Origin of the sequence: Mesorhizobium sp. B2-8-5, from assembly GCF_006440675.2 — a bacterium.
In the GTDB taxonomy this organism is placed as follows: Bacteria; Pseudomonadota; Alphaproteobacteria; order Rhizobiales; family Rhizobiaceae; genus Mesorhizobium.
In genome coordinates this window covers 1,013,221-1,067,727 of the sequence record NZ_CP083951.1, presented here as the reverse complement: position 1 = coordinate 1,067,727, position 54,507 = coordinate 1,013,221, and the positions used below count along the sequence as shown (strand labels likewise).

Annotated in this window: 59 protein-coding genes and 2 pseudogenes (2 of these 61 cut by a window edge); 26 read left to right on the top strand and 35 right to left on the bottom strand. The window is 64.5% G+C overall.

The features are described from left to right. The 6 genes from FJ430_RS05120 to rplS all read right to left on the bottom strand — a co-directional run. Positions 1–443: the 5' portion of a class I SAM-dependent DNA methyltransferase gene (locus FJ430_RS05120; RefSeq protein ID WP_140707159.1), read on the bottom strand. It extends 208 nt beyond the left edge of the window; the window shows 443 of its 651 coding nt (coding positions 1–443); the start codon lies at positions 441–443; the stop codon falls past the left edge of the window. A 123-nt stretch (positions 444–566) separates the two neighbouring features. Continuing rightward, positions 567–1,376 carry an amino acid ABC transporter permease gene (locus FJ430_RS05115; RefSeq protein WP_140707161.1) on the bottom strand — a complete coding sequence of 270 codons (810 nt, stop codon included), beginning with the start codon at positions 1,374–1,376 and terminating at the stop codon, positions 567–569. 260 nt (positions 1,377–1,636) lie between these two features. Beyond that, positions 1,637–2,434, bottom strand: a complete 798-nt coding sequence (locus tag FJ430_RS05110) for a transporter substrate-binding domain-containing protein (RefSeq protein ID WP_140707163.1) — start codon at positions 2,432–2,434, stop codon at positions 1,637–1,639. A gap of 231 nt (positions 2,435–2,665) precedes the next feature. Further along, on the bottom strand, positions 2,666–3,166 hold the full coding sequence (locus FJ430_RS05105) for a MarR family transcriptional regulator (RefSeq protein WP_140707165.1): 501 nt from the start codon (positions 3,164–3,166) through the stop codon (positions 2,666–2,668). Beyond that, positions 3,163–3,582 carry an organic hydroperoxide resistance protein gene (locus FJ430_RS05100; protein ID WP_140646030.1) on the bottom strand — a complete coding sequence of 140 codons (420 nt, stop codon included), beginning with the start codon at positions 3,580–3,582 and terminating at the stop codon, positions 3,163–3,165. Before FJ430_RS05100 ends, FJ430_RS05105 begins: the two co-directional genes overlap by 4 nt. Before the next feature lie 155 nt (positions 3,583–3,737). Beyond that, positions 3,738–4,274, bottom strand: a complete 537-nt coding sequence (gene rplS / locus FJ430_RS05095) for a 50S ribosomal protein L19 (protein WP_140646029.1) — start codon at positions 4,272–4,274, stop codon at positions 3,738–3,740. A 359-nt stretch (positions 4,275–4,633) separates the two neighbouring features. On the opposite strand from rplS, the gene FJ430_RS05090 reads away from it, so the two are divergent. Next, complete coding sequence (locus FJ430_RS05090; protein ID WP_140646028.1) at positions 4,634–5,386, top strand: sulfite exporter TauE/SafE family protein; 753 nt, start codon at positions 4,634–4,636, stop codon at positions 5,384–5,386. Here the strand turns inward: FJ430_RS05090 and trmD are convergent. Together trmD and rimM are read right to left on the bottom strand one after the other, a co-directional pair. Then, entirely contained in the window at positions 5,368–6,069 is a 702-nt protein-coding gene (gene trmD, locus FJ430_RS05085) for a tRNA (guanosine(37)-N1)-methyltransferase TrmD (RefSeq protein WP_140707167.1), read from the bottom strand. The two genes, FJ430_RS05090 and trmD, sit on opposite strands and share 19 nt — an antisense overlap. After that, positions 6,066–6,665: a ribosome maturation factor RimM gene (gene rimM, locus FJ430_RS05080; protein WP_140707170.1), complete on the bottom strand. Its 600-nt coding sequence runs from the start codon at positions 6,663–6,665 to the stop codon at positions 6,066–6,068. Before rimM ends, trmD begins: the two co-directional genes overlap by 4 nt. 98 nt (positions 6,666–6,763) lie before the next feature. Between rimM and FJ430_RS05075 the strand changes: the two genes are divergently transcribed. Both FJ430_RS05075 and FJ430_RS05070 read left to right on the top strand, forming a co-directional pair. Continuing rightward, entirely contained in the window at positions 6,764–7,702 is a 939-nt protein-coding gene (locus FJ430_RS05075) for a tyrosine recombinase XerC (protein WP_140707172.1), read from the top strand. A gap of 224 nt (positions 7,703–7,926) precedes the next feature. Beyond that, positions 7,927–8,991, top strand: a complete 1,065-nt coding sequence (locus tag FJ430_RS05070) for a TraB/GumN family protein (protein WP_140707174.1) — start codon at positions 7,927–7,929, stop codon at positions 8,989–8,991. A gap of 567 nt (positions 8,992–9,558) precedes the next feature. On the opposite strand, the gene lpdA is transcribed toward FJ430_RS05070, so the two are convergent. The 12 genes from lpdA to mdh all read right to left on the bottom strand — a co-directional run bounded on the left by lpdA (position 9,559) and on the right by mdh (position 22,315). After that, positions 9,559–10,965, bottom strand: a complete 1,407-nt coding sequence (lpdA, locus tag FJ430_RS05065) for a dihydrolipoyl dehydrogenase (protein ID WP_140707178.1) — start codon at positions 10,963–10,965, stop codon at positions 9,559–9,561. Between the two features lie 112 nt (positions 10,966–11,077). Then, the gene (locus FJ430_RS05060) at positions 11,078–11,833 is read right to left on the bottom strand and encodes an SDR family oxidoreductase (protein ID WP_140707180.1); all 756 of its coding nucleotides are present in this window, start codon (positions 11,831–11,833) and stop codon (positions 11,078–11,080) included. Continuing rightward, a complete protein-coding gene (locus tag FJ430_RS05055) occupies positions 11,830–12,342 on the bottom strand; it encodes a hypothetical protein (protein ID WP_140707181.1) in 513 nt (170 codons plus the stop codon). Before FJ430_RS05055 ends, FJ430_RS05060 begins: the two co-directional genes overlap by 4 nt. Continuing rightward, complete coding sequence (locus tag FJ430_RS05050; protein WP_140707410.1) at positions 12,342–13,073, bottom strand: DUF4241 domain-containing protein; 732 nt, start codon at positions 13,071–13,073, stop codon at positions 12,342–12,344. The genes FJ430_RS05055 and FJ430_RS05050 overlap by 1 nt, the downstream gene beginning before the upstream one ends. A gap of 97 nt (positions 13,074–13,170) precedes the next feature. Continuing rightward, a complete protein-coding gene (locus FJ430_RS05045) occupies positions 13,171–13,905 on the bottom strand; it encodes a DUF4241 domain-containing protein (RefSeq protein ID WP_140707183.1) in 735 nt (244 codons plus the stop codon). Positions 13,906–13,921: 16 nt separating this feature from the next. Beyond that, complete coding sequence (gene odhB, locus FJ430_RS05040) at positions 13,922–15,196, bottom strand: 2-oxoglutarate dehydrogenase complex dihydrolipoyllysine-residue succinyltransferase (RefSeq protein WP_140707184.1); 1,275 nt, start codon at positions 15,194–15,196, stop codon at positions 13,922–13,924. A gap of 61 nt (positions 15,197–15,257) precedes the next feature. Continuing rightward, positions 15,258–18,245 carry a 2-oxoglutarate dehydrogenase E1 component gene (locus tag FJ430_RS05035; RefSeq protein WP_140707186.1) on the bottom strand — a complete coding sequence of 996 codons (2,988 nt, stop codon included), beginning with the start codon at positions 18,243–18,245 and terminating at the stop codon, positions 15,258–15,260. A 144-nt stretch (positions 18,246–18,389) separates the two neighbouring features. Continuing rightward, entirely contained in the window at positions 18,390–19,292 is a 903-nt protein-coding gene (gene sucD / locus FJ430_RS05030; protein ID WP_140707188.1) for a succinate--CoA ligase subunit alpha, read from the bottom strand. Positions 19,293–19,342: 50 nt separating this feature from the next. Next, the gene (locus FJ430_RS05025; RefSeq protein ID WP_140707190.1) at positions 19,343–19,714 is read right to left on the bottom strand and encodes a cupin domain-containing protein; all 372 of its coding nucleotides are present in this window, start codon (positions 19,712–19,714) and stop codon (positions 19,343–19,345) included. Positions 19,715–19,729: 15 nt separating this feature from the next. Next, the gene (locus tag FJ430_RS05020; RefSeq protein WP_140707192.1) at positions 19,730–20,110 is read right to left on the bottom strand and encodes a hypothetical protein; all 381 of its coding nucleotides are present in this window, start codon (positions 20,108–20,110) and stop codon (positions 19,730–19,732) included. A 16-nt stretch (positions 20,111–20,126) separates the two neighbouring features. Then, positions 20,127–21,320: an ADP-forming succinate--CoA ligase subunit beta gene (gene sucC, locus FJ430_RS05015; protein ID WP_140707194.1), complete on the bottom strand. Its 1,194-nt coding sequence runs from the start codon at positions 21,318–21,320 to the stop codon at positions 20,127–20,129. Positions 21,321–21,346: 26 nt separating this feature from the next. After that, complete coding sequence (mdh, locus tag FJ430_RS05010) at positions 21,347–22,315, bottom strand: malate dehydrogenase (protein WP_140646014.1); 969 nt, start codon at positions 22,313–22,315, stop codon at positions 21,347–21,349. Positions 22,316–22,526: 211 nt separating this feature from the next. On the opposite strand from mdh, the gene FJ430_RS05005 reads away from it, so the two are divergent. Further along, on the top strand, positions 22,527–22,961 hold the full coding sequence (locus FJ430_RS05005) for a GNAT family N-acetyltransferase (protein WP_140707196.1): 435 nt from the start codon (positions 22,527–22,529) through the stop codon (positions 22,959–22,961). Between the two features lie 87 nt (positions 22,962–23,048). On the opposite strand, the gene zapE is transcribed toward FJ430_RS05005, so the two are convergent. The 3 genes from zapE to FJ430_RS04990 form a co-directional block, all read right to left on the bottom strand. Beyond that, the gene (zapE, locus tag FJ430_RS05000; RefSeq protein WP_140646012.1) at positions 23,049–24,251 is read right to left on the bottom strand and encodes a cell division protein ZapE; all 1,203 of its coding nucleotides are present in this window, start codon (positions 24,249–24,251) and stop codon (positions 23,049–23,051) included. A 68-nt stretch (positions 24,252–24,319) separates the two neighbouring features. Then, positions 24,320–24,895, bottom strand: coding sequence for a protease inhibitor Inh/omp19 family protein (locus FJ430_RS04995; protein ID WP_226892081.1), 576 nt, complete (start codon positions 24,893–24,895; stop codon positions 24,320–24,322). 194 nt (positions 24,896–25,089) lie between these two features. Next, positions 25,090–25,527 carry a VOC family protein gene (locus FJ430_RS04990; RefSeq protein WP_140707198.1) on the bottom strand — a complete coding sequence of 146 codons (438 nt, stop codon included), beginning with the start codon at positions 25,525–25,527 and terminating at the stop codon, positions 25,090–25,092. A 127-nt stretch (positions 25,528–25,654) separates the two neighbouring features. Between FJ430_RS04990 and FJ430_RS04985 the strand changes: the two genes are divergently transcribed. From FJ430_RS04985 to FJ430_RS04945, 9 genes and pseudogenes are all read left to right on the top strand, one after another. Further along, a complete protein-coding gene (locus FJ430_RS04985) occupies positions 25,655–26,662 on the top strand; it encodes an MBL fold metallo-hydrolase (RefSeq protein ID WP_140707201.1) in 1,008 nt (335 codons plus the stop codon). A 61-nt stretch (positions 26,663–26,723) separates the two neighbouring features. Then, entirely contained in the window at positions 26,724–26,885 is a 162-nt protein-coding gene (locus FJ430_RS04980; RefSeq protein ID WP_140707204.1) for a DUF1328 family protein, read from the top strand. Between the two features lie 115 nt (positions 26,886–27,000). Further along, a complete protein-coding gene (gene dapF / locus FJ430_RS04975; RefSeq protein WP_140707206.1) occupies positions 27,001–27,885 on the top strand; it encodes a diaminopimelate epimerase in 885 nt (294 codons plus the stop codon). Next, the gene (gene mtaB / locus FJ430_RS04970; protein WP_140707208.1) at positions 27,885–29,210 is read left to right on the top strand and encodes a tRNA (N(6)-L-threonylcarbamoyladenosine(37)-C(2))-methylthiotransferase MtaB; all 1,326 of its coding nucleotides are present in this window, start codon (positions 27,885–27,887) and stop codon (positions 29,208–29,210) included. Before dapF ends, mtaB begins: the two co-directional genes overlap by 1 nt. 13 nt (positions 29,211–29,223) lie before the next feature. Further along, positions 29,224–30,855 carry a signal recognition particle-docking protein FtsY gene (ftsY, locus tag FJ430_RS04965; protein WP_140707210.1) on the top strand — a complete coding sequence of 544 codons (1,632 nt, stop codon included), beginning with the start codon at positions 29,224–29,226 and terminating at the stop codon, positions 30,853–30,855. A gap of 64 nt (positions 30,856–30,919) precedes the next feature. Further along, positions 30,920–31,576 carry a septation protein A gene (locus FJ430_RS04960; protein WP_140707212.1) on the top strand — a complete coding sequence of 219 codons (657 nt, stop codon included), beginning with the start codon at positions 30,920–30,922 and terminating at the stop codon, positions 31,574–31,576. A 66-nt stretch (positions 31,577–31,642) separates the two neighbouring features. Then, positions 31,643–31,822 (top strand): annotated as a pseudogene (locus tag FJ430_RS04955) (pyridoxamine 5'-phosphate oxidase family protein); the annotation flags it as partial. 103 nt (positions 31,823–31,925) lie between these two features. Further along, positions 31,926–32,365 (top strand): annotated as a pseudogene (locus tag FJ430_RS04950) (MSMEG_1061 family FMN-dependent PPOX-type flavoprotein); the annotation flags it as partial. Between the two features lie 37 nt (positions 32,366–32,402). After that, positions 32,403–32,939, top strand: coding sequence for an NADPH-dependent FMN reductase (locus FJ430_RS04945; protein ID WP_140707214.1), 537 nt, complete (start codon positions 32,403–32,405; stop codon positions 32,937–32,939). Between the two features lie 217 nt (positions 32,940–33,156). On the opposite strand, the gene FJ430_RS04940 is transcribed toward FJ430_RS04945, so the two are convergent. Both FJ430_RS04940 and FJ430_RS04935 read right to left on the bottom strand, forming a co-directional pair. Continuing rightward, positions 33,157–33,363 (bottom strand): tautomerase family protein, encoded by a 207-nt coding sequence (locus FJ430_RS04940; RefSeq protein ID WP_013892236.1) that lies wholly within the window; start codon positions 33,361–33,363, stop codon positions 33,157–33,159. Positions 33,364–33,522: 159 nt separating this feature from the next. Then, positions 33,523–34,443 carry an SMP-30/gluconolactonase/LRE family protein gene (locus tag FJ430_RS04935; protein ID WP_140646004.1) on the bottom strand — a complete coding sequence of 307 codons (921 nt, stop codon included), beginning with the start codon at positions 34,441–34,443 and terminating at the stop codon, positions 33,523–33,525. 272 nt (positions 34,444–34,715) lie between these two features. On the opposite strand from FJ430_RS04935, the gene FJ430_RS04930 reads away from it, so the two are divergent. Beyond that, positions 34,716–34,880, top strand: a complete 165-nt coding sequence (locus tag FJ430_RS04930; protein WP_181177681.1) for a hypothetical protein — start codon at positions 34,716–34,718, stop codon at positions 34,878–34,880. A gap of 265 nt (positions 34,881–35,145) precedes the next feature. Here FJ430_RS04930 and FJ430_RS04925 read toward each other — a convergent pair whose 3' ends face one another. From FJ430_RS04925 to ccmA, 4 genes are all read right to left on the bottom strand, one after another. Further along, entirely contained in the window at positions 35,146–35,724 is a 579-nt protein-coding gene (locus tag FJ430_RS04925; RefSeq protein WP_140707216.1) for a DsbE family thiol:disulfide interchange protein, read from the bottom strand. Beyond that, entirely contained in the window at positions 35,721–35,888 is a 168-nt protein-coding gene (ccmD, locus tag FJ430_RS04920; RefSeq protein ID WP_140707219.1) for a heme exporter protein CcmD, read from the bottom strand. The genes FJ430_RS04925 and ccmD overlap by 4 nt, the downstream gene beginning before the upstream one ends. Before the next feature lie 117 nt (positions 35,889–36,005). Next, positions 36,006–36,671: a heme exporter protein CcmB gene (gene ccmB, locus FJ430_RS04915; protein WP_140646001.1), complete on the bottom strand. Its 666-nt coding sequence runs from the start codon at positions 36,669–36,671 to the stop codon at positions 36,006–36,008. Between the two features lie 208 nt (positions 36,672–36,879). Then, positions 36,880–37,482 carry a heme ABC exporter ATP-binding protein CcmA gene (ccmA, locus tag FJ430_RS04910; protein ID WP_140707221.1) on the bottom strand — a complete coding sequence of 201 codons (603 nt, stop codon included), beginning with the start codon at positions 37,480–37,482 and terminating at the stop codon, positions 36,880–36,882. A 283-nt stretch (positions 37,483–37,765) separates the two neighbouring features. Between ccmA and acnA the strand changes: the two genes are divergently transcribed. Then, positions 37,766–40,456 carry an aconitate hydratase AcnA gene (acnA, locus tag FJ430_RS04905; protein ID WP_140707223.1) on the top strand — a complete coding sequence of 897 codons (2,691 nt, stop codon included), beginning with the start codon at positions 37,766–37,768 and terminating at the stop codon, positions 40,454–40,456. Positions 40,457–40,524: 68 nt separating this feature from the next. On the opposite strand, the gene FJ430_RS04900 is transcribed toward acnA, so the two are convergent. Further along, positions 40,525–41,196 (bottom strand): ceramidase domain-containing protein, encoded by a 672-nt coding sequence (locus FJ430_RS04900; RefSeq protein WP_140707225.1) that lies wholly within the window; start codon positions 41,194–41,196, stop codon positions 40,525–40,527. A 185-nt stretch (positions 41,197–41,381) separates the two neighbouring features. Here FJ430_RS04900 and FJ430_RS04895 point away from each other — a divergent pair, with 185 nt between their 5' ends. Next, on the top strand, positions 41,382–42,170 hold the full coding sequence (locus FJ430_RS04895; protein ID WP_140707227.1) for a DUF1223 domain-containing protein: 789 nt from the start codon (positions 41,382–41,384) through the stop codon (positions 42,168–42,170). A gap of 792 nt (positions 42,171–42,962) precedes the next feature. Further along, complete coding sequence (locus FJ430_RS04890; RefSeq protein ID WP_140645995.1) at positions 42,963–43,349, top strand: DUF2794 domain-containing protein; 387 nt, start codon at positions 42,963–42,965, stop codon at positions 43,347–43,349. A gap of 99 nt (positions 43,350–43,448) precedes the next feature. On the opposite strand, the gene FJ430_RS04885 is transcribed toward FJ430_RS04890, so the two are convergent. The 4 genes from FJ430_RS04885 to FJ430_RS04870 form a co-directional block, all read right to left on the bottom strand. Continuing rightward, positions 43,449–44,030: a GNAT family N-acetyltransferase gene (locus tag FJ430_RS04885; RefSeq protein ID WP_140707229.1), complete on the bottom strand. Its 582-nt coding sequence runs from the start codon at positions 44,028–44,030 to the stop codon at positions 43,449–43,451. A 203-nt stretch (positions 44,031–44,233) separates the two neighbouring features. Next, entirely contained in the window at positions 44,234–44,974 is a 741-nt protein-coding gene (locus FJ430_RS04880) for a Bax inhibitor-1/YccA family protein (RefSeq protein ID WP_140707231.1), read from the bottom strand. A 239-nt stretch (positions 44,975–45,213) separates the two neighbouring features. Further along, positions 45,214–47,754: an ABC transporter permease gene (locus FJ430_RS04875; protein WP_140707233.1), complete on the bottom strand. Its 2,541-nt coding sequence runs from the start codon at positions 47,752–47,754 to the stop codon at positions 45,214–45,216. Next, the gene (locus FJ430_RS04870) at positions 47,754–48,452 is read right to left on the bottom strand and encodes an ABC transporter ATP-binding protein (RefSeq protein ID WP_140647849.1); all 699 of its coding nucleotides are present in this window, start codon (positions 48,450–48,452) and stop codon (positions 47,754–47,756) included. Before FJ430_RS04870 ends, FJ430_RS04875 begins: the two co-directional genes overlap by 1 nt. An 83-nt stretch (positions 48,453–48,535) precedes the next feature. Between FJ430_RS04870 and FJ430_RS04865 the strand changes: the two genes are divergently transcribed. Both FJ430_RS04865 and thpR read left to right on the top strand, forming a co-directional pair. After that, on the top strand, positions 48,536–49,180 hold the full coding sequence (locus tag FJ430_RS04865; protein ID WP_140707235.1) for an arylesterase: 645 nt from the start codon (positions 48,536–48,538) through the stop codon (positions 49,178–49,180). A gap of 118 nt (positions 49,181–49,298) precedes the next feature. Then, entirely contained in the window at positions 49,299–49,892 is a 594-nt protein-coding gene (gene thpR, locus FJ430_RS04860) for an RNA 2',3'-cyclic phosphodiesterase (RefSeq protein ID WP_140647851.1), read from the top strand. Here thpR and FJ430_RS04855 read toward each other — a convergent pair. After that, the gene (locus tag FJ430_RS04855) at positions 49,799–50,314 is read right to left on the bottom strand and encodes a low molecular weight protein-tyrosine-phosphatase (protein WP_140707237.1); all 516 of its coding nucleotides are present in this window, start codon (positions 50,312–50,314) and stop codon (positions 49,799–49,801) included. The genes thpR and FJ430_RS04855 overlap by 94 nt on opposite strands. A gap of 117 nt (positions 50,315–50,431) precedes the next feature. On the opposite strand from FJ430_RS04855, the gene FJ430_RS04850 reads away from it, so the two are divergent. The 7 genes from FJ430_RS04850 to FJ430_RS04820 form a co-directional block, all read left to right on the top strand. Continuing rightward, positions 50,432–50,725 (top strand): 4a-hydroxytetrahydrobiopterin dehydratase, encoded by a 294-nt coding sequence (locus FJ430_RS04850; protein ID WP_140707239.1) that lies wholly within the window; start codon positions 50,432–50,434, stop codon positions 50,723–50,725. 264 nt (positions 50,726–50,989) lie between these two features. Next, positions 50,990–51,352, top strand: a complete 363-nt coding sequence (locus tag FJ430_RS04845; protein WP_140647854.1) for a YkvA family protein — start codon at positions 50,990–50,992, stop codon at positions 51,350–51,352. A 257-nt stretch (positions 51,353–51,609) separates the two neighbouring features. Beyond that, entirely contained in the window at positions 51,610–52,113 is a 504-nt protein-coding gene (locus tag FJ430_RS04840; RefSeq protein WP_140658627.1) for an invasion associated locus B family protein, read from the top strand. Positions 52,114–52,585: 472 nt separating this feature from the next. Next, a complete protein-coding gene (locus tag FJ430_RS04835; RefSeq protein ID WP_140707241.1) occupies positions 52,586–53,119 on the top strand; it encodes a sigma-70 family RNA polymerase sigma factor in 534 nt (177 codons plus the stop codon). Further along, positions 53,106–53,891, top strand: coding sequence for an anti-sigma factor family protein (locus FJ430_RS04830; RefSeq protein ID WP_140647857.1), 786 nt, complete (start codon positions 53,106–53,108; stop codon positions 53,889–53,891). Before FJ430_RS04835 ends, FJ430_RS04830 begins: the two co-directional genes overlap by 14 nt. 96 nt (positions 53,892–53,987) lie before the next feature. Then, complete coding sequence (locus FJ430_RS04825) at positions 53,988–54,278, top strand: hypothetical protein (RefSeq protein ID WP_140707243.1); 291 nt, start codon at positions 53,988–53,990, stop codon at positions 54,276–54,278. Next, positions 54,275–54,507, top strand: partial view of a hypothetical protein gene (locus FJ430_RS04820; protein WP_140707245.1) — the beginning only. Its footprint extends 442 nt past the window's final position; 233 of the gene's 675 nt are visible here — the first part of the coding sequence; the start codon lies at positions 54,275–54,277; its stop codon lies off the right edge, out of view. The genes FJ430_RS04825 and FJ430_RS04820 overlap by 4 nt, the downstream gene beginning before the upstream one ends.

Below are 54,507 nucleotides of genomic sequence, written 5' to 3'. Positions count from 1 at the left end.
TGCAAGCCGGAGGCAGGGGCATGACCGATGGTGAAGACGCCGGTCGAGAAGAAGGCGCGGAAATGCCGGTCGGGCCAGGGCAGCGGACCGCCGAGCATCGTCTTCTTCAGCTCGCCATAGGCCGGCTTGCCATTGGCCTGGCGGCTGCCGGCGATCTTCAGCATGTCGTCGGAGAGGTCGAGCCCGGCGATGTCGCCATAGCCCAGAGCCTTGAGCGACGGCCCCGACAGGCCCGTGCCGCAGCCGGCGTCGAGCAGCGGACCTTCGCCCGCCGGCACGTGCCGCGCCACCCAGGCGGTGATCAGGAAAGGCAGGAGATAGCCAAGCGAGGCGGTCTCGCTGTCATAGGTCGCGGCCCAGTCGGCATAGGCCTTGGCGAGCCCTTCCGGCGAGTCGGCCGAATAGACGGAGTCCAGCGCCGCATTGGCCTTGTCGAAATTCATGGGACGTCTCCTCCGCCGGATGCATGTGACCAAGGTAGAGCAATTCCAGGAAAAGTGGGAACCGGTTTTCCGCCCGGAATTGCGTCGGAAACAAAGAGGTAGCGCGGACTTTGGCGCCCCCCGCTATTGCTGATGCTGCCGGCGCAGCCGCTGTTCCAGCGCCCGCAGCGCCAGCGACAGGCCGACGGTCAGGATAAGGTAGATATAGGCGACGATCGAATAGGTCTCGAAGAAGCGGAAGGAGCCCGCGGCATAGACCTTGCCGATCTGGGTAATGTCGGCGACGCCGAGCACCGAGACCAGCGAGGAATCCTTGACCATGGCGACGAAATCGTTGCCGAGCGGCGGCAGGATCATGCGGATCGCCTGCGGGAACACAATCAGCCGGAAGCGCTGCGCCCGGCTGAGCCCAAGCGCCTTCGCGGCTTCGATCTGTCCCTTCTCGACCGACTGGATGCCGGCGCGGAACACTTCCGAGATGAAGGCCGAGTAGCCGATGGTCAAAGCCATGATGGCGCGCCAGAGCAGCGATACGTCGCGCACCAGCAGTTCGCCGATCAGGCCGGCGCTCTGCAGCGGCGCGGTCAACGCGTTCCAGGCGGCGACGAAGGCCGGCGCGCCGGCAAAGGCGATCCAGAACAACAGCACCAGGATCGGCACGCCGCGGATGATCTCGACATAGAAGCGCGCGATCTGCCGCAGCCATTGCGACCCCGACAGCGCCATTAGCGCAATGCCAAGTCCAAGCGCGGAGGCCAGCGCGAAAGCGACCGCGGTGACGAAGATGGTGATGCCGATGCCCTTAGCGACGGTGGCGAAGACTTGCGCATAGAGGTCGCTGGAGGCAATGGCGAGGGCGGCGGCCAAAGCAAGGGCGAGGGCGGCTGCCAGCCACCAGGGGAATTCGGATTTGGCGGATGGGGTGGCGGGCATCAGTTCCCAACGCTGGTGAATAGATGCCTTCGCAAGAGCTGCCGATCTCCCCCCTTGCGGGGGAGATGTCCGGTAGGACAGAGGGGGGTGCTGTCCCGCCGGCCTATCAACTGGTTGCGATCACCGCCTCTGACCGGATTCTCTTCGCAGAAGCTTAGAACGGAAATGTCGCGATCCTGCACACCCCCCTCTGCCCTGCCGGGCATCTCCCCCGCAAGGGGGGAGATTGGCAGCTTTGCCGGCCGTCGCGACAACAGCGCCTACTGCCCCATCTTGTAATCGAGGAACCATTTCTTGTTGAGCTTATCGAACGTGCCGTCCGCCTTGAGCGCGGCGATGGCGGCATTGACAGGCTTCACCAGGTCCGAGCCCTTCGGGAAGATGAAGCCGAAATCCTCGGTGCCGAGCGGCCCGCCGATCAGCTTCAGCTTGCCTTCGGAGGCATCGACATAGCCCTGGCCCGCGGTGCCGTCGGTGAGCACGACGTCGACGTCGCCCGTCTTCAGCGCCTGCACGGTCGCGCCGAACGTCTCGAACAGCTTTATCCGCGGGTTCTGCTCGTTGCCGTCGAGCACGCTGTAGACGGCGGTGTAGAAAGGCGTGGTGCCCGGCTGGGCGCCGATCAGCCCGTCCTTGAAGGCGCCGAAGGTCTTGGCGTCGGTGAAGCGGCTTTCATCGCCGCGCACCAGCATGAATTGCTCCGAGCGCATATAGGGGTCGGAGAAGTCGACCTTCTCCTTGCGGTCGTCCTTGATGGTGATGCCGGTCATGCCGATGTTGTACTGATTGTCGGAAACCGCCTGGATCATCGCGTCCCAGGAGGTGTTCTGGTACTCGACCTTGAAATTCAGCCGCTTGGCGATCTCGTCCATCGCGTCATATTCCCAGCCGATCTGCTTGCCGGTCTTCTTGTCGATGAACTGCAGCGGCGGATAGGCGTTTTCCGTTACCACCACGACCTTTTTGCCGCCGAGATCGGGCAGATTGTCGGCGAGCGCCGCGACAGGCGCGAGAAGGCAGGCCACCATGGCGGCCAGCAGCAGTTTCGACTTGGTCATGACAAATCTCCGAAAGTGCAGGCCGCGCTGCAATCTCGCGGCCAGGAAAAATCCGGTGCCGACTTTAGAGCAATTCCAGGAAAAGTGTGAAGCGGTTTTCCGTTCGGAATTGCGTAAAAACAAAGAGATAGAGCCGCATGCGCCTTGCAAGCCGGTCCTCGCTGAAGCAGGCCGGCCAACACGCAATCCGATGCTCTTCGGGAATGGTTTCGAGGACAGCCTTTGCGGCGTTCAGTCCTGATCGGCCGTAGCTTCGCGCAATCCGGCGACCAGTCGCGTCAGCGTGCCGTGCAGGGCTTTGAGCTCGGCTCGCTCCAGCGGCATGCCGCAGCTCAGTCCCTCCTGCACGTCTTTCATCTTCGCCCGCAGCGCCTGACCCTTCGCTGTCGGCTCGACCAGCACCCGGCGTTCGTCGGCGCTATCGCGCCGGCGGGTGACGAGGCCGCCGGCTTCCATCCGCTTGATCAGCGGCGTCAATGTCGCCGAATCGAGGCCAAGTGCTGCGCCGAGCTCGCCGATCGTGCTCGGCGAATGCCGCCACAGCGCCAGCATCGCCAGATATTGCGGATAGGTGAGGCCGAGCGGATCGAGCAGCGGCCGGTAAAGCTTTGTCATCAGCCCGCTTGCCGAATAGAGCGCGAAGCAGAGCTGCTGGTCGAGGCGCGGCACCTCGAGCGCCCCGGCGCTCTGCGCCGGAGCTTGCTTTGTCATGATTTCGGTTTTCGTCGTCATGCAGCCTTTGCCGAGAGCGCCACGTCGATATTGCCCCGGATGGCATTGGAATAGGGGCAGATCTTGTGCGCTTCGGATACAAGCGCCTCTGCGCCCGCCTGATCAAGTCCCTTGATCTCGGCCGCCAGTGAAACGCCGAGCCTGAAGCCGCCCTGGTCGTTCGGATAGAGGCTCACCGTGGAGGTGACCGAAGCGTCCTCAAGCGGCAGGTTCTGCTGGCGGGCGACGAAGCGCACCGCGCTCTCGAAGCAGGCGGCATAGCCGACGGCGAAAAGCTGTTCGGGATTGGTGGCGCCGCCCTTGCCGCCGAGTTCGTTCGGCATCGCCAGATCGACCTTGAGCAGGCCGTCGCTCGTCTCGCCGTGACCGTTGCGGCCGCCGGTGACGTGAGCCTGGGTGCTGTAAAGTGCCGACATTTTTGTCTCCATTTGATTTGTATGCGATTATTTAGTGTACAAGATAATTTGTTGTCAACGATGGCGAGGCGACTTTCCTGCGGCTGGCGATCACGGCTCGGTGAAAATGAAAAAGGCGGCCGAAGCCGCCTTTCCAAACCTGTTTCGACGAAACCTTATTCGGCGGAGGCGGCCTCGGCCGAAGCAGCCTCAGCGGCGGCCTTCTTCTCGGCGGCTTCCTTGGCGGCCGTCTCGGCGGCCAGCGCCTGGGCGGCCGCGACCTTCTCGGCCTCGATGCGGGCGCGCTCGGCGGCCAAAGCATCACGCTCTTCGTCGTTCAGCTTGCGGGCGCGCACGCCGGTGTTTTCCGAAATGCGAGCCGACTTGCCGCGACGGTCGCGCAGGTAATAGAGCTTGGCGCGGCGAACCTTGCCGCGGCGCACGATCTCGACGCCCTCGACCATCGGCGAGTAGACCGGGAAAACGCGCTCGACGCCTTCGCCGTAGGAAATCTTGCGGACGGTGAAATTCTCCTGGAAGCCCGAGCCGGCGCGGGCGATGACGACGCCCTCATAGGCCTGGACGCGGGTGCGGGTGCCTTCGGTGACGCGCACCTGGACGCGCACGGTGTCGCCCGGCTGGAATTCTGGCAGCTTGCGCTTGGCTTCGATCTTGGCGGCCTGTTCGGCCTCGAGCTGACGGATGAGATCCATCTCAAATATCCACTTCTTGTTCTTCCGACAGTCAGAGCGTCCAACGCTCGCCTTGCAGTTCCAATGACCGCTCGGCTATGCCCCCAGTCCCCAAATTGTATCGGGGAACATCGGGCAGGGACGGCTACACCGCACTTGTTGACGGGTCCGAAAGATCGTTCTTCCGGTTCGGGCGGGCACATACAGGCATTTTGCCGCTTTGTCACGCCCTAATGCATGTCGCCTGGAAGTGTGAGCGGTTCCGGCACGGCCTCATGCATCAAAAAAGGACCTTGAGACATATTTTTTGCCCCCATGGCCCCACATTATCGCGGCCGTGCCGGGTTGCGCGCGGCTTGTAAGCTTCCTAAGCGGGGAAAATGACTTTTTTCGATGCCGCCTTGCTCTTTCTCTCGGGTTTTGTCTCCGGTGCGGTCAATGCCGTCGCGGGCGGCGGCACCTTCGTAACCTTCGGCGCCATGACGCTGGTCGGCGTGCCGCCGATCGTCGCCAACGCCACCTCCTCGGTGACGCAGTTTCCAGGCTACATCACCTCGACGCTGGCCTATATCGACGACATCAGGCATTTCTGGCGCCAGGCGCTGCTGCTCTGCGTGATCTCGGCCTTCGGCGCGCTGGTCGGTTCGCTCATCCTGCTTGCGCTTTCCAACCCGTCCTTCCGCGCGCTGGTGCCCTGGCTGCTGATCGCCGCGACCGCGCTGTTCGCCGCCGGGCCATGGCTGAAACCGGCGCCCAAGCCCGGCGCCGAAGCCAGGGTCGGCTCGTTCGCCGGGTCGCTGGCGCAATTTGTGACCTCGATCTATGGCGGCTTCTTCGGCGCCGGCATGGGCGTGATGATGCTGGCCACGCTCGGCCTGACCCAGGCCGGCGATTACCACCGGCTCAACGCGCTGAAGAACATGCTGGCCGTGGTCATCGCGGCCATCGCCATCCTGGTCTTCGTTTCGGGCGGCGTCGTCGCCTGGCCGCAGGCGATCGTCATGATCCCGGGCGGCGCGCTCGGCGGCTATGCCGGCGTCTGGATCGCCAAGCGCGTGCCGCAGGGCCTCGTGCGCGGCTTCGTCGTCGCAGTCGGCCTGTTCCTCGCCTTTTACTATTTCACCAAGGGCTGAACCACCCCCAGCAAATCCGGCCGACGCTCCCGTGTGAGCTTCTCGGCCTCGGCGCGCCGCCATTCGGCTATCTTCTTGTGGTTGCCGGAGATCAGCACGTCAGGGATCGGTCTGCCTTCGAATTCCTGCGGCCGCGTGTAATGCGGATGCTCGAGCAGGCCGTTCTCGAAACTCTCTTCCTCGCCCGACACCGCATTGCCCATGACGCCGGGCAAAAGCCGCACCACGGCGTCGAGCAGCACGAGCGCCGCCGGCTCGCCGCCCGACAGGATGAAATCGCCGATCGAGACTTCCTCCAGCCCCCGCGCCTCGATCAGCCGCTGGTCGACGCCCTCGAAACGGCCGCACAGGATTACCGCGCCCGGTCCGGCGGCCAGTTCGCGCACGCGCGCCTGCGTCAGTGGTTTTCCACGCGGGCTCATCAACAGCCTTGGACGCTCATCGCCCGGCGGCGAGGCGTGGTCGATCGCCTTGGCCAGCACGTCGGCGCGCATCACCATGCCGGCGCCGCCGCCGGCCGGCGTGTCGTCGACCGTGCGGTGCCTGTCGCTGGCGAAATCGCGGATCTGGATCGCCTCGAGCGACCAGGTGCCGGCCTCCAGCGCGCGGCCGGCCAGCGACAGGCCGAGCGCGCCCGGGAACATCTCCGGATAGAGCGTCAGCACCGAAGCGGCAAAGCTCAACGGTTGCCCCCGGCATCCTTCGGTCCGCGCGGCCGGCCTTTCGGGTCGAAGCCGACTTCCCTGGGCGCTTCGCCGTCTTCTTCGTCTTCAACCAGCCCCGCCGCCTGAGGGTTGACCTCCACGAATCCGTCGGCGATCGAAACATGCGGCACGGCGGCCTGCGTGAACGGGATCAGTACGCCCTTGCGGCCGGCAAGGGTGACGTCGAGGATGTCGCCGCCACCGAAATTATGCACGGCGACGACCTTGCCGATGACGCCCGTATCGTCCCGGACGTCGAGACCGATGAGGTCGGCGTGATAGAACTCGTCCTCCTCGCCGTCGTCGGGCAGCACCGAGCGGTCGACGAACAGCTCGGTGCCGGCCAAAGCCTCGGCGGCGTTGCGGTCACCGACGCCCTTGAAGCGCACGACCACGACCGTGCCGGCCGGCCGGATGTCCAGGATCTGGAAGGCGCGGCCATCCTTGGCATAAAGCGGACCGTAGTCGGCCAGCGCCAGCGGGTCCCCGGTGAAGGTCTTCACCCGCAATTCGCCCTTGATGCCGTGCGCGGCGCCGATAACGGCCATCTGTACGGGGTTTTCGAGCTTCGACATCGGCGGCGCTTCCTTTGCCCTGCTCTACCCCCCTGAGGCCATCATTTCAATGATCGCCTCTTCACCGCTTCCTAACCCGCATGGCCGAAACTGCCGCCATGCAGGAATTCCTCATCCCGGCCAAACCCGACCTCCAGGCGGCGCGCCAGACCTGGCTGAAGACGCTGGCGCATGAGCGGCGGCTGTCGCCGGAGACCGTCGAGGCCTATGAGCGCGACACCCGCCAGTTCCTGCATTTCTTGACCGAACATCGCGGCGGCTCTCCAGGCATCTCGGACATCGCCGACCTGCGCCCCGCCGATTTGCGCGGCTTCCTCGCCAAGCGCCGCAATGAAGGCGCTGGCGCGCGCACGCTGGGCCGCGGCCTTGCCGGCATCCGCTCGCTGCTGCGCTTTCTCGAACGGCGCGGCCTGGTCAATGCCGCCGGCGCGGCTGCTCTGCGCGCGCCGCGCCAGCCGAAATCGCTGCCCAAGCCGCTGACGGCAAGCGACGCCAAGCAAGTGGTGGCGATGGAAGGCCAGCTCGCGGACGAGCCATGGATCGCCGCCCGCAATGCCGCCGTGCTGACGCTGCTCTATGGTTCCGGCCTGCGCATCTCCGAGGCGCTCGGCCTGACCGGCGCCGATCTCGCGACGGAAGCCGACACCGTGCTGCGCGTCACCGGCAAGGGCGGCAAGACGCGGCTGGTGCCGGTGCTGCCGGTGGCCCGCAAGGCGGTCATCGAATACCGCCGGCTCTGTCCCTTCCACATCGATACCAAGGAACTGCTGTTCCGCGGCGCACGCGGCGGCCCGCTCAACCCGGCCATCGTCCAGCGCGAGATGGCCAGGCTGCGCTCGGCGCTCAACCTGCCCGACACCGCGACGCCGCATGCCTTGCGGCACTCCTTCGCCACCCATCTGCTCGGCCGCGGCGGCGACCTGCGCACCATCCAGGAACTGCTCGGCCACGCCAGTCTGTCGACCACCCAGATCTATACCGGCGTCGACACGGCAAGGCTGCTGGATATCTACGAGAAGGCGCATCCAAGGGCGTGAAGCCGCTGGGGGATGGCGCGAAGCCCTCCGGACTTCGTCATTCCAGGGCGGAGCAAGGAGCGAAGCGACGCGCGCAGACCCTGGAATGACGAAGCGATAAGCGTTGCGGCCAAAGCATTCTCTCCGAAAACCCGAGCGAACGTCAAAAGAGCTCACCGCACCGAAGACAATTTCTCCGACCCAATTAACCGTTTTGCCGCTTTTCGGCGCTAAGACGCTTCTCCATGAAACGCGTCATCGCCATCGCCGACCGCGCGGCCCTTGTCTCGTTGAAGCTGCTTGCGGCGCTCAACCTGCTGTTTTTCCTGTCTTTCATTGTCGTTCTGCTGATCGCCGGCCGGGCGCATGCCGAAGCGCCCAGTTGCGCCGGCGCCGATCTTTTGACCGCGCTGGAAAAGAACGACCCCGCCGCCTTCAAGAAGGTCGAGACCGAAGCGGCGGCCGTTCCCAATGGCAAGGGCCTGCTTTGGAAGCTGGAGAAGCCGGGCGAAAAGCCATCCTATCTGTTCGGCACCATGCACATGACCGATACGCGCGTCACCACGCTGCCGGCCGCCGCGCAGAAGGCCTATGACGGCGCCGGCACGATAGTCATCGAGACCACCGACGCGCTCGACAAGGCCAAGATGATGGCCGCCATGGCCAGCGAACCCGGCCTGATGATGTTCACCGACAACACCACGCTGTCGTCGCTGTTGTCGCCGCAGGATGCGGCGGCGCTGGACAAGGGGCTCGACGCCCGCGGCATTCCGCCGGCGACGGTCGCCAAGATGAAGCCGTGGATCCTGTCGGCGATGATGGCGCTGCCGGCCTGCGAGGTGGCGCGCCAGAGCGCCGGCGAACCCGTGCTGGACGTCAAGCTCGCCTCGGACGCCAAGGCTTCGGGGAAAGACATCGAAGGGCTCGAGACCGCCGTCGATCAGTTGCGCGCCATGGCTTCGCTGCCGCTCGAATTCCATATGAAGAGCCTGGTCGAGACGATGAAGCTTGGCGACAAGGTGAACGACGTCAACGAGACGATGATCGTGCTCTACCAGCGTGGCGAGGTCGGCATGTTCTGGCCGCTCTTCCGGGCCGTGCTGCCGGAGACGGCGGACGACAAGGCCGGCTATGCCGCCTTCGAGCAGACCATGATCACCAGCCGCAACAAGGTGATGGCGGCGCATGCGGGGCCGATTTTGGCCAAGGGCAACGTTTTCATGGCCGTCGGCGCCATGCATCTGCCTGGTCCGGAAGGACTGGTCGAGGATTTTCGCAAGGCAGGGTATAGTGTTACCGCCGTCAACTGAGTCGTCTGGCGGCTGGCGGACCTGAAAACGCCGGTTTTTCAGCGCTTTCCGTCCGTCCGCGTGAAACCCGATGCGGGCTCAGCGCGTTGATGGCTGTTATTTTGATGACTTTCATCCAAGGAGGACACGTTTCATGGCGAACCCTAACGACCCCTTCACCCCTTCGAGCACGCCTCCCAAGTCGGGTGGTGGCGGCAGCGGGTGGCTGATCGCCCTAGTTGTTATTATCCTGGCCATTGTTGCCTATTATGTCTTTGGCAGAAGCGGCGGCGAGCATGCGCCGGCCCCGGCTGAGCCGCCGGCCGCCAGCACGCCGGCTCCGGCGCCTGCAACGCCGGCTCCAGCCCCTGAGCCGGCGCCGGCCCCGGCTCCCGCGCCAGCTCCGACACCAGCACCCGCCCCTGCGCCGGCCCCTGCGCCAGCTCCGGCACCGGCACCGGCTCAGTAATAGGACGGCATCAAACGACAAACGGCCCGCCAACAGGCGGGCCGTTTTGTTTTTGGCAACCACGCCTTCGTCATACTCGGTCTTGACCCGCGTATGACGAAGCGATGTGTGTTCGGCGATCAGATATGAATCGGCTTGAAGAACGTCGCCAGAGCCGCTTCCTTCACCGCTTCCGACATCGTCGGATGCGCGTGGCAGGTGCGGGCGAGATCTTCGGACGAACCGCCGAATTCCATCAGCACCGCCGCTTCGTGAATCATCTCGCCGGCGCCGAAGCCGACGATATGGACGCCGAGCACGCGGTCGCTTGCCTTGTCGGCCAGGATCTTGACGAAGCCGTCGGTATGCAGCATGGCGCGCGCGCGGCCATTGGCGCTGAACGGGAATTTGCCGACCTTGTAGTCGATGCCGGCCTTCTTCAGCTCTTCCTCGGTCTTGCCGACCGAAGCGATCTCCGGGCTGGTGTAGACGACGCTCGGGATGACGTCGTAGTTCACATGGCCGGCCTGCCCGGCGATGGTCTCGGCGACCGCCACACCTTCATCCTCGGCCTTGTGCGCCAGCATCGGTCCGGCGATGACGTCGCCGATGGCATAGATGCCGGGCACATTGGTTCCGAGATGCCCATCGGTCTTGACCCGGCCGCGCTCGTCGAGCTCGACGCCGGCTTCCTTCAATCCGAGACTGTCGGCATAGGGGCGCCGCCCGGTGGCGACCAGCACGACATCGGCCTCGATGGTTTCCGCCGCGCCGCCCTTGACCGGTTCGAAGGTGACAGTCGCGCCCTTCTTGGCCTTGGCGACGCCCGTGACCTTGGCGCCGAGCTTGAACTCGAAGCCTTGCTTGGAGAGCAGCCGCTGGAACTGCTTCGACACCTCGCCGTCCATGCCGCCGAGGATGGTGTCGAGGAACTCGACGACCGTGACCTTGGCGCCGAGCCTTGCCCAGACGGAGCCGAGCTCCAGCCCGATGACGCCGCCGCCGACCACCACCAGGGTGGCTGGCACCTTGGCCAGCGACAGCGCGCCGGTGGAGGAGACGACCGCCTTCTCGTCGAAATCGACCTTGACGCCCGGAATGCCGGCGACGTCCGAACCGGTGGCGATGACGATGTTCTTGGTCTCGATCTCCTCGACCTTGCCGTCCTCGCCGGTCACCGACACCTTGCTGGCGGAAATCACCTTGCCGGTGCCGCGGAAGGAATCGATCTTGTTCTTCTTGAACAAGAAGGCGACGCCGTTGACGTTGGAGGCGACCGTCGCGTCCTTGTGCGCCATCATCTTCTTCAGATTGAGCTTCGGCGCCGGTATCTCGACGCCCAGCGTATCGAAGGCGTGGCCGGCTTCGGCGAACATCTCGGAGGCGTAGAGCAGCGCCTTCGACGGAATGCAGCCGATGTTGAGGCAGGTGCCGCCGAAAGTGGCGTTCTTCTCGACCACCGCCGTCTTCAGCCCGAGCTGCGCCGCCTTGATGGCGCAGACATAGCCGCCAGGCCCCGATCCGATGATAACGACGTCATAAGCCATGTCTTTTTCCTTGTCCTGGCGCCGGAGCGGTTCGGATAGGAACCACTCCAGATTATTTCCTTGTACGCAATTTCGAACCGGAAAACCGCTACGCACTTTTCCTGGAATTGCTTTAGCGGCCGCCGCTCACATTGAGGATCGTGCCCGTTATATAAGAGGCCGCGTCCGACAGAAGATAGAGAACCGCGCTCGCGACTTCATCCGCCGTTCCCGCGCGTTTCATCGGCAGCGCGTCCTGCATCCGCGCCACGCGGTCTGGCTGGCCGCCCGAGGCGTGGATTTCGGTCTCGGTGATGCCGGGGCTGACCGCGTTGACGCGGATGCCTTCCAGCACGACTTCCCGCGCCAGCCCGATGGTCATGGTGTCGATCGCGCCCTTGGAGGCGGCATAGTCAACAAATTCGCCGGGCGAGCCGAGCCTCGCGGACGCCGAGGACAGGTTGACGATGGCGCCGCCCTTGCCGCCATGCCTCATCGACATGCGCTTCACCGCCTCGCGGACGCACAGGAAGGAACCAACGACATTGATGCGCATCATGCGCTCCAGCCGCGCCATGCTCATCTCGTCGACCCGCGCCTTGACGTCGACGATGCCGGCATTGTTGACGAAAGCGTCGAGCCGGCCAAAGGCCTGGTCCACGGCTTCGAAGATTGCGATGACATCGGCCTCGTTGCCGACATCGCCCTTGACCGCGAAGGCGTCGCCGCCAGCGGCTTTGAGTTCGGCGACAAGAACATCGGCAGCCGACTGGTTGGAGACGTAGTTCACAGCCACGCGATAACCAGCCTCACTCGCCTGCCGGCAGATGGCCGCGCCGATGCCGCGGCTGCCGCCGGTGACCAGCAGTGTCTTCCTGTCCACGCTCATTCCTGGCAGCCTTTCAGCACGAAGATGTCCCACGGCACTTTGGAGAAGCCGGCGGGGCCATAAGCGGCCGACATTTCGAGCGACGGCCCGAGATCGGGAAAGATCAGGCTTTTCGGCGCGTCGGCGCCTTCGGCCGGCAGCAGGCCGATCGTGCCCTTCTCGTCGGCGCTGTAGACGACGCCTTCCCAGACCGTGCAGGCGGCAAGCTCCTCGCCGGTGACGTCGCCGGTCGGGCATTTGTACATCAGCGAGCCATGCGGCCGCGCGGCGCTGCCTTCGGTCCACATCGCGATGCCGTCGAGCACGACATTGTTGTCGAGGATCATGCGAAAGGCGTTGGTCATCGTCGCCGAGCTGCCGGCCGGGGTGAAGTCGATCTCGGCGCCGCTCTGCGCCTCGCCATAGACGGCGAGCTGGATCGGACAGGCGGCCTGCGCGCCGGAAGTCGCAGCCGTCAGCACCAGCGATCCGGCCATCAATCCGACCATGGGCGAGGCGGCATTCGTCATCACTTGGCCTGGTCGCCTTCTCGGCCGTCGGCGTTTTCGAGCACGCCGAAATCGGTCATCAGGACGACCGGGTCGCCGGCGGCGTCCAGTCCCCAGAAAGACGGATAGAAGCCATCGCCCCAGCCGCTCCAGAACATCGCGACGTTGACCGGATTGCCGGCGTCCGGATGGTGCATGACGAACCGGTCCTGGTTGGGCGCGAACTCGGCCGCCAGCACATCGTCATAATAGTTCTGATCCGGCTTGAGCTTGTCCTGCGCCGCCGACATCAGGGCCATCGCCGCCTTGTCCATGAACGAGCCGAGGCCGGCGTCAACGGGATAGCCGAAGATCTCGTCGCCGTTCAGCGTCGAAACGTCCTGTCCCGGCAGAAGGGCAAGCTCCCAGCGCACCGGCACGCCGGAACGGAAGCGAAGGAATGCTGCGGCGACGCGGCCCTGCGCCTCGAACAGCATGACCGGGTAGCGCCCCGGCTTCACCTTGCGGGCCAGCGCCGGCCAGTCGTCGGTCGTGATCAGGGGATCGCAGGCGATGATCTCGCCGGTCGGCAGTTCCAGCTCGCCGATCGGCGTGACGGCGATCTTGCGCTCCGCCAATTGCGCATCGGAGAGCGCAAAGATGCCGAAATTGCTGCTCGCCGTCGCCGGATCCCAGTCGGCGGCGATTGCCGGCGACGGGATGGCCGCGGAGAGGCCAAGCATCACGATGCCGCGCCGGAAACTCCGCCGCATGCCGCGCACCGTCCGGCCGAGTTCGAGCCGTTGGAGCCGACCGCTCGCGATCGAGGCTGGCGACCCGGCCGCAAATCCGATCATAGGTGCGATTTCGTTAGCCATCAGTGACCTGGTTGTTTTCACGGCCATCGGCGTTTTCGAGCACTTCGAAGTCGGTTATCAGGAGAAGTGGTTCGCCGGCCGCGTCCAGGCCCCAGAAGGACCGATACGCGCCGTCGCCATAGCCAGTGTCGCACATAGCGACATTGAGCGGATTCCCATCAATCGGATTATCCATGCCAAACCTGTCGAAAGAACACGCAACGTCGGCAAGATAATCGTCGAGCTCCTCCGGCTCGGCCATCAGTGTCAGAACCGACTTGTCCATGAATGACGCAACCGCGTCATCGACGATAAATTCAAGAAATTCGGAATTATAGGCTGGTGGGCGATCGGGAACGAAGGTCGCCAATTCCCAGCGCATCGGCAAGCCGGGGCCAAACCGCAAGGTCGCTGCAGCAATGCAGCCCTGCGCCTGAAACAGCGTGATCGGATAGCGTCCCGGCTTCACCTTACGGCTGAAAGCAGGCCGGCTTAGCCCGGTGATGAGCGGATCGCAGGCGACGATTTCGCCGGTTGGCAGCTCAAGCTCACCGATCGTGACGACGCTGATCTTCCGTTCCGCCATTTCGGCATCGCTGAGAGCGAAGATGCCTAGATTACTGCTTCCCGGCGGCGGATCCGATTCAATCGATTTCGCCGGTGAAGCGGTAGGAACCGGGGCAGTCGGCCGAAAAGTCCGAAGCGCGCGACCCAGCGCAAATCCGAGCCGTTCCAGCCAGCCGCTCATCTCGGATGAGCTCCGATCACAGATCGAGCACCAGCCGCTCGGGATCTTCCAGGCTTTCCTTGACGCGCACCAGGAAGGTCACCGCTTCCTTGCCGTCGACGATGCGGTGATCGTAGCTGAGCGCCAGATACATCATCGGACGAATGACAATCTGGCCGCCGACCACCACAGGCCGGTCCTGGATCTTGTGCATGCCAAGAATGCCGGACTGCGGCGCGTTCAGGATCGGCGTCGACATCAGCGAGCCGTAAACGCCGCCGTTGGAGATGGTGAACGTGCCGCCCTGCATGTCGGCGACCGACAGCTTGCCGTCTCGCGCCGCCAGCCCAAGCCGGCCGATCTCCTTCTCGATCTCGGCGATGGACATCTGGTCTGCATCGCGCACCACCGGCACGACGAGGCCCTTTTCGGTGCCGACAGCAACGCCGACATGGGCGAAATTCTTGTAGATGATGTCGGTGCCGTCGATCTCGGCATTGACCGCCGGGATCTCCTTCAGCGCATGCGTCACCGCCTTGGTGAAGAAACCCATGAAGCCGAGCTTCACGCCATGCTTCTTCTCGAACACGTCCTTGTACTTGGACCGCAGCGCCATCACCGCGCTCATATCCACCTCATTGAAGGTGGTGAGCATGGCGGCGGTCGACTGCGCCTCCTTCAGGCGGCGTGCGATAGTCTGGCGCAGCTTGGTCATGCGCACGCGTTCCTCGCGCGGCGCATCCTCGGTCGAGGACGGCGCCCGGGCAACGACCGGCGCCGGAGCAGCCTTCGGCGTCTCGGCGGGCTGCGACGGCGCGCCCTTGGCGATGGCGTCGAGCACGTCGCCCTTCAGCACCTGGCCGCGTTTGCCGGAGCCGGACAACTGGTCGACCGAGAGATTGGCCTCCGCGATCAGCTTGGCGGCGGCAGGCGCCGGCGGCATGGTGCGCGGCTCGATCTGGCCGGCATCGCCAGCGATCCTGGCGGTTTCGGCCGCAGCCTGCTTGCCGGTGGATGCGGCATCCGGGCTGGAGGCCTGGGCGACTGCCTGCGGCTTGGTCGCCGGGGCCGCGCCCCCCGCCGAAATCGAGCCGAGCAGCGCCCCGACATTGACTGTCTCGCCTTCCTTGACGGCGATCTCGGCCAGCGTTCCGGCGCCCGCGGCGGGCACTTCCACCGTCACCTTGTCGGTTTCGAGCTCGACCAGGGGCTCGTCCGCGGCGATCGCGTCGCCGACCTTCTTGAACCACTTGCCGACAGTCGCCTCGGTCACGGATTCGCCGAGAGTGGGGACGCGGATTTCGGTAGCCATTGTGCCTGTCCGTTGTCTTCTTGAGGTCTGTTTCGTCAGGTCTGCTTATTCACCAAGCGCCCTATTCGCCGAGAGCATCGTCGAGCAACGCGGCCAGCTGGCTGAGATGCTTCGACATCAACCCTGTCGCCGGCGAGGCCGAGGCCGGCCGGCCGGTGTAGCGCACCCGCTGATGCTTGGCGTCGATATGCGCCAGCACCCATTCGAGATAGGGATCGATGAACGACCAGGCGCCCATGTTCTTGGGCTCCTCCTGGCACCACACCATCTCGGCGTTGCGGAAGCGTGACAGCTCGGTGATCAGCGCCTTGGCCGGGAACGGATAGAGCTGCTCGACGCGCAAAAGGTAGATGTCGTTGATGCCGCGCTTCTCGCGCTCTTCGTAGAGGTCGTAATAGACCTTGCCCGAGCACAGCACGACACGGCGGATCTTGGAGTCCTTCACCAGCTTGATCGGCTGGTTGGGGAGCAGCTGCGCATCGTCCCACAACAGGCGGTGGAACGAGCTTTCGCCCGACATTTCCGGCAGCGTCGACACCGCCCGCTTGTGGCGCAGCAGCGACTTCGGCGTCATCAGGATCAGCGGCTTGCGGAAGTCGCGCTTCAACTGCCGGCGCAGGATATGGAAATAGTTGGCCGGCGTGGTGACGTTGGCGACCTGCATGTTGTCTTCCGCGCAGAGTTGCAGGAAGCGCTCCAGGCGCGCCGACGAATGCTCCGGCCCCTGGCCTTCATAGCCATGCGGCAAGAGGCAGACGAGACCCGACATTCTCAGCCACTTGCGCTCGCCCGACGAGATGAACTGGTCGAACACGACCTGGGCGCCGTTGGCGAAGTCGCCGAACTGTGCCTCCCAGAGCGTCAGCGCCTTGGGCTCGGCCAGGCTGTAGCCATATTCGAAGCCTAGCACCGCCTCTTCCGACAGCATCGAGTTGATGACCTCGTAGCCGGCCTGCGCCGCCGACAGATTGTTGAGCGGGATGTAGCGGTTCTCGTCGCGCTGGTCGTAAAGCACCGAATGGCGCTGCGAGAAGGTGCCGCGCTCCGAATCCTGGCCGGAAAGCCGGATCGGATTGCCGTCGAGCAGGATGGCGCCGAAGGCCAGCGCCTCGGCTGTCGACCAGTCGATGCCTTCGCCGGACTCGATCGCCTGGCGGCGGTTCTCGAGGAAGCGCAGGATGGTCTTGTGCGCCTCGAAATCCTTCGGCACCTCGGTCAGCTTCTTGCCGATCTCCTTCAGCGTGCGCACCGGCACGGCGGTCTTGCCGCGCCGCTGTTCGTCCTGGTTGTCGGCGGTGCGCAGGCCCGACCAGGCGCCGTCCAGCCAGTCGGCCTTGTTGGGCTTGTAGTGCTGGCCGACTTCCCATTCGGCTTCCAGATGCGCGCGCCAGTCGGCCCGCATCTTGTCGACCTCGGCCTGGGTGACGTGGCCTTCGGCGATCAGCCGGTCGGCATAGACCTGCACCACCGTCTTATGGGTGCGGATGTTGCGGTACATGATCGGCTGGGTGAAGGCCGGCTCGTCGCCCTCATTGTGGCCGAAGCGGCGGTAGCAGAACATGTCCACCACCACCGGCTTGTGGAACTTCATGCGGAACTCGGTCGCGACCTTTGCGGCATGCACCACCGCTTCCGGATCGTCGCCGTTGACGTGGAAGATCGGCGCCTCGATCATCTTGGCCACATCCGACGGATAGGGCGAGGAGCGCGAGAAGCGCGGATTGGTGGTGAAGCCGATCTGGTTGTTGATGATGAAATGCAGCGTGCCTGCGACGCGATGGCCGCGCAGGCCCGACAGGCCGAGAATTTCGGCGATCACGCCCTGGCCGGCGAAGGCGGCGTCGCCATGCAAAAGCAGCGGCATCACCTTGGCGCGCTCCGACAGCGGCACGACCTCGCCACGTTCGCGGCCGGCGAGCTGGTCCTGCTTGGCGCGCGCCTTGCCCATCACGACGGGGTCGACGATTTCCAGATGCGAGGGATTGGCCGTCAGCGACAGATGCACTTTGTTGCCGTCGAACTCGCGGTCCGACGAGGCGCCGAGATGGTACTTCACGTCGCCCGAGCCTTCGACCTCGTCGGGCGCGGCCGAGCCGCCCTTGAACTCGTGGAAGATGGCGCGGTGCGGCTTGGCCATCACCTGGGAAAGCACGTTGAGGCGGCCGCGATGCGCCATGCCGAGCACGATTTCCTTCAGGCCGAGCTGGCCGCCGCGCTTGACGATCTGCTCCAGCGCCGGGATCAGCGACTCGCTGCCATCGAGGCCGAAACGCTTGGTGCCCTTGTACTTGACGTCGATATACTGCTCGAAGCCCTCGGCCTCTACCAGCTTCGACAGGATCGCCTTCTTGCCGGTGGCGGTGAAGGTGATCTCCTTGTCGGCGCCTTCGATGCGCGCCTGGATCCAGGCCTTCTCTTCCGGGTCGGAGATGTGCATGAACTCGACGCCGAGCGTCGAGCAATAGGTACGGCTCAGGATGTCCAGCATCTGCCGCACGGTGCCGAATTCGAGCCCCAGCACATTGTCGAGGAAGATCGGCCGGTCGTAGTCGGCTTCGGTGAAGCCGTAGTTCTCCGGCGACAGCTCGTTGTAATCCTCGAGCGGCTTGGCGATGCCGAGCGGGTCGAGATTGGCGTGCAGATGGCCGCGCATGCGGTAGGCGCGGATCATCATGATGGCGCGCACGGAATCGCGCGTCGCCTGGTGCACGTCGGCGTCGGAAAGCACGGCGCCGTTGATGACCGCCTTTCCCTTCACCTTCTTTTCGATCGCCTTCTCGATCAGCCCCCAATTGCCGTCGAGCGCCGAGACCAGCTCGCCATTGGCCGTCAGCGGCCAGGAGGGCTTCGCCCAGGAGGCGCCCTTGGCGTTCTTGCGGACGTCGCCCGCGTCGTCCTTCAGCGCCGCGAAGAAGTCCTGCCACTCCGGATCGACGGAGGCGGGGTTGTCTTCATAGGCGGCGTAGAGCGCGTCGATATAGTCGGCATTACCGCCATAGAGGAATGAGGTGAGCGAGAATTGGTCGTTGGCCTGATCTTGTCTTGCCATTTTCGTCTGCGGAGCCTGGCTCCGTCTCCTTTCGAGGGGAATAGTGAGTAGTCAGTAGTGAGTAGAACGATGGAAATTCCCGCTCAGCTGCTACTCGCCCGTTCTTCCCTGTTCACTACTGACTACTGCCTACTCACTACTGCCTTAACCCTTGATCGCCTCGACCAGCGTCGTGCCGAGCCTCGCCGGCGATGGCGAAACCTTGATGCCGGCCGATTCCATCGCCGCGATCTTGTCTTCCGCGCCGCCCTTGCCGCCCGAGATCACCGCGCCCGCATGGCCCATGGTTCGGCCGGCCGGCGCCGTGCGCCCGGCGATGAAGCCCGCCATCGGTTTCTTGCGGCCGCGCTTGGCTTCGTCCTTGAGGAACTGCGCGGCGTCTTCCTCGGCCGAGCCGCCGATCTCGCCGATCATGATGATCGACTTGGTCTCGTCGTCGGCGAGGAACATCTCCAGCACATCGATGAATTCGGTGCCCTTGACCGGGTCGCCGCCGATGCCCACCGCCGTGGTCTGGCCGAGGCCGACATTGGTGGTCTGGAAGACTGCCTCATAGGTAAGTGTTCCCGAGCGGGAAACAACGCCGACCGAGCCCTTGCGGAAGATGTTGCCCGGCATGATGCCGATCTTGCATTCGTCGGGCGTCAGCACGCCCGGGCAGTTCGGGCCGATCAGCCGCGAGGTGGAGCGATCGAGACGCGCCTTGACCTTGACCATGTCCATCACCGGGATGCCTTCGGTGATGCAGACGATCAGCGGGATCTCCGCCTCGATTGCCTCGATGATGGCTTCGGCAGCACCAGCCGGCGGCACATAGATGACCGAGGCGTTGGCGCCCGTCTTTGCCTTGCCTTCGGCCACCGTGGCGAAGATCGGCAAGCTCTCGCCCTTGGCGCCCGTCCAGGTCTCGCCGCCCTTCTTCGGATGGACGCCGCCCACCATCTTGGTGCCGTGATAGGCCAGCGCCTGCTCGGTGTGGAACGTGCCGGTCTTGCCGGTCAGGCCCTGCACCAGCACCTTCGTGTTCTTGTCGACGAGAATGGACATGGTGGCCCTTTTCTAAAAACCGTTGGTCGTGGAAGACTGCGCGGTCATGGTCACAGCCGCTTGAGATCGGCGACGGTGAGGTCGCTCTTGGCATTGCCGGTGTTGAGCGCCGTCGCCGGCTCGAACATCAGCACGACAGGCTCCTTGCTGAGCGAGCGCGGCCGGTGTTCGGTGCCTTTCGGCACGACGATGAAGTCGCCCTCGCCGAGTTCGACCGGACCGTCGCGGAAATCGATCGCGATCCGGCCGCGCAGCACGAGGAAGGCTTCGTCCTCATTCTCATGCGCATGCCAGTCGAAGACCTCGCCGAACTTGGCGACCTTGGCTTGGGCATCGTTCACGTCACCGGCGATATGCGGATCGAAGACCTTGGTGATCTTCGCGTCCGCCGCCTCGACCAGATTTATCTTGCGCGGAGGCATCCGCTCATTCCCTTGTCATCGGGCGTCAGCAACATGCTGGTCACCCATCTCTTCTTTCAAAAAATGGTCGGGCGTCAGGCCGAGATCGTTCTCTTTGCCATACATCCAACCCCTCATCTTCATCGAGGGCTTGAACGGGCTCTTCCCGCTTCCGACGACCACGTACCACTCACGCCCGACTTCGTCCGATGCACGGTGCAGCCAGAAATGCCGCCCACCGTCCATCCCTTCTGCGACAACGCCGTGCACCTTGTAGTGCATCGGCTTCTCATCCAGCATCCAATGGTAGTGGCACGACTCAAGGTACCGCTCGATTTCTTCGACCGAATACGGACACACGGCCGACCGGTCGAGGCTCTCGACTTCTTCCTCCCAATGGATTGGGAAGCCACCCAATTCGACGCTCCTTCGATTAACCCTTCACCGCCGCGACAATCTTCTTGGCTGCGTCGTCGAGATCATCGGCCGACACCACGTTCAAGCCGCTGTCGTTGATGATCTTCTTGCCGAGCTCGGCATTGGTGCCTTCCAGCCGCACCACCAGCGGCACCTTCAGGCCGACTTCCTTGACCGCGGCGATGACGCCTTCGGCGATGACGTCGCACTTCATGATGCCGCCGAAGATGTTGATCAGGATGCCTTCGACCGCGGGGTCCTTGGTGATGATCTTGAACGCCGCCGTCACCTTCTCCTTCGAAGCGCCGCCGCCGACGTCGAGGAAGTTAGCCGGCTCAGCGCCGTAGAGCTTGATGATGTCCATTGTCGCCATGGCAAGGCCGGCGCCGTTGACCATGCAGCCGATATTGCCGTCGAGCGCGACATAGGCGAGATCGTATTTCGACGCCTCGATCTCCTTCTCGTCCTCTTCAGTGGTGTCGCGCAGTTCCATCACGTCCGGGTGGCGGAACAGCGCGTTGTTGTCGAACGATACTTTTGCGTCGAGCACGCGCAGATGGCCGTCCTTCATGACGATCAGCGGATTGACCTCGAGCAGGCTCATATCCTTCTCGACGAAGGCCTTGTAGAGAATCGGGAACAGCGTGCCGCCGTCCTTGGCCGCGTCGCCGTCCAGCTTCAACGCGGCGTTGAGCTTCTTCACGTCGTCGGCGCTCACGCCCTTTTCCGGGTCGATGGCGACGGTGACGATTTTTTCGGGCGTGTCGTGCGCGACCGTCTCGATATCCATGCCGCCCTCGGTCGAGACGACGAAGGCGATGCGGCCGACGGAACGGTCGACAAGGATCGACAGATAGAGCTCGCGCTCGATGTCGGCGCCGTCCTCGATATAGAGGCGGTTGACCTGCTTGCCGGCCTGACCGGTCTGCTTGGTCACCAGCGTGTGGCCGAGCATCTCGTCGGCGTTGGCGACCACTTCGGCCGCCGACTTCGCCAGCCGCACGCCGCCCTTGGCGTCGGGGCCAAGCTCCTTGAACTTGCCCTTGCCGCGGCCGCCGGCATGGATCTGGCTCTTCACGACATAGAGCGGGCCGGGCAGCGCTTGTGCCGCGGCTTCCGCCTCGCTTGCCTTGAACACCGGAACGCCGCTTGCAACCGGCGCGCCGAACGTCTTCAGCAGCGCCTTGGCCTGATACTCATGGATGTTCATGCGCTTGGTCTCCGGGGAAGGACGTTTTACTTGCCGGCGAGATGCGGGGCGATCTTGGTGCAGGCCTCGGTCAGGCCCTGCACGGCCGCGACCGAGGAATCGAACATCTTCTGCTCGGTCTTGGAGAGGTCGATCTCGATGACGCGCTCGACGCCGCCGGCGCCGATCACCACCGGCACGCCGACATAGGTGCCCTTGATGCCGTACTGGCCGGAGAGGTGCGCCGCGCAGGGCAGCACGCGCTTCTTGTCCTTGAGGTAGGATTCGGCCATGGCGATCGCCGAGGCCGCCGGCGCGTAGTAGGCCGAGCCGGTCTTGAGCAGGCCGACGATCTCGGCGCCGCCGTCGCGCGTGCGCTGCACGATCTGGTCGAGCTTCTCCTTCGAGGTCCAGCCCATCTTGACGAGGTCGGGCAGCGGGATGCCCGACACGGTCGAATAGCGGATCATCGGCACCATCGAGTCGCCATGGCCGCCGAGCACGAAAGCGGTGACGTCCTCGACCGAGACCTTGAATTCCTCGGCCAGGAAGTAGCGGAAACGGGCGCTGTCGAGCACGCCGGCCATGCCGACGACATGGCTGGTCGGCAGGCCGGAGAACTTCTGCAGCGCCCAGACCATCGCGTCGAGCGGGTTGGTGATGCAGATGACGAAAGCCTTCGGCGCGTACTTCTTCAAGCCGGCGCCGACCTGTTCCATCACCTTGAGGTTGATGCCGAGAAGGTCGTCGCGGCTCATGCCGGGCTTGCGCGGCACGCCGGCGGTGACGATGCACACATCCGCTCCCTCGATGCCGGCATAGTCGTTGACGCCGGTCAGCCTGGAATCGAACCCGTCGACAGGAGAAGACTGCGCGATGTCGAGGCCCTTGCCCTGCGGAATGCCCTCGGCGATATCGAACAGCACCACGTCGCCGAGATCCTTGAGGCCGATCATATGGGCGAGCGTGCCGCCGATCATGCCCGAGCCGATGAGCGCTATCTTGTTGCGTGCCATGTGAGGATGTTTTCCTTTGTCTGTGACGAGGTCGTGACGGGGCCAGGGAGGCCGAAAGGATGCGGGAAACCGCGAGATTGGCCGCATCGAATAACTCCGACACGGAAGAAATTCAAACGATTATTTTGAGTCCAACATTTTCAATCGGTTAGATGCATCGGGAATTACGTAAACGTCAAAGTTTGTGAGCCGACTGAGGAGAATTTACACAATGAACGTCGAAATCAGAAGGCTTCATCCTGGCGATGACGCCCTTGTGATGCGGGTGGCCGACGACGTGTTCGACGAGCCGGTGCGGCCCGACCGCCTCGCCGCCTATCTCGCCGCGCCGGGCCATTCCATGATTGTGGCTATAGTTGACCAAACCGTGGTCGGCCAATGCGCCGCCGTCATCCACCGCCACCCGGACAAGGTGAGCGAGCTCTATATCGATGAGGTCGGCGTGGCGCCGCCCTTCCAGCGGCAGGGAATCGCGCGAAAAATGCTCGACGCCATGTTCGCGGTCGGCCGCGAGCATGGCTGCGAGGAAGCATGGGTGGGGACCGAGCCCGATAACGAGCCGGCGCGGGCGCTTTACGAGACAAGGCGGGAGCCGCATGGGAAGGCGGAGGATTTCGTGATGTATGTGTACCGGCTTGGAGACTAGCCGAAGACCCTTCCGCTTCGTCATTCTAGGGCGGAGTAAGGAGCGAAGCGACGCGTGCAGACGCTAGAATGACGAAGGTAACCCCTTCTACCCCTGCGCCTGTCTCGCCGCGGCGGTCGCCGCCCCGTCCTTCCGCCGCTCCGTCCAGTCGTCCAGCCAGTCGCGGCTCTGCATCTCGACCAGGCGCGAGGCGGTGCGCTCGAATTCGAACACCTCCGTGCCGCGCTTGGCCGTGTAGAGCCCTTGCGGAGGCGCCGCGGCGCTCATCACCAGTCGCATGCGGTGGTCGTAGAGCGTGTCGATCAAAAGGATGAAGCGCTTGGCCTCGTTGCGCATGCCTTCGCCAAGCACCGGCACATGGTCGATGAACACGGTCGAGAAGCGGCCGGCGATCGCCAGATAATCGCGCGCGCCGAGCGGCTTTTCGCAAAGGTCGGCAAAGGAAAAGCGCGCGGCGTCGCCGGCGGCGCGCGGCACGACGAGGTGGCGGCCTTTGAGCGTCAACGTGACTTCGCCGGCCGGCTGGCCATATGTCATCGCCTTCCAGGCTTCGTCCAGCGCGCGCTCGGCCGCGGCATCGTCCGGCGTGACATAAACCGGCTGGCGGTCGAGCTTTTCCTGCCGGTAGTCCTTCTCGGCATCGAGCGTCATCACATGGGCGTTGCGCTCGAGCAGCGAGATGAACGGCAAAAAGAGCTGGCGGTTCAGCCCGTCGCGATAGAGGTTCTCCGGCGCCACGTTGGAGGTGGCGACCAGCACCACGCCGCTGGCGAACAGCGCCGAGAACAGCCGCGACAGGATCATCGCGTCGGCAATGTCGCTGACGGAGAACTCGTCGAAGCACAGCACCCAGGCTTCATCGGCCAGCGCCCGGGCGACAGGCGGGATCGGGTCGTCTTCCTTGACGTCACCGTTCTTTCGCGCCGCCCGGTGCTTCTGGATGCGGTCCTGCACATCGGCCATGAAGTCGTTGAAATGCACACGGCGCTTGCGCCGGACCGGCAGCAATTCGAAGAACATGTCCATCAGCATGGTCTTGCCGCGGCCGACGCCGCCATGGATGTAGAGGCCCTTGACTGGCTCGCGCGGCTGCCGCTTGGCCGCGAACAGCCAGCCCAGCGCGCTCGATTTCTGCGCCAGCCTTTTTGCCGAGATCTCTTCGATCAGCCGGTCGAGCGCTGCGACGATGCGCTCCTGCGCCGGGTCGCGCTCGACCGCGCCGCTCTGGACGAGATGGTCATAGCGCTGCCTGACGGTCGCATGGGTCTGGATACCGTCGCGAAGATGCATGGGTCACGTCAGCTGGAGCAATTCCGGCTTTCCGCCCGGAATTGCGTGGAAGCAATAGTCGGTTTCGCTCACCTTGTAAGCGAGATCGGCTGCCCGCTGGAAGTCTGGCCGTCGAACTTTTCGCCGCCCGACGAATAGAGCCTGGCCAGCGTACCGCCATTTTCGTCATAAAGCGTCAGCTGCTTGCCGGCGACGTTCCACGACTTGATGCCGTCGATCGGAGCCGGGCAATGCAGCGGACCGGCGCGGTAGCCGGCGCCGAACTTGGTCTGCGGCGTCGCCACCTTGCAGCTCTGCCCGGAGACGTTGACGTTCCAGACGCCGGCGACGCTGGCCGCGGTGAGATCGGTGGCGCCAGCGGGCGCCGTGCCATCCGGCGGCAGCGAGGCGACCTGGCTGTTCTTCGGAGCGGTCGGGAATTGCGACGGATCGGTGGCGCCGGGGGAGGCCGGCGGCGGCAGCTGATTCTGCGTCACCGTGCCGGAGGGCGCCGGGGTCAGCGGCGCCGGCTGCTGGTCGTCCATCGACGAGAAGCGCGAGGTCGAGCAGCCGCTCGCAACCAGCGCGGCCAGCGATACGGCCGCGAGGCCACTCTTCGAAAAGAGGTGGAGCCGCGAAAAGGGGCGGGTCATCGAAAAATTCATCAAAACCTCCGTCGGATCCGGCCGGGGGGAGCCATCCGCGTAATCTCTGCTTCACCAAGATGGCGAAGGTGGCAGAATTTCAACCTGATATGGTTAAAATAGGGTTTTCGAGCCAGCTGTTGCAAATTTATCGCAGCGGGGAGCCGAAGCCGGGAAAATGCCGGAACACTCTCCTAAGCTATTGAAATGGAGCATTAAATCCGAGCGCTCGGCACAAAGACATAGCCGTCCGGGCCGACGATATAGCATTCGCGCAGGCCATGCGGCTTGTCGATCGAGCCGGCCAGCACGATGTGGCCGAGCGCCGCCGCCTTTTTCTCGACCGCATCCGGATCGGCGCCGTAAAGCCGCAGCTCTATGCCGGTCCCGCGTGTCTCGACGCCCGCCGTGATGCCGGTCATCGGATTGTCGAGATAGGAATGGTCGGCATGCAGCATGAAGATTGAGCCCAGAAGCTCGATCGCCGCAAAGTCCTCGTCGGCATAGATGATCCGGGCGCCAAGCACGTCGCGGCAGAAAGCCTCCATCGCCGTCATGTCGGTGACCAACAGGTTGACGCCGACCCCATGCGGCAGCGAGCGGCCGAAATCCTCGGCCTTCATCCACGGTGTCTTGGTTCGCTTCATTGCCATGGCGATCACCCCTGTCTCCCGATCCTAGACGAGCCGGGCTTCGGCCATTGGCATTCGCCGGCAAAATGCTTGCGCCAGGCAGGCGCGTCCTTATCTCAGGAAACGACACAAGCGGGCGGGAGACAGGATGGCCGCGAGAACAGGAACCGCCAACCGCTACTACAGCGGGCCGCCCAGCGATCATTTCGACGGCGCCCTGTTCTTCAATCCCGGCGGCAAGCCGCCCGGGCGCTTCACCGATCTCCTCAAATGGCAATTCGGCGGCGGGCGGGCGAAATGGCCGGCCGCCTTTCCGAGCCCCTATCCCCCGGCCAAGCCGGACCTACGGGTGGAAGGCAGCGCGCTGAGGCTCACCATGGTCGGCCATGCCTCGCTGCTCATCCAGACGGCGGGCTTGAACATCCTGACCGATCCGGTATGGTCGGAGCGCGCCTCACCTTTCGCCTTCGCCGGCCCGAGAAGGGTCAATGCGCCGGGAATTATCTTCGCCGACCTGCCGCCGATCGACCTGGTCCTGATCAGCCACAATCACTACGACCATCTCGACCTCGCCACGCTGAAGCGGCTGAAAGAGAGCCACGATCCGCTGGTGATCGCGCCGCTCGGCAACGACGCCATCATCGGCCGGGCGGCGCCCGGCATGCGGCTCAGCGTGCATGATTGGGGCGACAGGCTGAACGTCGGCGCGGCCGCCATCCACATCGAGCCGGCGCATCACTGGTCGGCGCGCGGCGGGCGCGACCGCCGCATGGCGCTGTGGGCGGGCTTCGTCATCGAGACGGCGGCGGGCAATATCTATTTCGCCGGCGACACCGGTTTCCATGACGGCATCAATTACCGGCTGATGGGAGAAAAGCATGGCGGCTTCCGCCTCGCCATCCTGCCGATCGGCGCCTATGAGCCGCGCTGGTTCATGGCGCCGCAGCACCAGAACCCGCAGGAAGCCGTTCAGGGCATGAAGCTGTGCAATGCGGCTCAGGCCGCAGGCTGCCATTGGGGCACATTCCATCTCACCGACGAGCCGATCGAGGAGCCGGCGCAAAAACTGGCCGAGGCGCTGGCGGCTGAAGGCTTGCCCTCGGAACGATTCCGCGCCATGCGGCCCGCAGAGGTATGGGACGTGCCGCCCGTCTGACAAAGGAACCCAAGCCGGCGAAACGCGTTGGTTCGCGACGCAATTTCGCCGGAGCTTCCTCATGATCAAGTGGATCATCATCCTTTTGATTGTCGCCGCCGCCGCGAGCCTGCTTGGCATGCCGGCGCTGGCCGGCGCCGCCGCCACGGGCGCGCGCATCCTTATCGGCATGGTGCTGATCATCTTCCTGCTGATCGTGCTCGGGGTCTTTGCAGTAACTTAAGCGCGACCTTTTGGTCGTCGCGGCGCGACTGCTTGGTCGTCGCCACCTGGCTGGACTGGTAATTCCCGCCCGTTTCCGCCATATAGCGCCCAAACGGATTGGAATGACCGGTTAGATGGCAGGCACCGCCCCCTTCGCCAAGATGAACGGCATCGGCAACGAGATCATCGTTGCCGATATGCGCGGCCGTGCCGACAAGGTGACGGCCGCGGCGGCGATCGCGCTCAATGCCGGCGAGGCGACGAAGTTCGACCAGATCATGGCGATCCACGATGCGAAGACGCCGGGCACCGCCTATTATATCGACATCCTGAATTCCGACGGCACCAGTGCGCAGGCCTGCGGCAACGGCATGCGCTGCGTGGTGCAGGCTTTGGCGGCCGAGACGGGCAACAAGAGCTTCAGCTTCGAGACCCGCGCCGGCATCGTGAATGCGCAGGAGCACGCCGACGGCCTGATCTCGGTCGACATGGGCAAGCCTCGCTTCGGCTGGCAGGAGATCCCGCTGGCGGAAGAATTCCGCGATACCCGCATGATCGAATTGCAGATCGGCCCGATCGACGCCCCGGTGCTGCATTCGCCCTCGGCGCTGTCGATGGGCAACCCGCATGCCATCTTCTGGGTCGACAACGACGTCTGGTCCTACGAGCTCGACCGCTTCGGCCCGCTGCTCGAGAACCATCCGATCTTTCCCGAGCGCGCCAACATCACCATCGCCCAGGTGACCTCGCCTGAAACCATGATCATCCGCACCTGGGAGCGCGGCGCCGGCCTCACCAAGGCCTGCGGCTCGGCGGCTTGTGCCGCCGTGGTCGCGGCCGCCCGCACCAGGCGCACCGGCCGCAGCGTTTCGCTGCTGACGCCGGGCGGCGGCGAGCTCAATGTCGAATGGCGCAATGACGACCACGTCATCCTGACCGGCGCGGCCGAATGGGAATTTTCCGGCAGCTTCGATCCCTCGACCGGCGCCTGGGCTCGCGACACCGAAAGCGCCGCCTGATGTCCGCCCTTCAAAAGGGCGCGCCCCAAGCCCCCAGCGGCAAGGGTATCGACGTCGTCACCTTCGGCTGCCGCCTCAACACCTATGAATCGGAAGTGATGCGCCGCGAGGCCGAAAGCGCCGGCCTCGGCGCGCTTCAGGGCGGCGCCGTCATCTTCAACACTTGCGCCGTCACGGCGGAAGCCGTGCGCCAGGCCAAGCAGGCGATCCGCAAGGCGCGCCGCGAGAACCCTTCGGCCCGCATCATCGTCACCGGCTGCGCGGCGCAGACCGAGCCGCAGAATTTCGCCGCCATGGACGAGGTCGACCTGGTGCTTGGCAATGAGGAAAAGCTCAAGGCCAACTCCTACCGCGCGCTGCCCGATTTCGGCGTCAACGACACCGAGAAGGCGCGCGTCAACGACATCTTTTCCGTGCGCGAGACGGCAAGCCACATGGTCGACGCCATCGAGGGCCGGGCGCGCGCTTTCGTTCAGGTCCAGAACGGCTGCGACCATCGCTGCACCTTCTGCATCATCCCTTACGGCCGCGGCAATTCGCGCTCGGTGCCGATGGGCGCGGTGGTCGAGCAGGTCAAGCGGCTGGCCGGCAACGGCTATGCCGAGATCGTTTTGACCGGCGTCGACATGACCAGTTTCGGCGCCGACCTGCCCGGCAGCCCGAAGCTTGGAAAGCTGGTGAAGACGATCCTGCGCCAGGTGCCGGACGTGAAGCGGCTGCGGTTGTCCTCGATCGATTCCATCGAGGCCGACGACGACCTGCTCGACGCCATCGCCACCGAGCAGAGGCTGATGCCGCATCTGCATCTGTCGCTGCAGTCGGGCGACGACATGATCCTGAAGCGCATGAAGCGCCGGCATCTGCGCGACCAGTCGATCCGCTTCTGCGAGGACGTGCGCAAGCTGCGTCCTGCAATCGTCTTCGGCGCCGACATCATCGCCGGCTTCCCGACCGAGACCGAGGCGATGTTCGAGAATTCGGAAAGAATAATCGAGGAATGCGGGCTGACGCATCTCCACGTCTTTCCGTTCAGCCCACGCGAAGGCACGCCCGCCGCGCGCATGCCCCAGGTCCGCCGCGAGGTGGTGAAGGCGCGCGCCGCAAGGCTGCGCGCCGCCGGCGAGGCCGCCTATCGTCGTCACCTTTCGTCGCTTCCCGGCACGCGACAGTCGATCCTGGTCGAGCGCGACGGACTTGGCCGCACCGAGGGTTTTACGCTGGCCGCGATCGACACCGGCGCGCCCGGGGAGATCGTCGATGCCGTGATCGCCGGCCATGACGGCGCCCGACTGATTGCGGCGCGCTCTGCCGCGCAAGCCGCCTGAGACTGCGAGACGCATGGCTGGTTTCTTCAAGAAGATATTTTCGTTCGGCAGGAAAGAGGTCGTCGAGGAGCGCGCCGACGAGACGCTGCCGCCGATCAAGTGGGACGCGCTCGACGCGCTGAAGCCGGAGGCCGAGCCTCAATCGGTTCCCGAAGAGCCGAAGCCCGAGCCTGCTCCATCCATCCCGCCGGCACCGGAGCCGACCATTCCCGCCGAGCCGGAACCGCTGCCGCAGCCCGAGCCGGAAGAAGAGCCGCAACCGGCGCCCGAGAAGCCGGAGCCGCCTGCCCCCGAGGAAGTGCCGCCGGCACAACCCGAGCCCTTACCCGCGCCGACACCAGAGCCCGAACCTGCTCCACAGGAAGTGCCCGCACCAGCGCCGGCTCGGCCGGACATCGAGCCTTCGCGTCCGGAACCGCAGCCGGAACAGCCTCCGGTCGAAGTGCCGACGCCGCCTGCCGAAGTCCCGGTCGAAACGCCGCCGCCCATCGAGGTTCCGCCAGTGGCGCCGCCCTCTGTGGAACCATCCGCCGAAGCCGGCGCGGAAATCGCGCCTCCTATTCGACAGCCAGCGCCCGTCGAGCCGCAGCCGATCCTGGCCGAGATCGCGCCGGAACCGGAGGCCGTGCCGCCGCCGCCAAAGCCCACGCCCTCTGCCGGCAAGGTGACGGTTTCAAAGAAGGTCGAGCAGAAGGCGGAGCCGGTAAAGGCGCCGGAGCCGGCGCCGCGGCGCTCCTGGTTCCAGCGCATGCGCGAAGGGCTCGCCCGCTCCTCGCGCGAGCTCACCGGCAACATTGCCGGCGTCTTCACCAAGCGAAAGCTGGACGAGGACACGCTGCAGGACCTGGAGGACGTGCTGATCCGCGCCGATCTCGGCGTGGAGACAGCTCTGCGCGTCACCGATTCTCTCGCCTCGAGCCGCTACGGCAAGGATGTCTCCGACGCGGAAGTCCGCGCCGTGATGGCGGCGGAGGTGGAGAAGGTGCTGGCGCCGGTCGCCAGGCCGCTCGAGCTCGATCTCAGCCATAAGCCGCATGTCGTCCTAGTCGTCGGCGTCAACGGCACCGGCAAGACGACCACCATCGGCAAGCTCGCCGCTAAGCTCACCGATGGCGGCCTCAAGGTGATGCTGGCCGCCGGCGACACGTTCCGCGCCGCCGCGATCGAGCAGCTCAAGATCTGGGGCGAGCGCACGAAATCGCCGGTCGTCGCCTCCAAGCTCGGCGCCGATGCGGCCGGCCTCGCCTATGACGCCTTCGAGAAGGCGAAGGAGGCCGGCTCCGACGTGCTGATCATCGACACGGCCGGGCGCCTGCAGAACAAGACCGAGCTGATGGCGGAACTGGAAAAGATCGTGCGCGTGTTGGGCAAGCTCGATCCGGAAGCGCCGCACACGGTGCTGCAGACGGTCGACGCCACCACTGGCCAGAACGCGCTGAACCAGGTCGAAATCTTCCGCAACGTCGCCGGCGTCAACGGGTTGGTGATGACCAAGCTGGACGGCACGGCGCGCGGCGGTATTCTGGTGGCCATCGCCGCCAAGCATCGGCTGCCGGTCTATTTCATCGGCGTCGGCGAGCAGGTCGACGACCTCGAACCGTTTTCCGCCAGCGAATTCGCCAGGGCGATCGCCGGCGTGGCTTGAACAAAGGCGCGATCTTGGAAGGGCCGCCTGCTTTTCGGCCAGATCATGCGCAAGAAGGACTTTTATGAACATCCTCGAACGCGACCCGTCCGATCCTCGCCGCAAGCCGATCAACCCCGGCTTGAAGTTCCTGCTCGAGCTCGGGCCAGGGCTCGTGTTCTTCTTCACCACCATCCGCGGCGAATGGCTGGCCGAGAAATTTCCGATACTCAGCCATCTCGGCGAGCCGATCCTGATCGCCACCGCCTTCTTCATGGTCGCGACGGCGCTTTCGCTCGGCGTCTCCTGGCTGCTGACGCGCAGCCTGCCGCTGATGCCGCTGGTCTCGGCGATCGTCGTCTTCGTCTTCGGCGCGCTGGCGCTTTACCTGCAGGACAAGACCTTCGCCTTCATGAAGCCGACGATCATCAATTCGCTGTTCGGCGTCACGCTGCTCGGCGGGCTTCTGTTCGGCCGGTCGCTGCTTGGTTACGTTTTCGATTCCGCCTTCCAGCTCGATGCCGAGGGCTGGCGCAAGCTGACCTTCCGCTGGGGGCTGTTCTTCCTCTTCCTCGCCGTGCTCAACGAGGTCGTGTGGCGCAACTTTTCCGAGGCGACCTGGCTTTATTTCAAGGTCTGGGGCACGATCCCGATCACCTTGCTGTTCACCTTCAGCCAGATGCCGCTGATCATGCGCCACTCGCTGGAGGAAAAAGCCAAGGAAGAGAAGGCCGGGAATTAAAGCAACCCGGGAAAAGCGTGCAGCGGTTTTCCATCCGAAGTTGCGTCGAAACAAAGAGGGGGCGGCATGGAATTCCTCACCACGCATGACGAGCTGAGGACGATCTACAAGACGCCCCGGCCGACCGACGGCTCGATCCGCAAGGAACTCAAAAACCTCGACGGCCATTGCCGTTCGTTCATCGGCAAGAGTCCCTTCGTGCTGATCGGCTCCTCCGACGGCGCCGGCAATGCCGACGTGACGCCTAGCGCATGACCCCGAAAATCGAAATCGATTTTCGGAAAGGATCATGCGCCAAATCAAAAGTGTTACAGCGTCCTTTGCGCGTCCAAAGGACGCGCGGCGCTGTAAGGGCGACAAGCCCGGCTTCACCGCCATCCTCGACAACTCCACCCTCGCCATTCCCGATCGCCCGGCAACAACCGGCTGGACACGCTGGAAAACATCATCCGCAATCCGTCGGTCGGGCTGCTCTTCCTCATCCCCGGCATGAACGAGACGCTGCGCGTCAATGGCGATGCCCGCATCACCGTCGATCCCGTCTTACGCGAGCGCCTTGCGGTCGACGGCAAGGAGCCGCAAAGCGTCATCGTGGTGACGGTCAAGGCCGCCTATATACACTGCGCCAAGGCCTTCATGCGCTCGGATCTGTGGAAGCCGGAGACCTGGTACGACCGCGCGACCCTGCCGACGCTCGGCCAGATCATACGCGACCAGCTGGCCCTTGGCGAAAGCGCCGGCGAGATCGACCGCGAGCTGGACGACGATTACCGCCAGACCATGTGGTAGGCTTCGCGGACGACTCAACCCTTCGTCCGGTTCTCCCTTGATCGAGATCATCGCCATATCGGGCAGCCTGCGCGCCGCCTCGACCAACTCGGCCCTGGTTGCCGCATTGGCCGCCAACGCGCCCGCGGACTGCCGCGTCGAGGTTTATGACGGCCTTGGCCGGCTGCCGATCTTCAACCCCGACGACGAGGGCGAGCGCACGCCGCCGGAAGCGGCACGCCTGATCGAGATGGTCACCCAGGCCGACGGCGTCGTCGTCTCCTGCCCGGAATATGCGCATGGCGTGCCCGGCGGCATGAAGAACGCGCTGGACTGGCTGGTCTCGCGCGACGCCGCGGTGGGCAAGCCGGCGATGCTGGTCCACGCCTCGCCCCGTTCGCTCTATGCGCGGGCGGCACTGGCCGAGATCATGCGGACGATGTCGTTCGCGATGTATGAGGAGGGGACGCTGGAGATCGCGCTGCTGGGCAAGAAGCCGGCGGAGATGGAGGCGATCCTCAGCGCGGATGCGAACCGGCGGGCGATCCGTGAGGCGGTGCGGGGGTTTGCGGGTTTTATTCGCGGACAAACATAAGGTCGTCATTCTAGGGCGGAGCAAGGAGCGAAGCGACGCGGCGCAGACCCTGACGCTAAGGCGTTGCAACGCTTACAGAATTCTGCGCCGTTGCGCTCGACGTCGAAGATCACGGAATGGATCCTCGGGTCAAGCCCGAGGATGACGAACGCGAAGGGAAGCGCCCATATCTCGCCGTCGCCGAAAGAACCTCGCAGGCACCCGAACCTGCTGCGCCTTACCCCTTCCGCAGCGTCTCGACATCGGTCTTGCCGACATACCAGTCGCGGGCGTTGACCTCCTCGAACACCACCCAGACATCGTCATTGCCGAGCCCGGTGGCGTCCATGATGGCCGCGGTCACCTTCTTGGCGATGTCAGCCTTCTTGCCGGCCGGATCGGCGGCGATCACTTCCTTGACGATGCGGATGTTGACGAATGGCATGATGTTCTCCCCGTGGGTTCTTCCGTTTGGCGTCAGGCAATGGCTTGGCAATTCGCTCCGGCAAAGCGGATGGCGGTGGTTGCGGGAGCCGCAGCGCCGCGGGCGCTGCTGGGATGCGCAGAAAGGCCAGGAATGGCCGAAGAAGCGCCTGCAGAACCTTCAATAGGTTTTCGCCCCATTCACCATCAGCCGCACCATGTAGAGCGAGGTGGTGCCGGCGATGTAGAGACAGTTGAGCTTGTTGCCGCCGAACACGCAGTTGGCGGTCACTTCCGGCACCTTGACCTTGCCGATCAGCGTGCCGTCCGGATCGTAGCAATGGATGCCGTCGGCGGCACTCGTCCAGATGCGCCCGTCGGAATCGAGCCGGAACCCGTCGAACAGGCCGGCGGTGCAGTCTGCGAAGACCTTGCCGCCGGAAACCTTCCTGCCGTGCTTGCCGACGTTGAAGACGCGCATATGCGCCGGGTTCTTCTCGCCATGCGTGCGGCCGGTGTCGACGACATAGAGCAGGCTTTCGTCGAGCGAGAAGGCGAGCCCGTTCGGTCGCACCATGTCGGTGATGACGGCCTCGACATCGCCCGTATCGGGATCGACGCGATAGACATTGCAGGCGCCGATCTCGCTCTCTGCCTTGTCGCCCTCATAATCGGTATCGATGCCGTAGCTCGGATCGGTGAACCAGATCGAGCCGTCGGAGCGCACCACCACGTCGTTGGGCGAGTTCAGCCGCTTGCCCTTCCACTTCTCGGCGATGGTCGTGATGGAGCCGTCGAATTCGGTGCGGCTGACGCGGCGGCCGGAATGCTCGCAGGTCACCAGCCGGCCCTGCCGGTCGACGGTGTTGCCGTTGGAATTGCCGGACGGCTGCCGGAACACACTGACGCTGCCGTCGGTCTCGTCATAGCGCAGCATGCGGTTGTTCGGGATATCCGACCAGACGACATAGCGGCCGGCGGCGAACCAGGCCGGCCCTTCCGCCCAGCGGCACCCGGTGAACAGCTTTTCCACCTGGGCGCTGCCGTTGAACAGGCGCGCGAAGCGCGGATCGAGAACGTCGTAATAGTCTTCGGCCGCCATGCATTTCCTCCCGGCATCAGGTGACGGGCGGATCAAGCCAGCCTGGAAGCGATCTGGCAAGACGGCAGGCCCGTAATTTGTATGACAAAACAGATGAGAACTGCGTGAAGCGGGTCTTGCGTACCGCGTCGGACCGCATAGCCTGTTAGCCCGCGATTAACCGGCTATGCGCTGGTTGCAATGGTGCATTGCAACATCTTTCTTTTGCAATGCATCATTCCTATGTCATCCTCACAATCGTCAGGGAGGAACAACTAAGAAGGAACCCTGTCATGTTCGACAATCTTGTCTCCCGCGCCCGCGCCAGCATGGCCAAGCGCCGTCATTACAACCGCCTCGTCGCCGAAATCGAGAATCTGTCCAGCCGCGATCTCGCCGATCTGCGCGCCGACCGTTCGGAAATGCTCTACCAGGTCCACAAGCAGATCTACGGTTGATCCTTTTTTCGACCGTTGAGCGCGCCGGTCACGTTCGTCATCCTTGGGCGCAGTGACGCGTAGCGGCGCGAAGACCCAGGGATCCATGCCGTGACTTTCGAGCGCCGCGGCGGCGAAGACACGTGCGCGCGCAAGCGCCAATTCTGGGCCGCCGCGCTCCTCGGTCAGGCGTCACGGAATGGATTCTAGGGTCTGCGCGCGTCGCTTCGCTCCTTGCTTCGCCCTAGAATGACGAACGTGACAGGCGCCTCAGCCAGGCGCCACGTCAGCCCGGCGCCGCCAGCGCTTTCTCGATCTGCGGCAACAGCAACGCCCTGACCGACTCGGGCGTCAGCGGCCCGACATGCTTGTAGGCGATCCTGCCATCCTTGCCGATGACGAAGGTCTCGGGCACGCCATAGACGCCCCAGTCGATCGCCGCGCGTCCGGCCGGATCGACGCCGATCGCCTGATATGGATTGCCGAGATCGCCAAGGAAGCGGCGGGCGTTTTCCGGCTGGTCCTTGTAGTTCAGCGCGGCAAGCGTGAAGCGCTTGTCCTGCGACAGGCCGAGCAGCACCGGATGCTCCTCCCGGCACGGCGCGCACCAGGACGCGAACACGTTGACCAGTGTCACCTTGCCGGTAAAGGACTTTGTATCCAGCCCCGGCAGGCTGGTCCCTTCGAGCGGCGGCAGGCTGGTCTGCGGCGCCGGCAGTCCGATCAATGCCGAGGGGATTTCAGAGGCGTCGCGGCCCGAAAGCAGCTGCCACAGGAACAGCCCCGCCAGGCCCAGGAACACCAGCAGCGGCAGAAGCACGAACAGGCGGCGCCGCGGCGCCGGCGTTTCGGTTTCGATGCTCATGATTTAACAGCCTTGTCGGAGCGCCGGCGCACTCCGGCCGCTTCCAGCGCCGCGAGCTCGCGCTTGCGCGCCCGCTGGTCGAGCAGGATCCAGCTGACCAGCCCGGCGAGCACCACGGCGGTGATGGCATAGGCGGCGGTGACGAAGAGGGCGTGCGCGCTCATGTCAGCCGCTCCTCGCTCTCCGCCGTGCCAATCGTTGCGATCATGTCTTCCCTTAACCTCGCGCCGGCAGTTCCGCAATTTGTCGCGGTGCCGCAGTGAAGGAACGTTCTCGTCGTCTCAATCCGTCCCGTGCCGCAGTGCCAATGCCGCCGCCAGGGGACCAAGCACTGCAAGAAATAGCGTCAGCGCGGCAAGAATGAGGAAAGGCTGCAGGAATGGCGCCGGATCGGCCACCGCGCCATAGCTTGCTGAAACGCCGAAGATCAGCACCGGAATGGTCAAAGGCAGCACCAGCACCGAAATCAGCAATCCGCCGCGCGGCAGCGCCACCGCCACCGCGGCACCCGCGGCGCCGATGAAGGTGATGGCCGGCGTGCCGACGAGAAGCGTGAGCGCCGTGGCGCCGATGCCGAGCGGCTCCATGTTCATGAACAGGCCAAGCAGAGGCGCCGCGACGACCAGCGGCAGCACGCTGCCGGTCCAATGCGCCAGGCACTTCGTCAGCACCGTCAGCGCCAGCATGTGGCGGTCGTTGTTCAGGACAAGGAGATCGAGCGAGCCATCCTCGCGGTCGGCCTGGAACAGGCGATCGAGCCCGAGCAGGCAGGCAAGCAGGGCGGCGATCCACAGGATCGCCGGGCCGATGCGCGACAAGAGGTTGAGGTCGGGACCGACGCCGAACGGGATGGTGACGATGACGGCGAGGAAGAAGATGACCCCGATCAACGCCCCGCCGCCGGCGCGGATGGAAAGGCGGATGTCGCGCAGGAAGAGGGGCCACATTATAAAGGGATCCCTTGGCGAGGCTGGCGCTCCGGCACACCCCCCTCTGGCCTGCCGGCCATCTCCCCCGCAAGGGGGGAGATCGAATGTCGCGCGGACTTTCGCCAATCACCGACGCCGCGAAGGAGATGCCGGCGCCGAAGCTGCCAATCTCCCTCCTTGCGGGGGAGATGTCCGGCAGGACAGAGGGGGGTGCCTCGCGCCGACATCAGTCGCCCATCCTCAACACCTTCGCCCGGCCCAGCCCCAGCGGCAGATGCGTGGCCGCCACGACAATCCCTCCGTCGCGCAGATGCGCCTTCATCAACCCCGCGAACCTTGCCTCCGAGGCCTTGTCCAGCCCCGCGGTCGGCTCGTCGAGCAGCCAGACCGGCCGGCGGCTCACCAGGAGCTTCGCGATCGAGGCCCGTCGCCGCTGCCCTGTCGACAGATAGCCGAAGGGCAGATGTCCGAGCCCGCCGAGCGCCACCGTCTCCAGCGCCTCCTCGACGCCCAGTCCCGGCTCTCCCTGGAAGGCGCGCCAGAAGCCGAGATCCTCCTCGACGCTGAGCGCCGTCTTCATCGCGTTGAGATGGCCGAGATAATGCGAAGCAGAGGCGACTGTCGGGAAGGCCTCGCCGCCATCCTCGAACCGCACCTTTCCCTGCGCGGCCGGCAGCAGGCCGGCGACGATTCTGAGCAGCGACGATTTGCCCGAGCCGTTCGGACCGGTGACAATGAGCGCCTCGCCCTTGTCCAGCGCGAAGCCGATGTTGGAAAAAACCGTCTCGCCGCCGCGCTCGCCGCCTAGATTTTCGGCGATCAGCCGCATTCTTGCCCGTCCCGAAAGCACCGTTTCGCGGCCGTTTCCGGCTCACGCAAATTCGTCCTTCGACTGTCTAGAACTATTCCAGGAAATTCTCTATATGCGGTTCATCCGTGCCAGCGGTCGGCGCGGGATCAGAATTAGCGCCGAACCAGCGCACGCGCCGCCTTGAACGGCTCGGGTTGCTTGGGAGCGGACAGCGGAAATGGCCGTACCCGCACCTTTGCGCGTGATTGCATGCCAACGGCGTCCGTTCCCTTTCAGGCTGAACAGACAAGGACGGATCGCCGTGACCAAATCCCTCGACAGTTTCAATTGCCGCCGCACCCTGACCGCAGGTGGCGCGGACTATGTTTACTTCGACCTCATTGAGGCCGAGAAGAACGGCCTCACCGGCATCGCCCAGTTGCCTTATTCGATGAAGGTGCTGCTGGAGAACCTGTTGCGCAACGAGGATGGCCGTTCGGTCACCAGGGAATCGATCCAGGCGGTCGCCGCCTGGCTGACCGACAAGGGCACCGCCGGGGTCGAGATCGCCTATCGCCCGGCCCGCGTGCTGATGCAGGATTTCACCGGCGTTCCGGCGGTGGTCGACCTGGCGGCGATGCGCGACGGCATCAAGGCGCTCGGCGGCGATCCGGAAAAGATCAATCCGCTGGTGCCGGTCGACCTCGTCATCGACCACTCCGTCATCGTCGACGAGTTCGGCACGCCGATGGCCTTCGCCCGCAATGTCGAGCTGGAATATGAGCGCAACGAGGAGCGCTACAAATTCCTGAAATGGGGCCAGCAGGCCTTCCGCAACTTCCGCGTCGTGCCGCCCGGCACCGGCATCTGCCACCAGGTCAACCTCGAATATCTCGGGCAGGTCGTGTGGACCAACGCCGAGGACGGCGAAACCACCGCCTATCCCGACACCTGCGTCGGCACCGATTCGCACACCACCATGATCAACGGCCTCGGCGTTTTGGGCTGGGGCGTCGGCGGCATCGAAGCCGAGGCCGCGATGCTCGGCCAGCCGGTCTCCATGCTCTTGCCGGAAGTCATCGGCTTCCGCCTCACTGGCAAGCTCAAGGAAGGCGTGACCGCCACCGACCTGGTGCTCACCGTCACCCAGATGCTGCGCAAGAAGGGCGTCGTCGGCAAATTCGTCGAGTTCTTCGGCCCCGGCCTCTCCAACATGACGCTGGCCGACCGCGCCACCATCGGCAACATGGCGCCGGAATATGGCGCGACCTGCGGCTTCTTCCCGGTCGACTCGGAAACCATCCGCTACCTCACCATGTCCGGCCGCGAGGAGAACCGCATCGCACTGGTCGAGGCCTATTCCAAGGCGCAAGGCATGTGGCGCGACACAGGCTCGGCCGATCCAGTCTTCACCGACCTGCTCGAGCTCGACCTCGGCGACGTCGTGCCGTCGATGGCCGGCCCGAAGCGCCCCGAGGGCCGCGTCGCGCTGCAGGACATCCCCGCCGGCTTCGCCAAGGCGATGGAGACCGAATACAAGAAGGCGGCCGAAATTTCCAAGCGCTACGCCGTCGAAGGCACCGACTACGATCTCGGCCATGGCGACGTCGCCATCGCCGCCATCACCTCCTGCACCAACACCTCGAACCCGAGCGTGCTGATCGGCGCGGGCCTGCTTGCGCGCAACGCCAACCGCCGCGGTCTGAAGCAGAAGCCGTGGGTGAAAACCTCGCTCGCCCCCGGCAGCCAGGTGGTGGCCGAATATCTCGAAAAGTCCGGCCTTCAGAAGGAGCTCGACCAGATCGGCTTCAACCTGGTCGGCTTCGGCTGCACCACCTGTATCGGCAATTCCGGCCCGCTGCCGGCACCGATCTCGAAAACCATCAACGATAAAGGTTTGATCGCTGCCGCGGTGCTTTCCGGCAACCGCAATTTTGAAGGCCGCGTCTCGCCGGATGTCCAGGCGAACTACCTCGCCTCGCCGCCGCTCGTCGTCGCGCACGCGCTGGCCGGCACAGTGACCAGGGACCTCACCACCGAGCCGCTCGGCGAAGGCAGCGACGGCAAGCCGGTCTATCTCAAGGACATCTGGCCGACCTCGGCCGAGATCCAGGAGTTCATCGAGAAGAACGTCACCCGCGAGCTGTTCGCCCGCAAATATGCCGACGTCTTCAAGGGCGACGCCTACTGGCAGAAGGTCAAGGCGCCGGAAGGCCAGACCTATGCCTGGGACGACCACTCGACCTATGTGCAGAACCCGCCCTATTTCGCCGGCATGGGCCGCTCCTTCGGCAAGGTCGGCGACATCAAGGGCGCGCGCGTGCTCGGCCTTTTCGGCGACAAGATCACCACCGATCACATCTCGCCGGCGGGCTCGATCAAGGCTGCATCGCCGGCCGGCAAGTATCTGACCGAGCATGGCGTCGGCGTCGCCGACTTCAACCAGTACGGCACGCGGCGCGGCAACCATGAGGTGATGATGCGCGGCACCTTCGCCAACATCCGCATCCGCAACCACATGCTGGGCGAGAACGGCCGCGAGGGCGGCTACACGATCCACTATCCCTCGAAGGAGGAGATGTCGATCTACGACGCTGCGATGGAATACAAGCAGGAAGGCGTGCCGCTGGTGATCTTCGCCGGCGTCGAATACGGCAACGGCTCGTCGCGCGACTGGGCGGCCAAGGGCACCAATCTGCTCGGCGTGCGCGCTGTCATCGCCCAGTCCTTCGAGCGTATCCACCGCTCCAACCTGGTCGGCATGGGCGTCATCCCCTTCGTCTTCGAGGACGGCACCTCATGGGCCTCGCTCAACCTGAAGGGCGACGAGCTGGTCGAGATCGACGGCCTGGACGCCATCAAGCCGCGCCAGAAGATGGTGGCCAAGGTCACCTATGGCGACGGCACGGTGAAGAACGTGCCGATCATCTGCCGCATCGATACGCTGGATGAGCTCGACTACTTCAAGAACGGCGGCATCCTGCAATACGTGCTTCGCGACCTGGCCGCGTAAAATAGGGAGTGGTGAGTAGGAATTAGTGAGTAGGGGAAAGAGCGTCACTACTCACTACTCACTACTCACTACTGCCTTACCTTCGGCTTCCCAAACCGCGCCGTCGCCGCCAGCAACACGGCGAGCATCAGCCCGTTGAAGACATGCCAGAGGAAATGCGTGCCGAGCGGGAAGCTGGCGCAGACCAGCGGGTCGATCATGCGGCAGAGGACCGAGACGACGAAGATCGCCGACCCCGCCAGATTGTACCAGCCGGCCCGGTTGCCGGTGGCCGCCACCCACGCTCCGAAGAAGGCGAGCGCCAGGAAGGGCGGCAGGTAGCCCGTGGTGCCGTTCGACGCCTGGCGCAGCCAGTCGGGCACGGCGAAGGCGATCAGGCCGGCCACGGCATAGAAGGCGACGAAGACGAGGATCGCCTTGCCCCATTCCATGCCGAGGAAACGCCGCAGGTTGAACAGCGTGTAGGCCAGCGTGAAGCCGGCGATCGGCAGGATGTCGGCCCAGATCGTGCCTTTGCTGGCGAAGGTGTGGAAAAGGGTCGAGCCGATGCCGATCGCCACCACCCACCAGGCCAGCACTTCGGCGAAGGCGCCGGTCTTGTATCGCCGCACCTGCTGGACGCCCCATAGTCCCGCGGCAATGAAAGCCAGGTTGGTCAAAGCATTAGCCGGCTCGGCCCAAAGTCCAGGCCCCGTCCGTTCGCAATAGAGATCGACAGGGGTCAGGAGAGTTTGCCACATGGTGAGGATGCTGCTCCCGAATCGAACCACGCCTTGAAATGCAATCGCCTCTCCTATTGCGCCCTTACCTGCGGCTGCAACAGCAAAAATTTCACCGCAACGTGACTTCCCGTTGACTGGCGCTTCTGCCACATATTTTAGCAATCAGAACAAGGCCGGCGTCACCGGCGGGAATTGGAAAAGTCATGGCATTTCGAGGACGATTGCGGCTTGCGGCAGTAGCGCTGGCCCTTACGGCGTTGGGCGGCGTGGCCCTGGCAGCCGAGCCTGAGAAGGCCGCGACCGGCAAGCCTCAAGCCGACAAGCCTTTGGGCGTGGTCGAATTGTTCACCAGCCAGGGCTGCAGTTCCTGCCCACCGGCCGACGAGTTGTTTGCCGAGCTCGCCGGTAAGGACGACATCGTCGCGCTCGCCTACCACGTCAATTACTGGGACTATCTCGGCTGGCAGGACACGCTGAGCACCAAGGAGAACACCGAGCGCCAGTATGACTATATGCGGGCCTTCGGCAGCCGCTCGGTCTACACGCCGCAGGCCGTCATCAACGGCCGCAGCCACGTCAACGGCGCCAGCCGCAAGGATGTCGACGGCGCCTTGGCGCGGATGGACAGGACCGGCGAGGGCATGCGGGTCGCCATCAAGGTCAGCCGCACCAGCGACCGTGTCGTGATCGACGCGGGCGATGCCGGCAACGGCCCGACCGACGCCCATGTGGTGATCGTCTATTTCGATCCGCCGCGGATGGTGAAGATCGGCCAGGGCGAGAACAGCGGCCGAAGCCTGACCTACTGGAACGCCGTTTCCGACATCCAGACCGCCGGCATGTGGCACGGCAAGGCGCAGCGTTACGAATTGCCGATGACCGAGATCGCCAAGAAGGGCGGCTGCGCGGTGCTGCTGCAGTCGGTTGGTCAGGACGGCATGCCCGGCCCGATCCTCGGCGCCGCCTTCATCCGCAAGCCCGACCGGCTTTAGCTCCCGCCTTCTAGCAATTGGCTTCTCGTCCGCTCGCGCGCGGACCGCTTCTTACCACAAGGCAGGGCAATCTTTGGGAGTTCGGATAGCCGGCATGCCTTGATCGGCGTGATTGATCGGCCGAAGACCTGATTGCCACGTGGTTCCCCCAATCCGTCGCTGCTTTGCAGCGCCACCTTTCCCCCCTCCGGAGGGAAAGGAAGGGAGCCTTGCTGGACGAGCGTTGTCGGCAAAAAGCCTGGCGCGCCTTTCCTCTACCCCGTCGATCGGGGGAGAGGTGGCTCGGCGAAGCCGAGACGGAGTGGGGGTCGACCAGCGCTGCATAAGACAATGCATGCGCCAAGCTGCCATTCACGCTATCGCCAAGACCAGCCGCTTGGAAATGTGTGCATGCCGTAGACAAGGGTGAAGGAAAACAAAAAACCGGCGTCAGCTTGCTTCTGACGCCGGTCATTCAGGTTTTGGGATCGTCGCACCTGATTTTTCCAAGGAAAAACCGAGGTTGGTTCGATCCGACGCTGACCCGTGGGCGGGGGGCTTGGGGTTTACGAGCCGGTGCCGGACCGAACCGTCTCAGGCAACGCCGGTAAATTCGTCGGACATTGGGGCATGAGCGCGGATTATTTGTGGCGAGAATGTGGCAGAGCATCACCAATTCCAACATGTGTTTCGCAAACGTGACTGGACGTTTGGGAAACCGCGCGACCATCGGGCCTGCTTAGCCAGGCCTTGCAATTCGACCGCGAAAGCGCGAACCTTGGCCGGCGCATGATTCAATCGAAGGATCGAGGCATGACCGATCACAGCAGCGGGACGGAGGATGGGGAAGCATCCGGAATATTGATCCCGTTGCACGAGGCGCGCAACGCCCGCCTCGACCAGCCGGTGCGATTCGACCGGCGCGAGCTCGACCAGATTCTGAGGCTTTACGGACGCATGGTGGCGGCCAATGAATGGCGCGACTACGCGATCGACCATCTCACTGATCGCGCTGTCTTTTCCGTCTTCCGCCGGGCCAGCGAAGTGCCGCTTTTCCAGATCGTCAAGGACCCCAGGCTGGCACGCCGGCAAGGTGCTTTTGCCGTCATCGCCGCAGGCGGCCGCATCCTGAAGCGCAGCCAGGAACTCGGCCGCGTGCTTGGCGTGTTCGATGCCAAGCTGAAGCTCGTCGAGGCGTGAAGGAAAAGGGGAATTGATGAACTGAAGAATTGAAGAACTGAGGAAAAGGGGCGCTTGGCGGCCGGTGCGGCAGTCGTTTTTCTTCAGTTCCTCAATTCTTCAGTTCTTCAATTCCTTTTGAATCCGGAACCTTCGCTCCGGCAGCGAATTCGGATCGGGCGGCAATTCCGCGCCGCCATTCAGCGAAAGCTGCATGAACACCGTGTCCAGCCAGCGTCCGTGCTTGTAGCCCGATCCTTCCAGGCGACCGGAATGGCGGAAGCCGAGCTTCTCGTGCAGCCGCACCGAGGCGCTGTCCGCGTGGCCGTCGCCGATCACCGCGATGATCTGGCGGAAGCCCGCCGCGCGCGCCGTCTCGATCAGCGCCTGCATCAGCAGGAAGCCGGCGCCCTGCCCCTTGGCCTCCGGCGCGACATAGACCGAATCCTCGATGACGAATCGGTAAGCGGGGCGGGGCCGGAACGGCCCGGCATAGGCATAGCCGAGCACGGCGCCGTTCTTCTCGGCCACGAGATACGGAAAGCCGCCGGCCGCCAGAGCGTCGAATCGGTCGCCCATTTCGGCGCGGCTGGGCGGCTCCAGCTCGTAGCTCGCCGTGCCATGCGTGACCGCATCGGCATAGATTTCGGTGATTCGGTCGAGGTCGGCCGCGGTGGCGGCCCTGATCGCAACATTGCTCATAATTTGTGCAGTTCTCTTTGCTGCCTCGATAACAGCAGAGGACTGCGCAAAAAGAAAGGGCGGCCGTTGGGCCGCCCTTCGCAAAGTCTATGGTCCACTGGGACCGGGTAACCGCCTTTAGAGCAATTCCAGGAAAACTGTGCGCGGTTTTCCGTCCGGAATTGCATAGAGGGTTCGCCGTTTCCGTGAAACGGCGAACTGCTCTAGCGGCGATCGCCCATGAACTGCAGCAGGAACATGAACAGGTTGATGAAGTCGAGATAAAGGCGCAGTGCGCCCATGATCGCCTTGCGGCCGGCGACGTCGGCGACGTCACCTTCGAAATACATCTCCTTGATCTTCTGCGTGTCGTAGGCGGTGAGGCCGGCGAACACCAGCACGCCGATCACCGAGATGGCGAAGCCAAGCGCCGACGACTGCAGGAAGATGTTGATCAGCATCGCGATCAGCAAGCCGATCACGCCCATGATCAGGAACGAGCCGAACGCCGACAGGTCGCGCCTGGTCGTGTAGCCGTAGAGCGACAGGCCGCCGAAGGCCGCGGCCGTGGCGAAGAAGGTCTGGGTGATGCTGGTGCCGGTGTAGACGAGGAAGATCGTCGACAGCGACAGGCCGACAAGGCCGGCATAGACCCAGAATGTGGCCTGCGCCGCGCCCACGCTCATCGACTGGATACGGAACGACAGGAACATCACGGCGGCGAGCGGCGCCAGGATGACGACCCAGCGGAACGCGCTTGCATAGATGAGCTGGCCGAAGGCGGTCAACTGGCCGTCGCCGGTGACAGCGAGCTGGAAGGCGCCCCAGGCGGCAAGGCCGGTGATCAAAAGGCCAAGCCCCATGAGGTTGTAGACCTTGATCATATAGGCGCGCAGGCCCTGATCGATATCGACGCGCGCGCCGGGGGCGGCGGACGTCTGGTAGTTGCGAATGGGATCAGCCATTGGAAATCCTCTGTTGCTTCTGCCCCGTCCGGTGACAGGTCCGCTCGGAGCGGTCCCCGGGACCAGGCGCCGCTGGCGGAGCTCCAGCATGCCTAGCGCGAAATATGATGGTTCTTGACGTCAAGAACAAGACGGTAACGGGCCGTAACGCTTTGTGAGAAGGCAAAAGGCCGGTTTTCGGGTCTTCCGGGCGGCATTCTTACAAAGATTTAACCGGGCGGGCGGCTCTCGGCCCTCCGTCAGAGGTTGCGCAGCACCGGCGCTGCCCTGTGGCCAAGCACCCGCCAGGTGCCGGCAAGGCCGATTCCGACGGTGACCGCCAGCGAAACCAGGATCGTCGCCACCGCGACCTCCGGCATGAAATGCGACGGCAGCGTCATGATATGCGCGACCACGAACCAGGCGGCGATGCCGCCGGCGGCAAGCGCGAACAGCGCCGTCGCGAGGCCGATCAGCATATATTCCAGGGAGAAGGCGGTAATCAGCGTCCGCCGCGTCGCGCCGAGCGTCTTCAGCACCACCGCGTCGTGGATGCGCGCCCGGTTGCCGGCGGCAAGCGCCCCGGAGAGCACCAGCACCGAGGCGATCAGCGCCACGCCGGCGGCGGCGCGGATCGCCGTGCCCAATTGCGCGACCAGCCGGTTGACGATGTCGAGCGCGTCCTTGACGCGCACCGTCGTCACCGCCGGAAAGGCGCGGGTGACAGCGTTGAGCAGCCTTGCGTCGTCGGCCGTGCTGGCTTGTTTGTCGGTCAGCGTCGCCAGCCAGCCATGCGGCGCCCCGGCAAAGGTGTTGGGCGAGAAATCCATGACGAAGTTGATGCCCATCGTCTCCCATTGCACCTGGCGGAAATTGGCGATCTTCGCGGTGACATTGCGACCGAGCACGTTGACGGTGACGGTGTCGCCGAGCTTCAGCCCGATCGCCTTGCCTTCCTCGGCCGAGAACGACACCAGCGGCTCGCCGGGATAGTCCTGCGGCCACCACGCGCCTTCGGTCAGCGTCGCGTTCTCCGGCTGTTTCGCGTCATAGGTCAGGCCGCGGTCGCCGCGCAGCACCCAGGCGCCGTCGGCCGGGATCTTCACCTTGTCGACGTCGACGCCGTTGAGCGCCATGATGCGGCCGCGCAGCATCGGCACCTTGACCAGTGTTCCCCGAGGCGACTCCTTGCCGACGAGGCTGGCGAAGGCGTCGACGTCGCTGCTCTGGATATCGACGAAGAAGAAGTTCGGCGCCCGCTCCGGCAGGCTGCCGGAGATCTGCCGCCTGAGATTCCCGTCGATCAGCGCCAGCGTCACCAGCAGCGTCAGCCCGAGGCCAAGCGACAGCACTACCGATGGCGTCAGCGCGCCCGGACGGTGGATGTTGCCGAGCGCCAGCCGCAGCGAAACGGAACGCACGCGCGGGCTCTTTTTTGCCGTCCACTGCACCAGCATCGCCACCAGCCGCAGCACCAGGAAGGCGAAAACCGTGGCGCCGACGAAGATCGAGGCGATGCGGTAGTCGTTGGCCGAGAGGATCGCCAGCGCCGCCAGCGCCAGCACGATCGCCAGAGCAGCGCCCGTATAGGGCAGGCGCGGCAGGCCGCGGCTCTCGAATCCCATTTCACGGAACAGCGCCGTCGCGGGCACGTCGCGGGCGCGGCCGAGCGGCAGCAGCGCGAAGGCCAGCGTCACCAGAAGGCCGAACAGGGCGGCCATGGCGAGCGCGCCAGGATAGAAGCCGCCTTGCGCGGGCACCGGGATGACGGACTGCAGGAGCGCGCTCGCCACGAACGGCATCGCGGCGCCCAGGATCAGCCCGAGCACGATGCCGAGGCCCGCGATCAACAGGATCTGCACCAGATAGACGGTGAAGACGAAACCGCCCGAGGCGCCGAGGCTCTTGAAGGTGGCGATGACGCCGCGCTTGCCGTCGAGATAAGCGCGCACGGCATTCGCCACGCCGACGCCGCCGACCACCAGCGCCGTCAGCCCGACGAGCGTCAGGAACTGCGAGAAGCGCTCGATGTTGGCTGAGAGCGCGGGTGCGGCGTTGCTGCGCGTGCGGATCGACCAGCCGGCCTGCGGGAAATCCTTCGCGGCCTCGGCCTGGATGTCCTTGATCCGAGCCTCGGACGCGCCGTCGGGCAGCCGCACCTTATAGGCGTTTTCGACCAGGCTGCCGGGTTGCACCAGACCGGATGCGGCAAGGCCCTCGCGCGAAATCATCAGCCGTGGCGCGAAACCGAAACCGTCCGACACCGCATCCGGCTCGCTGACCAGCCTGGCTCGCAACTCGAAAATGGCGCCGCCGAGCTTCAGCCTGTCGCCGATGTGAACATTGAGCCGGTCGAACAACAGGTCGGGCGCGGCGGCGCCGAACACGCCGGACCTTTCGCCGAACAATTGGTCCTTCGGCAGCGCCGGATCCGTCTCCAGCGTGCCGTAGAGCGGATAGGCGTCGTCGACGGCCTTTGCCTCGACCAGCGCCTGGTCGGAGCCGTCCTCCAGCCGCGCCATCGAGCGCATGCCGGAAGTCAGTGAGACCGTGCCGAGGCCTTTGATGAAGCCGAGCTCGGCATCCGAAGCGCTGCGCTGGTTGACCTGGAAGCGCAAATCGCCGCCAAGCAGCGTCTGGCCCTGATTGGCGACGCCGGCGGAAATCGCCTGCGCCACCGAATTGACGCCGCCGATCGCCGCGACGCCCAGCGCGATGCAGGCAAGGAAGATCATGAAGCCGGACAGGCCGCCGCGCATCTCGCGCAGCGAGAAGCGCATGGCGAGCTTCAATGTCCGCATCAGGCGGGAACCTTCACGGCTTTCGGCGCGTCCTCGATCCGCCCCGAGCGCATCGAGACCTGCCGCGCGCAACGCGCGGCAAGCGCCGGGTCGTGCGTCACCAGCACCAGCGTCATGCCGCGTTCCGCCGCCTTGGCGAACAGAAGATCGGCGATCTGCTTTCCCGTCGCCTGGTCGAGATTGCCGGTCGGCTCGTCGGCGATGAGGATGCGCGGCGACGGCGCCAGCGCCCGGGCGATCGCCACGCGCTGCTGCTCGCCGCCGGAGAGCTCGCCCGGATAGTGCGTCACGCGGTCGCTCAGGCCGACGGCGGCGAGATCGCGCGCGGCGACGCCGAACGGGTCGGCATGGCCGGCAAGCTCGAGCGGCACCGCGACGTTCTCGAGCGCCGTCATGTTGGGAATGAGATGGAAGGACTGAAAGACGATGCCAATGTTTCGTCCACGAAACGATGCGATCTGGTCCTCGCTTTTGCCGTTGAGCAGCTCACCGGCGATCTGGACCGTACCCGAATCGACCCGTTCCAGGCCGGCAAGAACCATCAGCAGGGTTGATTTGCCCGAGCCCGACGGTCCAACGATGCCGGTGGCTTCACCGGCCGCCACGTCGAGGCTGACGCCCTTCAGCACATGGACGGAGGACGCGCCCTCGCCGAGCGTCAGCGATACGTCCCTCAGCGCGATGACGGCTTCTGTCACAATGAAAGTGCCCTATATGTGGAAAAAAGGAGACGGCCCGTGTCTCTTTCCTTGGGTTGTTTCGGTCATATGGGGCTCGCCGCATGGCATTCAAACACCGTTTTGCCGCAGCCCTCATGCTTTTCCTCGCCGTTTGCGGCGCCATTACGCCGGCGCGCGCCGCCACCTTCACCATCGTCGGCTTCGGCGACAGCCTGATGGCAGGCTTCGGCCTTGGCCCCGGCCAGGGTTTCACCGACAGGCTGCAGGCGGCGCTGAAGGCTAAGGGCCTCGACATCACCGTCGCCAATGCCGGCGTCTCCGGCGACACATCGAGCGGCGGGCTGGCGCGGCTCGACTGGTCGGTGCCGGACGGCACGAGGCTCGTCATCCTCGAACTCGGCGCCAACGACATGCTGCGCGGCGTCGCTCCCGACATCGCCGAGAAGAACCTCGACGCCATGCTGGGCAAGCTGAAGCAGCGCAACATCCCGGTGCTGCTCGCCGGCATGCGCGCCGCGCCCAACCTCGGCGCCGACTACCAGAAGACCTTCGACGCCATCTACCCGAAGCTTGCCGCTAAATATGCCGTTCCGCTCTATCCGTTCTTTCTCGACGGCGTCGCCGGCCACCCCGACCTGCAGCTGGAGGACGGCCTGCACCCCAATCCGAAGGGCGTCGACGTGATCGTCGAGCGCATCCTGCCCACCGTCGAGAGGGCGATCGCCGACAATGGCGGCCCGTCGTGAGTCCAAAACGCCACGGTTTCCGCTGGGGAAACTTTGTGGACAACAAAGCTCTTGCCCCGCGCTTGTATCGATGATTCGCTAGGGACGAGAGTTTCGATTCGAGGACAGGAGGCTTCACATGCCACGTCTTTTCACCGCCCTCGAAATTCCGCGTGATGCCGCCCTCTCTTTGTCCCTGCTCCGGGGCGGGTTGCCAGGAGCGCGCTGGATCGACGTCGAAAACTACCATCTGACGCTGCGCTTCATCGGCGATGTCGAAGGCCATGTCGCCGACGAGATCGCCAACGCCCTCGACCGGGTCGACCGCCCCTCTTTTCAAATGACGCTCTCCGGCGTCGGCGCCTTCGGCGGCAAGAAGCCGCATGCGGTGTGGGCCGGCGTGTCGGCCTCGCCCGACCTGGCGGCGCTGCAGGGCGAGATCGACCGCATCTGCCAGCGGCTCGGCCTGCCGGCCGACCCGCGCAAATTCTCGCCGCATGTGACGCTGGCGCGCCTGCGCAATGGGAGCCCGCTCGATGTCGCGCAATATCTTTCGGCGCGCGGCAATTTCGCGGCGCTGCCCTTCCGCGTCGGCCGCTTCGTCCTGATGTCGTCGCGCGATTCGGTCGGCGGCGGCCCCTACATCGTCGAAGAAGCCTGGCCGCTGGTCGGCGAAGCGCTGGCCTCGAGCCGCTTCGCCAGCGCCTCGGATGCCTCGCGGATCATGCGATAGACCGAAGCGAAGGCCTCGGCGCCGTTGTAATAGGGATCCGGCACGTCCGCGGTCTTTCCTATCGCGAAATCCAGATAGAGATGGACCCGGTCGCGCGCGGTCGCTGTCGCCAGCGCCTTGAGGTCGCGCACATTCGCCTTGTCCATGCCGAGGATCAGGTCGAAGCGCGAAAAATCCTCCGCCAGCACCTTGCGCGCCCTCTGCCCTGAAATGTCGACGCCATGCTTTGCGGCCACAGCGACAGAGCGTGGATCGGGCGCGGAGCCGACCTCCCAGCCGCTGGTCGCGGCCGAATCGAGCACGATGCGCCCGGCCAGCCCGCGCTCGGCCAGCACGCTGTGGAAAACGCCCTCGGCAAGCGGTGACCGGCAGATGTTGCCGAGGCAGACGAACAGAATGGATTTTATGGGCTTTTCGCGCATCGATCCGGCAGGTTTAAATCTTTGCTTTCATGCATGTCGTCACCCCAAAACCGCCGCGCACTTTTGGGCGACATGCATTATGGTGCAGGCCATTTTCGAATAGCACAGGGACCACACATGAACAGGGAAAAACTGACCAAGGACGCGATCGCCACGGCTCTGGCCGAACTCGAAGGCTGGTCGCTCGCCGCCGACGGCGCTTCCATCAAACGCAGCTTCGTCTTCAAGAATTTCTCCGAAGCCTTCGCCTTCATGACGCGCGTGGCGCTGGCGGCCGAAAAGATGGACCATCACCCGGACTGGTCGAATGTCTACAAGACCGTCGACGTGACGCTGAACACCCACGACGCCGGCGGCGTGACGGCGTTGGATATCGAGTTGGCAAAGCGGATGAACCGGTATTTCGGCTGAGGCGAAAAGACTCGCCTTTCTTCGTCATTCCAGGCGAAGCAAGGAGCGAAGCGACGCCCGCAGACCCTGGAAGACGATGGGAGGGATGCCTCGGCCAATCGCAGAAACTAGGCGATCGCCAGCCAGGTCACCGCTGGCCAGCATCCCTTTCCGATTTTCCGGCCAAGCAACCGCCCAAACTCTTGTAGCAGCCCCCCGCTTTCACCACATCTTTCGCGGCGGGTTGGCACGCATGGGTTGCGAGCGGCCGCCAAGGAGCGACTGATGACGCAAGGTACCGGTTTCGATTTCTTCGGCTTCGGCGACAAGCTTGCCGGCGAGGGCGAGGTCCGCGAGAAATTCTGGCGCACCGCCAGGAAGGCGGCGCGGCAGATTCCGTTCATGGACGAGGTGGTCGCCGCCTACTATTGCGCCATGGACAAGGACACGCCGATGCGTGCCAAGGCAATCTTGCTCGGCGCGCTGGGTTATTTCGTCCTGCCGTTCGATTTCATTCCCGATTTCGTCGTCGGCCTCGGCTTCACCGACGACCTTGCCGTGCTGACCGCAGCGATCACCGCCGTCAGCGCCCATATCACGCCTGCCCACAGGCAGGCCGCCAGGGACGCGCTGGCGGACAAGAACTGATCTCGCCTCGCCTCACGCCCGTAAATCAGCGCGTGCGAAAAGACAAACTCTTGCCGTTTTCGTGGCATCCAACTCCGCGCCGGGACGTCGCGCCGGCCTCGATCCACAGTGGCGGCGCGGATGGTGGCGGTTTCCTGGGGTGAATTCCTTTTCTTCGAGGACAATTCACCGTTTGGTAACCCTGATTAAATCAAAATGAAGCGACGGCAGGACGCCACGCGGCCCGCCTCCGCACCATTTGGAATACGGGAAGAACGATGCGCGGATTGATTGCTATAGTTTCCAGCCTGGTCCTGGTGGCCTCGGCAGTGCCGGTGTTGGCGCAACAGGCGACCAAGATCGGCCAGCACAATGCCTGGGGCACCTACAGCTATCAGTCGGCCGCCGGCAAGGTCTGCTATGTGCTGACCGTGCCCACCGACAAGCAGCCGGCGACGCTCGACCATGGCGACATGTTCTTCTTCGTCAGCCAGCGGCCCGGACAGCAGGTCTCCTACGAGCCGCAGTTCATCGCCGGCTACAACTTCCAGGAAGGCTCGAAGGCCACCGTCACCATCGACAAGAAATCCTTCTCGATGTTCACCCGCGGCAAGTCGGCCTGGGTCGAGAACGCCGCCGAAGAGCCGGTGCTGATTGCCGCCATGAAGACCGGCTCCGACATGAAGGTGCAGGCGAAGTCCGGCCGCGGCAACCCCACCTCCTACGTCTTCTCGCTCAAGGGCATCTCGGCCGCGCTGTCCTCGATCGCCAAGTGCAAATAGGCAAGAGCCACAAACCGCCAAAACGACGAATGAACTGACGCAAGGCCGGGCCATCAGGTCCGGCCTTTTCCCTTCAGCTTGCCTTGTATCCGCGCCGGTTCGTCGCGGCGGGCGGCGTCGGCGAGGCACGGCCGGGAATTCATACCCGCGGCCAATCGCCCGGAAAAATTTCGCGGCCGACGGAATAGTTTCCCGCCGAGCCCGGTAGATAGCGCAAAGAGGGAGAACACGTTTTGACGCGGCCCGTCATTTTCAGGGCCGCGCCGGAAACAGGGAGCGGCGGCAAGCACTGGGGATGAGTGTCTTTCAGGGCTTGCAGTCGGGAGGAGCACGCTCCCAGCCGGCCCAGCGGTTGCCTGTCCCCCTGTCCCTGACCGCTGGGCCGCTTTTCACGCCGGCTTTGGCTGGACAGCGCAGTAAGGTAGGCCCGGCTTGCGCCAACACGGGCATGAGACGGGCGGCATGAGATGGGATGAAAGCGAAGTTCGACGTCATACCGCATCTGGAGGATCTGTGGCGTTACGGCAGAGTGCTCACCGGCAATGATTCCGACGCCGATGACCTTGTACAGGAATCTCTCGCCCGTGCGTTGTCGATGGCCGGCAGCTACGATCCCTCCCGGTCGCTGCTTCCCTGGCTGATCAGGATTGTCCGCAACACCTTCTTCACCGGTGCCAGTCAGGCCGATGCCGACAGGCGGCGCCTTGCGTCCATCGCCGACATGTCGGATGCCGCCTCGCCGCCGCCGCAGGAGCACAGCGCCGAACTTTCCAACGTCGGCAGGGCCCTCGCCCGGATGCCGACCGACCAGGCCGAAATACTGCACCTGGTCGGCGTGCTGGGTTTTACCTATTCCGAGGCGGCCGAACTGCTGGGCGTGCCGACGGGAACCGTGATGTCCCGTCTCAGCCGGGCTCGCGCTGCCTTGAAGCACAACATGGAAAATATGGATGACGGAGCTTCCCGTCATCTGAAGATCATTGGAGGGCGTGATGTGGCCCGATAGTCGCGTTTCCGAGCAGGATATCGGCCGCTTGCTGGATGGCGAGCTGTCGCCGTCGCAGCGATCCGAGCTGCAGGCCCGGCTTGCGCGCGAGCCGGAACTGGCAGCGGAGGTCTTTGCCCACGCGCAACGCATGGAAGCGCTGCGCGATTCCCAACCAAGGCGATTGTTTCCGCCCGGCGCGACCGTCGACAAGGCGAGACAGCTGGAACAGGCGCTTCGCCGCAGGCGGATGTTCGCGATGCTCCGACTTCAGGTCGCCGCCGTCGCGCTAATCGCGATCGGATGGTCGGCCAACTCGCTGACAGTGCCGCTTCGCCAGGGCGGCAAGACGGCGGATGAAACCTTCATCCTGGCCGCGCGGGATGCGCTGCGCGTCGCGCAACTCAATGCCGGTCCCGAAAAGGGCGTCGAGCTCAAACAGGACAAGATCCAGCGGCTGGTTGGCGCCGTCAACGTCAGCATGCCGACGCTGCCCTCGGCATGGGTGGTCAAGGATGTCCAGGTGCAGCCCTGGAACGGACAGCAGAGCCTGGTCGTGACGGCCGATACACCAAGCGTCGGGCGCATCACACTTGTGGCGGCGCCGATGAACGGCGAGGACGCCGTTCCCCCGACGCCTGCCACCGACGGCCGCGTGCCGACGGTTTACTGGCAGTCTGGGGGTACCGCCTATGCGCTGATGGGGTCCGCCGCGCCGGATCGGCTCGAAGTGGAAGCAAAGCAGATCGAGGTCGCCACGCGCCGGAGCGTTGCGCCCAAGACAAGAGGCTGATCGCGGCCGCCGGATGCCGGACAAGGGAGACAGAATGCACGCGAAGCTGGAATTCACGATCCGCCGATGCCGCATGCCGTCGGATAAGTCCGCGCGATGAAACTCCTGCCGTTCGAAAGGAGATACTATCCGTCCACCTGTCCCGTTTGCGCCGGAGTGGCCCTGGAAGCCGAGGTCATGCTCCGCAAGGTGGAGTTCCAGTGTGCCGCCTGCGGGCAATTCGAGATCACCTCCGCTGCTCGCGCCGCGATGAAGGGCCTGTCGCAGGAGCACCGCCGATTGTGGCTGTCGCAAGCGCGGCTGCCGAATTCGACCGTCCCCCTGATTGCCTGCGCGAACGAGATGCTGTCGCAGGTTACCGGCTCCCCAGATGACCCGGGAAGGTGACCCGGGAAGCGCTGCGCGCGGGCGCTCCCGACGGCCCGGCATCTCGGCTTGGGGGTTGCCGGGCCGTTTTCGCGCAAGACGAGATGAGCACGGCTTCATCGACCAGGGACTTATTTGCAATGCGCAGATTGGAAGACTACGAGGAAATCGCACTGATCGGTTATCCTTGCGATGGAGAATACATCGCCGTGATGGCGAATGGCGGGCAGCGGAACTGGCTGCTCGGCGG

Excerpts from the sequence above, each read along its gene's own strand:
- FJ430_RS04930 (WP_181177681.1), top strand. The coding sequence starts at position 34,716 with ATGTTCGACAATCTTGTCTCCCGCGCCCGCGCCAGCATGGCCAAGCGC.
- odhB (WP_140707184.1), bottom strand. The coding sequence starts at position 15,196 with ATGGCTACCGAAATCCGCGTCCCCACTCTCGGCGAATCCGTGACCGAG.
- FJ430_RS04935 (WP_140646004.1), bottom strand. The coding sequence starts at position 34,443 with ATGGCGGCCGAAGACTATTACGACGTTCTCGATCCGCGCTTCGCGCGC.
- FJ430_RS05005 (WP_140707196.1), top strand. The coding sequence starts at position 22,527 with ATGAACGTCGAAATCAGAAGGCTTCATCCTGGCGATGACGCCCTTGTG.
- FJ430_RS05070 (WP_140707174.1), top strand. The coding sequence starts at position 7,927 with ATGAAACGCGTCATCGCCATCGCCGACCGCGCGGCCCTTGTCTCGTTG.
- FJ430_RS05050 (WP_140707410.1), bottom strand. The coding sequence starts at position 13,073 with ATGCGGCGGAGTTTCCGGCGCGGCATCGTGATGCTTGGCCTCTCCGCG.
- FJ430_RS05115 (WP_140707161.1), bottom strand. The coding sequence starts at position 1,376 with ATGCCCGCCACCCCATCCGCCAAATCCGAATTCCCCTGGTGGCTGGCA.
- lpdA (WP_140707178.1), bottom strand. The coding sequence starts at position 10,965 with ATGGCTTATGACGTCGTTATCATCGGATCGGGGCCTGGCGGCTATGTC.
- rplS (WP_140646029.1), bottom strand. The coding sequence starts at position 4,274 with ATGGATCTCATCCGTCAGCTCGAGGCCGAACAGGCCGCCAAGATCGAA.
- FJ430_RS04845 (WP_140647854.1), top strand. The coding sequence starts at position 50,990 with ATGACGCAAGGTACCGGTTTCGATTTCTTCGGCTTCGGCGACAAGCTT.
- FJ430_RS05060 (WP_140707180.1), bottom strand. The coding sequence starts at position 11,833 with ATGAGCGTGGACAGGAAGACACTGCTGGTCACCGGCGGCAGCCGCGGC.
- thpR (WP_140647851.1), top strand. The coding sequence starts at position 49,299 with ATGCCACGTCTTTTCACCGCCCTCGAAATTCCGCGTGATGCCGCCCTC.
- FJ430_RS04990 (WP_140707198.1), bottom strand. The coding sequence starts at position 25,527 with ATGGCAATGAAGCGAACCAAGACACCGTGGATGAAGGCCGAGGATTTC.
- FJ430_RS04850 (WP_140707239.1), top strand. The coding sequence starts at position 50,432 with ATGAACAGGGAAAAACTGACCAAGGACGCGATCGCCACGGCTCTGGCC.
- FJ430_RS05045 (WP_140707183.1), bottom strand. The coding sequence starts at position 13,905 with ATGAGCGGCTGGCTGGAACGGCTCGGATTTGCGCTGGGTCGCGCGCTT.
- ccmB (WP_140646001.1), bottom strand. The coding sequence starts at position 36,671 with ATGTGGCCCCTCTTCCTGCGCGACATCCGCCTTTCCATCCGCGCCGGC.
- sucD (WP_140707188.1), bottom strand. The coding sequence starts at position 19,292 with ATGTCCATTCTCGTCGACAAGAACACGAAGGTGCTGGTGCAGGGCCTG.
- FJ430_RS04960 (WP_140707212.1), top strand. The coding sequence starts at position 30,920 with ATGAACATCCTCGAACGCGACCCGTCCGATCCTCGCCGCAAGCCGATC.
- FJ430_RS04880 (WP_140707231.1), bottom strand. The coding sequence starts at position 44,974 with ATGGCTGATCCCATTCGCAACTACCAGACGTCCGCCGCCCCCGGCGCG.
- FJ430_RS04825 (WP_140707243.1), top strand. The coding sequence starts at position 53,988 with ATGAAACTCCTGCCGTTCGAAAGGAGATACTATCCGTCCACCTGTCCC.
- ccmD (WP_140707219.1), bottom strand. The coding sequence starts at position 35,888 with ATGAGCGCGCACGCCCTCTTCGTCACCGCCGCCTATGCCATCACCGCC.
- FJ430_RS05100 (WP_140646030.1), bottom strand. The coding sequence starts at position 3,582 with ATGTCGGCACTTTACAGCACCCAGGCTCACGTCACCGGCGGCCGCAAC.
- FJ430_RS04900 (WP_140707225.1), bottom strand. The coding sequence starts at position 41,196 with ATGTGGCAAACTCTCCTGACCCCTGTCGATCTCTATTGCGAACGGACG.
- FJ430_RS04995 (WP_226892081.1), bottom strand. The coding sequence starts at position 24,895 with ATGAATTTTTCGATGACCCGCCCCTTTTCGCGGCTCCACCTCTTTTCG.
- FJ430_RS04840 (WP_140658627.1), top strand. The coding sequence starts at position 51,610 with ATGCGCGGATTGATTGCTATAGTTTCCAGCCTGGTCCTGGTGGCCTCG.
- mtaB (WP_140707208.1), top strand. The coding sequence starts at position 27,885 with ATGTCCGCCCTTCAAAAGGGCGCGCCCCAAGCCCCCAGCGGCAAGGGT.
- FJ430_RS04875 (WP_140707233.1), bottom strand. The coding sequence starts at position 47,754 with ATGCGGACATTGAAGCTCGCCATGCGCTTCTCGCTGCGCGAGATGCGC.
- FJ430_RS05055 (WP_140707181.1), bottom strand. The coding sequence starts at position 12,342 with ATGACGAATGCCGCCTCGCCCATGGTCGGATTGATGGCCGGATCGCTG.
- ftsY (WP_140707210.1), top strand. The coding sequence starts at position 29,224 with ATGGCTGGTTTCTTCAAGAAGATATTTTCGTTCGGCAGGAAAGAGGTC.
- FJ430_RS04985 (WP_140707201.1), top strand. The coding sequence starts at position 25,655 with ATGGCCGCGAGAACAGGAACCGCCAACCGCTACTACAGCGGGCCGCCC.
- FJ430_RS04830 (WP_140647857.1), top strand. The coding sequence starts at position 53,106 with ATGTGGCCCGATAGTCGCGTTTCCGAGCAGGATATCGGCCGCTTGCTG.
- zapE (WP_140646012.1), bottom strand. The coding sequence starts at position 24,251 with ATGCATCTTCGCGACGGTATCCAGACCCATGCGACCGTCAGGCAGCGC.
- rimM (WP_140707170.1), bottom strand. The coding sequence starts at position 6,665 with ATGTCGAAGCTCGAAAACCCCGTACAGATGGCCGTTATCGGCGCCGCG.
- dapF (WP_140707206.1), top strand. The coding sequence starts at position 27,001 with ATGGCAGGCACCGCCCCCTTCGCCAAGATGAACGGCATCGGCAACGAG.
- sucC (WP_140707194.1), bottom strand. The coding sequence starts at position 21,320 with ATGAACATCCATGAGTATCAGGCCAAGGCGCTGCTGAAGACGTTCGGC.
- mdh (WP_140646014.1), bottom strand. The coding sequence starts at position 22,315 with ATGGCACGCAACAAGATAGCGCTCATCGGCTCGGGCATGATCGGCGGC.
- FJ430_RS04890 (WP_140645995.1), top strand. The coding sequence starts at position 42,963 with ATGACCGATCACAGCAGCGGGACGGAGGATGGGGAAGCATCCGGAATA.
- FJ430_RS05075 (WP_140707172.1), top strand. The coding sequence starts at position 6,764 with ATGCAGGAATTCCTCATCCCGGCCAAACCCGACCTCCAGGCGGCGCGC.
- FJ430_RS04885 (WP_140707229.1), bottom strand. The coding sequence starts at position 44,030 with ATGAGCAATGTTGCGATCAGGGCCGCCACCGCGGCCGACCTCGACCGA.
- FJ430_RS05090 (WP_140646028.1), top strand. The coding sequence starts at position 4,634 with ATGACTTTTTTCGATGCCGCCTTGCTCTTTCTCTCGGGTTTTGTCTCC.
- FJ430_RS05025 (WP_140707190.1), bottom strand. The coding sequence starts at position 19,714 with ATGCCTCCGCGCAAGATAAATCTGGTCGAGGCGGCGGACGCGAAGATC.
- FJ430_RS04895 (WP_140707227.1), top strand. The coding sequence starts at position 41,382 with ATGGCATTTCGAGGACGATTGCGGCTTGCGGCAGTAGCGCTGGCCCTT.
- FJ430_RS05110 (WP_140707163.1), bottom strand. The coding sequence starts at position 2,434 with ATGACCAAGTCGAAACTGCTGCTGGCCGCCATGGTGGCCTGCCTTCTC.
- FJ430_RS04980 (WP_140707204.1), top strand. The coding sequence starts at position 26,724 with ATGATCAAGTGGATCATCATCCTTTTGATTGTCGCCGCCGCCGCGAGC.
- ccmA (WP_140707221.1), bottom strand. The coding sequence starts at position 37,482 with ATGCGGCTGATCGCCGAAAATCTAGGCGGCGAGCGCGGCGGCGAGACG.
- FJ430_RS05035 (WP_140707186.1), bottom strand. The coding sequence starts at position 18,245 with ATGGCAAGACAAGATCAGGCCAACGACCAATTCTCGCTCACCTCATTC.
- FJ430_RS04835 (WP_140707241.1), top strand. The coding sequence starts at position 52,586 with ATGAAAGCGAAGTTCGACGTCATACCGCATCTGGAGGATCTGTGGCGT.
- FJ430_RS04925 (WP_140707216.1), bottom strand. The coding sequence starts at position 35,724 with ATGAGCATCGAAACCGAAACGCCGGCGCCGCGGCGCCGCCTGTTCGTG.
- FJ430_RS04865 (WP_140707235.1), top strand. The coding sequence starts at position 48,536 with ATGGCATTCAAACACCGTTTTGCCGCAGCCCTCATGCTTTTCCTCGCC.
- FJ430_RS05105 (WP_140707165.1), bottom strand. The coding sequence starts at position 3,166 with ATGACGACGAAAACCGAAATCATGACAAAGCAAGCTCCGGCGCAGAGC.
- FJ430_RS04940 (WP_013892236.1), bottom strand. The coding sequence starts at position 33,363 with ATGCCATTCGTCAACATCCGCATCGTCAAGGAAGTGATCGCCGCCGAT.
- FJ430_RS04855 (WP_140707237.1), bottom strand. The coding sequence starts at position 50,314 with ATGCGCGAAAAGCCCATAAAATCCATTCTGTTCGTCTGCCTCGGCAAC.